The organism is Haloplanus sp. GDY1 (assembly GCF_023703775.1).
Taxonomy (GTDB): Archaea; Halobacteriota; Halobacteria; order Halobacteriales; family Haloferacaceae; genus Haloplanus; species Haloplanus halophilus.
This window is the reverse complement of the sequence record NZ_CP098514.1, coordinates 545,705-599,038: the sequence shown is the minus strand read 5'-3', so window position 1 is coordinate 599,038 and position 53,334 is coordinate 545,705. Positions and strand designations below refer to the sequence as shown.

General features: G+C 69.4%; 61 protein-coding genes and 4 tRNA genes (2 of these 65 only partly in view). 30 read left to right on the top strand and 35 right to left on the bottom strand.

Annotation, left to right across the window (positions count from 1 at the left end; translation table 11 throughout):
- The 6 genes from NBT67_RS03295 to NBT67_RS03270 all read right to left on the bottom strand — a co-directional run.
- Window positions 1-1,004, bottom strand: the 5' portion of a protein-coding gene (locus NBT67_RS03295; protein ID WP_251343387.1) for an ATP-binding protein. The gene continues 820 nt to the left of window position 1, outside the view; only the first 1,004 of its 1,824 coding nucleotides appear in the window; the start codon lies at window positions 1,002-1,004; its stop codon lies beyond the left edge, outside the window.
- 43 nt (window positions 1,005-1,047) lie between these two features.
- Complete coding sequence (locus tag NBT67_RS03290; RefSeq protein WP_251343386.1) at window positions 1,048-2,229, bottom strand: DUF5305 domain-containing protein; 1,182 nt, start codon at window positions 2,227-2,229, stop codon at window positions 1,048-1,050.
- Between the two features lie 59 nt (window positions 2,230-2,288).
- The gene (locus NBT67_RS03285; RefSeq protein WP_251343385.1) at window positions 2,289-3,437 is read right to left on the bottom strand and encodes a signal peptidase I; all 1,149 of its coding nucleotides are present in this window, start codon (window positions 3,435-3,437) and stop codon (window positions 2,289-2,291) included.
- 66 nt (window positions 3,438-3,503) lie between these two features.
- On the bottom strand, window positions 3,504-4,796 hold the full coding sequence (locus tag NBT67_RS03280; protein WP_251343384.1) for a hypothetical protein: 1,293 nt from the start codon (window positions 4,794-4,796) through the stop codon (window positions 3,504-3,506).
- An 85-nt stretch (window positions 4,797-4,881) separates the two neighbouring features.
- Window positions 4,882-5,445 (bottom strand): hypothetical protein, encoded by a 564-nt coding sequence (locus NBT67_RS03275; protein WP_251343383.1) that lies wholly within the window; start codon window positions 5,443-5,445, stop codon window positions 4,882-4,884.
- A gap of 46 nt (window positions 5,446-5,491) precedes the next feature.
- A complete protein-coding gene (locus NBT67_RS03270) occupies window positions 5,492-6,136 on the bottom strand; it encodes a hypothetical protein (protein WP_251343382.1) in 645 nt (214 codons plus the stop codon).
- A gap of 266 nt (window positions 6,137-6,402) precedes the next feature.
- On the opposite strand from NBT67_RS03270, the gene NBT67_RS03265 reads away from it, so the two are divergent.
- The 4 genes from NBT67_RS03265 to NBT67_RS03250 all read left to right on the top strand — a co-directional run bounded on the left by NBT67_RS03265 (window position 6,403) and on the right by NBT67_RS03250 (window position 9,385).
- Window positions 6,403-6,936, top strand: a complete 534-nt coding sequence (locus tag NBT67_RS03265; protein ID WP_251343381.1) for a DUF7344 domain-containing protein — start codon at window positions 6,403-6,405, stop codon at window positions 6,934-6,936.
- Window positions 6,933-7,877, top strand: coding sequence for a hypothetical protein (locus NBT67_RS03260; protein WP_251343380.1), 945 nt, complete (start codon window positions 6,933-6,935; stop codon window positions 7,875-7,877). Before NBT67_RS03265 ends, NBT67_RS03260 begins: the two co-directional genes overlap by 4 nt.
- Before the next feature lie 124 nt (window positions 7,878-8,001).
- Window positions 8,002-8,964 carry an alpha/beta hydrolase gene (locus NBT67_RS03255; protein WP_251343379.1) on the top strand — a complete coding sequence of 321 codons (963 nt, stop codon included), beginning with the start codon at window positions 8,002-8,004 and terminating at the stop codon, window positions 8,962-8,964.
- Window positions 8,965-9,046: 82 nt separating this feature from the next.
- Window positions 9,047-9,385 carry a DUF7113 family protein gene (locus NBT67_RS03250; protein WP_251343378.1) on the top strand — a complete coding sequence of 113 codons (339 nt, stop codon included), beginning with the start codon at window positions 9,047-9,049 and terminating at the stop codon, window positions 9,383-9,385.
- Here the strand turns inward: NBT67_RS03250 and NBT67_RS03245 are convergent.
- A complete protein-coding gene (locus NBT67_RS03245) occupies window positions 9,382-10,620 on the bottom strand; it encodes a DNA double-strand break repair nuclease NurA (protein WP_251343377.1) in 1,239 nt (412 codons plus the stop codon). The genes NBT67_RS03250 and NBT67_RS03245 overlap by 4 nt on opposite strands.
- 87 nt (window positions 10,621-10,707) lie before the next feature.
- On the opposite strand from NBT67_RS03245, the gene NBT67_RS03240 reads away from it, so the two are divergent.
- The gene (locus NBT67_RS03240) at window positions 10,708-11,367 is read left to right on the top strand and encodes an HAD family hydrolase (protein ID WP_251343376.1); all 660 of its coding nucleotides are present in this window, start codon (window positions 10,708-10,710) and stop codon (window positions 11,365-11,367) included.
- A gap of 6 nt (window positions 11,368-11,373) precedes the next feature.
- Here NBT67_RS03240 and NBT67_RS03235 read toward each other — a convergent pair whose 3' ends face one another.
- Both NBT67_RS03235 and NBT67_RS03230 read right to left on the bottom strand, forming a co-directional pair.
- Complete coding sequence (locus NBT67_RS03235) at window positions 11,374-11,757, bottom strand: DUF7993 family protein (protein ID WP_251343375.1); 384 nt, start codon at window positions 11,755-11,757, stop codon at window positions 11,374-11,376.
- A 25-nt stretch (window positions 11,758-11,782) separates the two neighbouring features.
- Window positions 11,783-12,274 carry a DUF2240 family protein gene (locus tag NBT67_RS03230; RefSeq protein WP_251343374.1) on the bottom strand — a complete coding sequence of 164 codons (492 nt, stop codon included), beginning with the start codon at window positions 12,272-12,274 and terminating at the stop codon, window positions 11,783-11,785.
- 92 nt (window positions 12,275-12,366) lie between these two features.
- Between NBT67_RS03230 and NBT67_RS03225 the strand changes: the two genes are divergently transcribed.
- The gene (locus tag NBT67_RS03225) at window positions 12,367-12,738 is read left to right on the top strand and encodes a 30S ribosomal protein S8e (protein WP_251343373.1); all 372 of its coding nucleotides are present in this window, start codon (window positions 12,367-12,369) and stop codon (window positions 12,736-12,738) included.
- Here the strand turns inward: NBT67_RS03225 and NBT67_RS03220 are convergent.
- Window positions 12,735-13,736: a phosphate uptake regulator PhoU gene (locus NBT67_RS03220; protein WP_251343372.1), complete on the bottom strand. Its 1,002-nt coding sequence runs from the start codon at window positions 13,734-13,736 to the stop codon at window positions 12,735-12,737. The two genes, NBT67_RS03225 and NBT67_RS03220, sit on opposite strands and share 4 nt — an antisense overlap.
- Before the next feature lie 313 nt (window positions 13,737-14,049).
- On the opposite strand from NBT67_RS03220, the gene NBT67_RS03215 reads away from it, so the two are divergent.
- From NBT67_RS03215 to phoU, 5 genes are all read left to right on the top strand, one after another.
- Window positions 14,050-15,051, top strand: a complete 1,002-nt coding sequence (locus NBT67_RS03215) for a phosphate ABC transporter substrate-binding protein PstS family protein (protein WP_251343371.1) — start codon at window positions 14,050-14,052, stop codon at window positions 15,049-15,051.
- A gap of 54 nt (window positions 15,052-15,105) precedes the next feature.
- The gene (gene pstC, locus NBT67_RS03210; RefSeq protein WP_251343370.1) at window positions 15,106-16,065 is read left to right on the top strand and encodes a phosphate ABC transporter permease subunit PstC; all 960 of its coding nucleotides are present in this window, start codon (window positions 15,106-15,108) and stop codon (window positions 16,063-16,065) included.
- A gap of 1 nt (window position 16,066) precedes the next feature.
- Entirely contained in the window at window positions 16,067-17,665 is a 1,599-nt protein-coding gene (gene pstA, locus NBT67_RS03205) for a phosphate ABC transporter permease PstA (RefSeq protein ID WP_251343369.1), read from the top strand.
- Between the two features lie 6 nt (window positions 17,666-17,671).
- Entirely contained in the window at window positions 17,672-18,544 is an 873-nt protein-coding gene (pstB, locus tag NBT67_RS03200; RefSeq protein ID WP_305881853.1) for a phosphate ABC transporter ATP-binding protein PstB, read from the top strand.
- 95 nt (window positions 18,545-18,639) lie between these two features.
- The gene (phoU, locus tag NBT67_RS03195) at window positions 18,640-19,314 is read left to right on the top strand and encodes a phosphate signaling complex protein PhoU (RefSeq protein WP_251343368.1); all 675 of its coding nucleotides are present in this window, start codon (window positions 18,640-18,642) and stop codon (window positions 19,312-19,314) included.
- Here phoU and NBT67_RS03190 read toward each other — a convergent pair.
- On the bottom strand, window positions 19,311-19,961 hold the full coding sequence (locus NBT67_RS03190) for a helix-turn-helix domain-containing protein (RefSeq protein ID WP_251343367.1): 651 nt from the start codon (window positions 19,959-19,961) through the stop codon (window positions 19,311-19,313). The genes phoU and NBT67_RS03190 overlap by 4 nt on opposite strands.
- 83 nt (window positions 19,962-20,044) lie before the next feature.
- On the opposite strand from NBT67_RS03190, the gene NBT67_RS03185 reads away from it, so the two are divergent.
- From NBT67_RS03185 to NBT67_RS03165, 5 genes are all read left to right on the top strand, one after another.
- A complete protein-coding gene (locus NBT67_RS03185; RefSeq protein ID WP_251343366.1) occupies window positions 20,045-20,635 on the top strand; it encodes a methyltransferase family protein in 591 nt (196 codons plus the stop codon).
- A 138-nt stretch (window positions 20,636-20,773) separates the two neighbouring features.
- On the top strand, window positions 20,774-22,426 hold the full coding sequence (locus tag NBT67_RS03180) for an NADH-quinone oxidoreductase subunit D (RefSeq protein WP_251343365.1): 1,653 nt from the start codon (window positions 20,774-20,776) through the stop codon (window positions 22,424-22,426).
- 65 nt (window positions 22,427-22,491) lie between these two features.
- Entirely contained in the window at window positions 22,492-22,866 is a 375-nt protein-coding gene (locus NBT67_RS03175; protein WP_251343364.1) for a nuclear transport factor 2 family protein, read from the top strand.
- On the top strand, window positions 22,866-23,087 hold the full coding sequence (locus NBT67_RS03170; RefSeq protein WP_251343363.1) for a hypothetical protein: 222 nt from the start codon (window positions 22,866-22,868) through the stop codon (window positions 23,085-23,087). Before NBT67_RS03175 ends, NBT67_RS03170 begins: the two co-directional genes overlap by 1 nt.
- A gap of 133 nt (window positions 23,088-23,220) precedes the next feature.
- Window positions 23,221-24,060, top strand: a complete 840-nt coding sequence (locus tag NBT67_RS03165) for a DUF8127 domain-containing protein (RefSeq protein WP_251343362.1) — start codon at window positions 23,221-23,223, stop codon at window positions 24,058-24,060.
- 29 nt (window positions 24,061-24,089) lie between these two features.
- Here NBT67_RS03165 and NBT67_RS03160 read toward each other — a convergent pair whose 3' ends face one another.
- From NBT67_RS03160 to moaA, 15 genes are all read right to left on the bottom strand, one after another.
- Window positions 24,090-25,052: a zinc-dependent metalloprotease gene (locus NBT67_RS03160; protein ID WP_251343361.1), complete on the bottom strand. Its 963-nt coding sequence runs from the start codon at window positions 25,050-25,052 to the stop codon at window positions 24,090-24,092.
- A gap of 90 nt (window positions 25,053-25,142) precedes the next feature.
- Window positions 25,143-25,922 carry a 30S ribosomal protein S2 gene (gene rpsB / locus NBT67_RS03155; protein ID WP_251343360.1) on the bottom strand — a complete coding sequence of 260 codons (780 nt, stop codon included), beginning with the start codon at window positions 25,920-25,922 and terminating at the stop codon, window positions 25,143-25,145.
- Window positions 25,919-27,124 (bottom strand): phosphopyruvate hydratase, encoded by a 1,206-nt coding sequence (gene eno / locus NBT67_RS03150; protein WP_251343359.1) that lies wholly within the window; start codon window positions 27,122-27,124, stop codon window positions 25,919-25,921. Before eno ends, rpsB begins: the two co-directional genes overlap by 4 nt.
- The gene (locus NBT67_RS03145; protein ID WP_251343358.1) at window positions 27,121-27,300 is read right to left on the bottom strand and encodes a DNA-directed RNA polymerase subunit K; all 180 of its coding nucleotides are present in this window, start codon (window positions 27,298-27,300) and stop codon (window positions 27,121-27,123) included. The genes eno and NBT67_RS03145 overlap by 4 nt, the downstream gene beginning before the upstream one ends.
- Window positions 27,297-27,488, bottom strand: coding sequence for a DNA-directed RNA polymerase subunit N (locus NBT67_RS03140; RefSeq protein ID WP_251343357.1), 192 nt, complete (start codon window positions 27,486-27,488; stop codon window positions 27,297-27,299). The genes NBT67_RS03145 and NBT67_RS03140 overlap by 4 nt, the downstream gene beginning before the upstream one ends.
- Before the next feature lie 12 nt (window positions 27,489-27,500).
- Window positions 27,501-27,899, bottom strand: coding sequence for a 30S ribosomal protein S9 (locus NBT67_RS03135; RefSeq protein WP_251343356.1), 399 nt, complete (start codon window positions 27,897-27,899; stop codon window positions 27,501-27,503).
- Window positions 27,893-28,330: a 50S ribosomal protein L13 gene (locus tag NBT67_RS03130; RefSeq protein WP_251343355.1), complete on the bottom strand. Its 438-nt coding sequence runs from the start codon at window positions 28,328-28,330 to the stop codon at window positions 27,893-27,895. Before NBT67_RS03130 ends, NBT67_RS03135 begins: the two co-directional genes overlap by 7 nt.
- Window positions 28,327-28,677 (bottom strand): 50S ribosomal protein L18e, encoded by a 351-nt coding sequence (locus tag NBT67_RS03125; protein ID WP_251343354.1) that lies wholly within the window; start codon window positions 28,675-28,677, stop codon window positions 28,327-28,329. The genes NBT67_RS03130 and NBT67_RS03125 overlap by 4 nt, the downstream gene beginning before the upstream one ends.
- Window positions 28,678-28,697: 20 nt before the next feature.
- Window positions 28,698-28,782: transfer RNA gene (locus tag NBT67_RS03120), tRNA-Leu, on the bottom strand.
- A gap of 127 nt (window positions 28,783-28,909) precedes the next feature.
- Window positions 28,910-29,659, bottom strand: coding sequence for a DNA-directed RNA polymerase subunit D (locus NBT67_RS03115; protein WP_251343353.1), 750 nt, complete (start codon window positions 29,657-29,659; stop codon window positions 28,910-28,912).
- Window positions 29,660-29,663: 4 nt separating this feature from the next.
- On the bottom strand, window positions 29,664-30,053 hold the full coding sequence (locus NBT67_RS03110) for a 30S ribosomal protein S11 (RefSeq protein ID WP_251343352.1): 390 nt from the start codon (window positions 30,051-30,053) through the stop codon (window positions 29,664-29,666).
- Window positions 30,050-30,577: a 30S ribosomal protein S4 gene (locus NBT67_RS03105; RefSeq protein ID WP_251343351.1), complete on the bottom strand. Its 528-nt coding sequence runs from the start codon at window positions 30,575-30,577 to the stop codon at window positions 30,050-30,052. The genes NBT67_RS03110 and NBT67_RS03105 overlap by 4 nt, the downstream gene beginning before the upstream one ends.
- Before the next feature lies 1 nt (window position 30,578).
- Entirely contained in the window at window positions 30,579-31,100 is a 522-nt protein-coding gene (locus tag NBT67_RS03100) for a 30S ribosomal protein S13 (RefSeq protein ID WP_251343350.1), read from the bottom strand.
- Between the two features lie 17 nt (window positions 31,101-31,117).
- Window positions 31,118-31,202 (bottom strand) — tRNA-Ser (locus NBT67_RS03095).
- Between the two features lie 182 nt (window positions 31,203-31,384).
- On the bottom strand, window positions 31,385-32,392 hold the full coding sequence (gene moaA, locus NBT67_RS03090) for a GTP 3',8-cyclase MoaA (protein ID WP_251343349.1): 1,008 nt from the start codon (window positions 32,390-32,392) through the stop codon (window positions 31,385-31,387).
- 161 nt (window positions 32,393-32,553) lie between these two features.
- Between moaA and NBT67_RS03085 the strand changes: the two genes are divergently transcribed.
- The 7 genes from NBT67_RS03085 (at window position 32,554) to NBT67_RS03055 (ending at window position 38,674) form a co-directional block, all read left to right on the top strand.
- Entirely contained in the window at window positions 32,554-33,582 is a 1,029-nt protein-coding gene (locus tag NBT67_RS03085; protein ID WP_251343348.1) for an Mrp/NBP35 family ATP-binding protein, read from the top strand.
- An 83-nt stretch (window positions 33,583-33,665) separates the two neighbouring features.
- Complete coding sequence (locus tag NBT67_RS03080; RefSeq protein ID WP_425498890.1) at window positions 33,666-34,307, top strand: uracil-DNA glycosylase; 642 nt, start codon at window positions 33,666-33,668, stop codon at window positions 34,305-34,307.
- A gap of 45 nt (window positions 34,308-34,352) precedes the next feature.
- Entirely contained in the window at window positions 34,353-35,108 is a 756-nt protein-coding gene (locus NBT67_RS03075) for a DUF2064 domain-containing protein (RefSeq protein WP_251343347.1), read from the top strand.
- A gap of 75 nt (window positions 35,109-35,183) precedes the next feature.
- Entirely contained in the window at window positions 35,184-36,218 is a 1,035-nt protein-coding gene (locus tag NBT67_RS03070; RefSeq protein WP_251343346.1) for a hypothetical protein, read from the top strand.
- A 129-nt stretch (window positions 36,219-36,347) separates the two neighbouring features.
- Window positions 36,348-36,431, top strand: a tRNA-Ser gene (locus NBT67_RS03065).
- A 443-nt stretch (window positions 36,432-36,874) separates the two neighbouring features.
- The gene (locus tag NBT67_RS03060) at window positions 36,875-37,189 is read left to right on the top strand and encodes a DUF5785 family protein (RefSeq protein WP_251343345.1); all 315 of its coding nucleotides are present in this window, start codon (window positions 36,875-36,877) and stop codon (window positions 37,187-37,189) included.
- Window positions 37,190-37,354: 165 nt separating this feature from the next.
- The gene (locus NBT67_RS03055) at window positions 37,355-38,674 is read left to right on the top strand and encodes an ABC transporter substrate-binding protein (RefSeq protein ID WP_251343344.1); all 1,320 of its coding nucleotides are present in this window, start codon (window positions 37,355-37,357) and stop codon (window positions 38,672-38,674) included.
- Here NBT67_RS03055 and NBT67_RS03050 read toward each other — a convergent pair.
- From NBT67_RS03050 to NBT67_RS03035, 4 genes are read right to left on the bottom strand one after another with little or no spacing between them, the layout of a single operon-like run.
- Entirely contained in the window at window positions 38,671-39,423 is a 753-nt protein-coding gene (locus tag NBT67_RS03050) for an ABC transporter ATP-binding protein (protein ID WP_251343343.1), read from the bottom strand. The two genes, NBT67_RS03055 and NBT67_RS03050, sit on opposite strands and share 4 nt — an antisense overlap.
- On the bottom strand, window positions 39,420-40,235 hold the full coding sequence (locus NBT67_RS03045; protein ID WP_425498889.1) for an ABC transporter ATP-binding protein: 816 nt from the start codon (window positions 40,233-40,235) through the stop codon (window positions 39,420-39,422). Before NBT67_RS03045 ends, NBT67_RS03050 begins: the two co-directional genes overlap by 4 nt.
- A complete protein-coding gene (locus tag NBT67_RS03040; RefSeq protein WP_251343341.1) occupies window positions 40,219-41,613 on the bottom strand; it encodes a branched-chain amino acid ABC transporter permease in 1,395 nt (464 codons plus the stop codon). Before NBT67_RS03040 ends, NBT67_RS03045 begins: the two co-directional genes overlap by 17 nt.
- Window positions 41,610-42,554: a branched-chain amino acid ABC transporter permease gene (locus NBT67_RS03035; RefSeq protein ID WP_251344328.1), complete on the bottom strand. Its 945-nt coding sequence runs from the start codon at window positions 42,552-42,554 to the stop codon at window positions 41,610-41,612. Before NBT67_RS03035 ends, NBT67_RS03040 begins: the two co-directional genes overlap by 4 nt.
- Before the next feature lie 296 nt (window positions 42,555-42,850).
- Between NBT67_RS03035 and NBT67_RS03030 the strand changes: the two genes are divergently transcribed.
- Both NBT67_RS03030 and NBT67_RS03025 read left to right on the top strand, forming a co-directional pair.
- A complete protein-coding gene (locus NBT67_RS03030) occupies window positions 42,851-43,336 on the top strand; it encodes a GNAT family N-acetyltransferase (protein ID WP_251343340.1) in 486 nt (161 codons plus the stop codon).
- 7 nt (window positions 43,337-43,343) lie between these two features.
- Window positions 43,344-43,417: transfer RNA gene (locus NBT67_RS03025), tRNA-Thr, on the top strand.
- 41 nt (window positions 43,418-43,458) lie between these two features.
- Here NBT67_RS03025 and NBT67_RS03020 read toward each other — a convergent pair.
- Together NBT67_RS03020 and NBT67_RS03015 are read right to left on the bottom strand one after the other, a co-directional pair.
- Window positions 43,459-43,887: a pyridoxamine 5'-phosphate oxidase family protein gene (locus NBT67_RS03020; RefSeq protein WP_251343339.1), complete on the bottom strand. Its 429-nt coding sequence runs from the start codon at window positions 43,885-43,887 to the stop codon at window positions 43,459-43,461.
- A gap of 124 nt (window positions 43,888-44,011) precedes the next feature.
- Entirely contained in the window at window positions 44,012-44,431 is a 420-nt protein-coding gene (locus tag NBT67_RS03015) for a universal stress protein (RefSeq protein WP_251343338.1), read from the bottom strand.
- A gap of 123 nt (window positions 44,432-44,554) precedes the next feature.
- Here NBT67_RS03015 and NBT67_RS03010 point away from each other — a divergent pair, with 123 nt between their 5' ends.
- Window positions 44,555-47,104, top strand: coding sequence for a cation-translocating P-type ATPase (locus tag NBT67_RS03010; protein ID WP_251343337.1), 2,550 nt, complete (start codon window positions 44,555-44,557; stop codon window positions 47,102-47,104).
- 28 nt (window positions 47,105-47,132) lie between these two features.
- On the opposite strand, the gene NBT67_RS03005 is transcribed toward NBT67_RS03010, so the two are convergent.
- Window positions 47,133-48,116 carry a DMT family transporter gene (locus NBT67_RS03005; RefSeq protein ID WP_251343336.1) on the bottom strand — a complete coding sequence of 328 codons (984 nt, stop codon included), beginning with the start codon at window positions 48,114-48,116 and terminating at the stop codon, window positions 47,133-47,135.
- A gap of 214 nt (window positions 48,117-48,330) precedes the next feature.
- Here NBT67_RS03005 and NBT67_RS03000 point away from each other — a divergent pair, with 214 nt between their 5' ends.
- The 3 genes from NBT67_RS03000 to NBT67_RS02990 all read left to right on the top strand — a co-directional run bounded on the left by NBT67_RS03000 (window position 48,331) and on the right by NBT67_RS02990 (window position 50,409).
- Entirely contained in the window at window positions 48,331-49,125 is a 795-nt protein-coding gene (locus NBT67_RS03000) for a helix-turn-helix transcriptional regulator (RefSeq protein ID WP_251343335.1), read from the top strand.
- A 404-nt stretch (window positions 49,126-49,529) separates the two neighbouring features.
- Window positions 49,530-50,150 (top strand): hypothetical protein, encoded by a 621-nt coding sequence (locus NBT67_RS02995; protein ID WP_251343334.1) that lies wholly within the window; start codon window positions 49,530-49,532, stop codon window positions 50,148-50,150.
- A gap of 55 nt (window positions 50,151-50,205) precedes the next feature.
- Window positions 50,206-50,409, top strand: a complete 204-nt coding sequence (locus NBT67_RS02990) for an FmdB family zinc ribbon protein (protein ID WP_251343333.1) — start codon at window positions 50,206-50,208, stop codon at window positions 50,407-50,409.
- Here NBT67_RS02990 and NBT67_RS02985 read toward each other — a convergent pair whose 3' ends face one another.
- On the bottom strand, window positions 50,410-51,636 hold the full coding sequence (locus NBT67_RS02985) for a hypothetical protein (protein WP_251343332.1): 1,227 nt from the start codon (window positions 51,634-51,636) through the stop codon (window positions 50,410-50,412).
- Window positions 51,637-51,730: 94 nt separating this feature from the next.
- Here NBT67_RS02985 and NBT67_RS02980 point away from each other — a divergent pair, with 94 nt between their 5' ends.
- Entirely contained in the window at window positions 51,731-52,567 is an 837-nt protein-coding gene (locus NBT67_RS02980) for a M14 family metallopeptidase (RefSeq protein ID WP_251343331.1), read from the top strand.
- 41 nt (window positions 52,568-52,608) lie between these two features.
- Here the strand turns inward: NBT67_RS02980 and sucD are convergent, their stop codons facing one another.
- Window positions 52,609-53,334: the 3' portion of a succinate--CoA ligase subunit alpha gene (gene sucD, locus NBT67_RS02975; RefSeq protein ID WP_251343330.1), read on the bottom strand. The gene runs 144 nt beyond the window's last position; the window shows 726 of its 870 coding nt (coding positions 145-870); its start codon lies off the right edge, out of view; its stop codon occupies window positions 52,609-52,611.

The window sequence follows — 53,334 nt, the reverse complement described above, 5'->3', positions numbered from 1 at the left end:
TGCTCGGCGCGGTGGGCGCCGCCGCCGTAGGACGCGCCCTCCACCTCGGGGACGAGCGCGACGGTGTCGTCGTGGCCGCCGTGAGCGATGCCCTCCCGCTCCAGTCGGCGGGCGAACTCGTCGTCCATCGCGGGGTTGTCGTCGTGCATCTGGGCGTACTCGTCCTGCGGGTCGAACTGGACCACCGCCGTCGGTGCCTCGCGCCCGTCGCCCATCGGATACGACGCGTCGAGATACTGCCGGAGGACGTTCTTCGAGGCGTGGGTCTTGCCCGACCCCGTCCCCCCCGCGACGAGCGTGTGGCGGAAGACCAGCGGGTCGCCGTCGGCGTAGTCGTCCTTCAGGCGGTAGTCGATGGTCGGGGGCGAGGCGGCCGTCCGCACCGTCTCGCCGCCGACCGAGAGATGTCCGAGGAAGACGCCCTCGGCGGGGATGGCCAGCCCCGTCTTGATCTCCGCCGCGTCCGTGGCTTCGCCGACGACGGCCCCAGGTTTGGGCACGCGATCGGTCATCCGGCGTTTCAGCTCCCCGTCCGTCGAGAACAGGACCGCCACCGGCTCGAGCGTCGCGACGAACTTGTAGTCCCGCTCCGCGAAGTCGTCGCGGCGCATCGCCCGGCGGGCGTGGATCTCGGTCGCGTCGTCGGCCTCGAACTCCTGGGCGTACTCCAGGGCGGTGATCCGACAGAACAGCGTCTCGTCGTCGGGGTAGGGAACGAGGACGTACTTGCCCAGCCGAACCGACTCGCGGTTGTCGCTGGTGACGAACGCCTTGAGCGTCGTGTCGTCGCCGTCCTCGGCGACGCGGAGCCCCTGCGAGACGGAGATGGATCCCAGTCCCCGATCGCTGCCGGCGGGCGAGACGTCGTACGCGTCGAAGTCGTCCGCGGCCGTCCCGTCTCCGCCGTCGGTGTCGTCGCCGTCGTGATCGGACGGCGGCGGGTCGTCGTCCCGGCCCGTCCCGTCGTCGGCCGTGACTTCGGTGAAGTCGCCGAGGTCGGACATATCACCACCCACGGAGATGGGCGTGAAACCCCTTTCGGCGCGATCAGGAGTCGGCGGTCCCGTCCGCGTCCTCGTCCGCCGTCCCGTCGACCGACTCCCCGTCACCGGTCGTCGCCGCCTCGCCCCCGAGCGTCGCGTCGCGGCCCGCCGTCGGCGGCTCGTAGACGTACAGGAGGTCCTCGTGGGGCACGTAGAACGCGTCGCCACGGGGCGTCTCGAAGACCCGCGCCTCCACGTCGATGGCGGTGTCGACGAGGCCCTCCAGCGAGTCGACGTCGACGCGCGGGCGGTCGAGGACGGCCTGGGGGAGGCTGGCGGTCGTGATCCAGTCGTCGAACTCCTCGCGGGTCGATTCGAAGTCGAGGGCCGTCCGTTCGGCCCCGGAGACGGCGAAGCGGTCGTCGTACCGTCCGTAGCCGAGGCCGACGCTACCGACGACCCCGAACAGGAGTGCCACCGGCCCGCCGATCCGGTAGAGGGGTCCGTACGTTCGCTCGCGGGTGACCAGCTCCGTCGTCGAACCGGAGAAGGCCTCGCCTCTGACGGCGCCTGGAGCGTAGACCGTTCCCCCGACGCCGATGGGCATCGTGTACGTCCCGTTTCGGTCGACGGTCCGACCGTTGACCTCCCCCTCGATAGCCACCCTGGCGACGACGAGAATCTGCGTCGACCCCGACGCTGGACCGAACCGATCGCTAACGTCCGCCAAGCGAGCCGCCGACCGGTTGATGTCCCGCGAGAACGCCACCGTTACGGCGTCGCCCGGACCGACGCCAGTCGTCTCGGTACCGTTGAGCGGCGATTCGATGCGCCAGTACTCGATGGTCCTGTCCTCGCGTTCCTCGATCGAACGGAGGACGAGCGTCTGCTGGACGGAGACGTCGAGACTGCCGCCGTCGCTCGCCTCGTACTCGAAGGCGAACGTCCCGTCCAACCGCGGACTCACCGTCCGGAAGTACGCCGGACGATCCGTGAGTTCCGTCCCGACGGGGAACAGGGGGTTCCGTTCGGTGACCGTCGCCGCAGTAGTGTAGCTACCGTTACCCTCCCAGCTCGCGACCTGTCGCTCCTCCGAGATGGTTCCGGGGGCCTCGTAGGCCGTGTACGTCGCGTATCCACCGGCAGCGGTCAGTACGATGGCCACCAGCACGACGACCCAGAACCACTCGTCGAGTATCACGCGGCCGCGCAACTCCAATCGGTCTCGGTCTCCCCCCGACGACATGGCCGTCCCGTTTCTGACGGGACGTTAAGAAACTTGAGTATCCGACACCTCCGCCGGGATCAGATCAGTCGGTTCGCCAGTCGGTGCAGTGTCGACGGTCCCTCTCGGGACCGCGATCTGATCCGGCCGGAGCCGACGAGTACCCTGCCGAGGAGGTACACCGATCCGCCGAGGAGGAGGTCGATGGCGACGATCGGCGTCCACGGATGGAGTCGGTACAGGGCGTCGACGACGTTCCCCGGAAGGAGAGCGAGATACCGATGTTCGACCATGTATCGCCGGTAGTATCCGGTTTCCGGGGGCGCGTGGATCGTCATCGTCGCCTCGGCGCTCGCCCGCCCAGCCACGTACACCCGCCGGGGATCGATTTCGACGCCGTCGCTTCCGGGCTCCAGGTACACGTAGACGGGGACGAGACCGGTGTTGGGGACGGTGTAATCGAGCGACGACGACTCCCCCTGTGGGATGGTCGTCGGACGGTCTGACTCGAATTCGGCGCTGATGATGGCGAACTGCTGGGGGCCAGCGGGGACGACCATCGCCGCCGTCGCCGTCGAGACGACGAGCAACGCCATCCCGGCGAGCAGGAGCCGCGACGAGAGGCCGTCGTCTCGGCTTCGTGATCGCTCGCGGCCGGTACGGTCGCTCCCGATCAGGAGGTCGAGTACGTACGCGATCGCAGTGACGCCGAACGCGAGATAGATCAGCCCCTGTGACCCGAGCAACGACTGCATACCGAACGCGATCGCGAGCCATCGCTGGACGCCACCGACGACGTCCTGAATCCCGACCACGGCGGTGCCGAGGTTCGGGATCACGAGGACGGTCCCACCGACCTGAAGCGCCTCGGCGACGATCTGGGCGTCTTTCACCGGCGGCTCGTCGCCGTCCTGATCGGTGAACGGATTCCCGTCCCCGCGCGTGATGTACCCACGGTCCGTCTCCCGGACGACCCGGTGGGTCGTGAGACCACCCCCCTGGATCTGTTCGGCACGGAAGACGATCACGTCCCCTCGTTCGGGCGGTCCGGTGAGCGACGATGGGACGGCCACGAACCCGTCCCCGGGCTCCATCGTCGGCGACATGCTCCCCGTCTCGACGTAACTCAGCAACACCGGCTGCCCGAGCACCTGGCCCGCCAGAAGGGAGACGATCAGGACGACGACCAGCAGCTCCACGGCCAGCGAGAGGATACGTCGGGGCGACATTGTGGCGGTCATCGGGAGGACGTGTCAGTCCGACAAAAATGGTGGGACGCCCACACCCCGCGTGTCCTACGCTCCACGGGCGACCCTCCATCCGACCACTAGCAGCCCCAGGACGAAGCCGGCGACAGTCACCCACGGACCGTCCCCCGCCACGTCCAGTCCCGCCAGGACCCCGTTCGACTGCGTCGGCGTCCCGGCCGCTCGCTCGTGACTCCGGCCGGCGACTCCCGCCGTCTCGTCCGGGTCGTCGGCGACCCGCGTCGTTTCCGACGCCTCGGCCGGCAGGCCACCCTCGTCCGCGCCGTCGACCGCGTTCCGGCGGTCGTTCGAGTTCCCTCGCCGTCCCTCGACGGGGCCGCCCTCCGGGACGGGTTCGACCGCCACCACGAACGTCGAGAACCCAGGAGTCTCGACCGTCACGCTCCGACCCTCGTGCAGTTCTCCGAGGGCGACGCGACTCGATTCGGTCCCGCTGTACCTGTGGACGACCAGTTTCCCGCCGTCGACGCCCACCCCGTCGAGATACCGGTCGTCGATGCGGAACCGGAGGGTTGCGGGGCCGACGGAGGTGGCTCCGCGCGTGGGCGTGACCCGCACCGAGCCCAGAACGGTCACGGGGCGCCCGTCCGGTGTGGCAACCGTCGGTACCGACTCCCCCGTCTCGAGGGCGAGGCTGATCGGCTCCGCCCCCGCCCGGTCGACGCGGAGCGCGTCGAGCGTGACCGCCCCGCCGCCCGCCTCGTCGAGGATCAGCCCGTCGAACCGCACGCTGACGCTTTCGCCGGTGGACGCAGCCGGGATCAGTACCGTGCGCCGATCCGGCCTCGGTCGCTCGATGCGAACTGACGTAACGTCCCCGTCGGTGCCGGCCGTCTTCGGCACCCGCTCGCCACCTCCTGCCGACTCAGCGACTCGGGCGTGAACCTCGAAGTCGTCGATCGGCCCGTCGGCAGCGGTCGTGTCGACGACGAGGCCGACCGTTGCGGACTCGTTCGTGCCGAGGACGACGGCGGCGGTCCGCGACTGCACGGGGCGACCGTCGACGACGAACGTCACCGCCGCGGAGTCGGCGGTCGCCCAAATCCGGGCGGGGACGTCTCCCGTGTACCGGACGCGGAACACGCCGCCGAGGTCCGTCCGGCCGTCCCCGTTGACGCCGCCGCCGTCGATGTCCGGGTTGGACGGCGACACGTCGATGGCGAGTTCACCCTCCCGGTCGAGGTAGGCGTAGTCGCTCGCCGGCGAGAGGTGGACGTCGTCGGTCACGTCGTCGGTCGCGGTCAGCGGTGCCGCACTCGTGGAGAGGGTCGCCGCTCCGAAAAGCGCGAGTACCACGAGCAGGGCTGCGTCTCGTCTCATTCGTCCGGGCGGTAGTCAACCGAGGTCGCGTCGTCTCCTCCCACGGATCGACGACGGGTGTTTCGGGGGTCCGTCACCCCGCGTGTCAGTCGCTCACTGGATCGGCGACGATCGTCAGCGTCTCGTCGAACGTTCCGATCCCCGCCCCGTGCGTGCGGATTCGGAATCCGACGTCGACGAACTCGCCGATATCGAGCACGGCCGGGTCGTCCCTGAGCGCCGTCTCGTCGTCGTCGGTCACGTCGTACAGCTCGATCTCCAGATCCGACGCGGTCTCGTGGGTCGAGTAGACCTCGACGGGTTCGTTCCCACGGTTCTCGATGCGGAGGAGCCCCGCTATCGGTGAGCTTCGACCAGCCTCGCCAGCGTCGATGTCGAACTCGTACACCGAGTCGACCCCCAGTCCGAGGTCGTCGCTCGCGTCCCTGCCGGGGAACTCGAACTCCACTTGCTGCGGGTCACCTCCGTTCACGGTACTGCGACGACCGGCGCCCCGCTGTGTGAGTCTCAGCATCGCTTCGCTGTCCGCCGCCGTCGACACTTCGAGGCTCCGGTGTGCGGTCGTGCTGGTGAACGCGCCAGTACCGAGCGTGAAGCTGGTACCGGCCGCGATTCCGGTCAGACCGACGAGGTAATCTCTTCGCTTCATGGTAGGGAACTCGACGGCGCCCGTGTAGCACGCCGCTCGAGCTCGATCAGCTCTCGGCTTCCTCGAGGGTCTCGGCGACGATCGTGATGTCCCCGCTGAACTGGACGTTTCCGCTGGTGGTGTCGATCAGCAGGCCGATGTTCTCGAGCGTGTCACCGGGCGACAGATCGGGGAGTTTGAAGTAGTTGTTCGACTCGCTCGCGTCCGGGTCGTCCGGCTGGAACCGGCCAGTACCGGGGTTGCTCAGGTTGCCCGTGTAAGCGCCACCGTCCTCCCCCTTCGGGAAGGAGGAGTCGTCGTGGAACACCCGAACGTTGTTGGGGAGTCCCTCGAAGTGGACGTAGACCTCCTGGCTCCCCTGGTTTTTGACGTAGATGAGGTCGCGAATGATCGTGAGCGCGTTGCCGTTGACGCCGTACGGATTGCCACTGCCGTCCCCGACGCTGTCTCCGTCCGCATCACCGAGGTCGATCGCGATCCCGTTGCTACCCGAGGCACCGGGGTTGACCACGTACTCGTCCCCGTTCTCGCTGTCTTCGGCACCCAGCCCGAGAAGCGCGTCGGAGTTGTACCGAGTGTTGATCGTCAGACTTCGATCCGCCTGCACGCTCGTGAACGCACCAGTACCAGTCACGGCCGCCGCGCCAGCGGCCAGCGATCCCACACCTGCGATGAACTTTCGCCGTTGCATTGGTTGTCAGTGCCCCGTCCGGAGCACATCACGTCCCTATACCCCCACCCCGTTTGTAGTGAGCCGATTGAACGAGGTACAACGGTCGGTAGAACCGGTTCAACAGGGTGATTTACCGGTTTCAAACGATGGCCGAGACGGTTCAGGACGCGGTTGAGAACGGGCTTGCGGGTCCTGAAAACCCCGACGGCGGCGGTTACTTATGTGGGATACTGCAGTGAGGGTGCCACGTAGCCAACGCGGTCAGTTGGGGGGATACGAACGACATGAGTTTAGCACGAGACGACGTGTACGAGGTGTTGAGCAACCGACGGCGCCGGTTCGTCATCCACTACCTGCGCGGGAACGGGGCGCGGGCGGCGCTGGGGACGCTCGCGGAACACGTCGCCGCCTGGGAGAACGGCATCGACGTCGCGTCGGTGGGCTCCGACGCGCGCAAGAACGTCTACACCTCGCTCCAGCAGTTCCACCTGCCGAAGATGGAGGATCTGAACCTGGTCGACTTCGACCGTCGCGCGGGCGAGGTGACGCTTACTGACGACGCCGCGGACGTCGACGTCTACCTGGAGGTCGTGGAGGGCCACGACGTCCCCTGGAGCCTCTACTACCTCGGCGTCGGCGGGCTGGCGGCCACCGTCACGCTGGGCCACGCGCTCGACCTGCCGATTCTGGCGGGACTGACCGACGCCGGCTGTGCGGTCTTCACGATCACTGCCATCGCCGCACTGGCGCTGGTCCACACCTACTACACCCGTAAGATGCGCTTGGGAACCGACGACGCACCACCGGAAATCGAATGAACCGACGAACTCGGCGCATCGTGGCGGTGGTCGCCCTGTGTACAGCGGCGAGCATGGCCCTCGGTGTCGGGGGATACAGTTCGGTGACGGCCGACCGGAGCGTGAACGTTGCCGTCGCCGACGACGGGAACGCGTTCCTCAGCATTCCGGGCGGCGAGATCAGGTGTACCGGAGGCGAGAGCGTGCTGCTGTACAACAGGTTCGCGGGCGCGGTCACGGGCGGGACGGTCGAGGTCGATGCCGTCGGCGGGGACATCGAAACCCGGGGGTACGACGACGAGGAGTCGTTCACCGTCGAGGTCGGAACCGTCGATCCCGGTGCGCCGATCACGTTTCAGCCACGGGAGACGAACGGATCCGCACACACGCTCGAACTCGACGTCGACATCGAGGGAGAGGGGTTCTCGGTGTCGACGAACGCCAGCCGAACGATAGCCTGCGAGAAGTCCGACGGACCGGGGACGGAGGACCCCGAAGACGACCCGGACGAGAGCGGCCGACTCGTTCAGGCGCGCGAGGACGACCCGAACGGGATCACGTCGCACGTGGTGAGATACACCGTCGCCCCGAACTCGAACACCGCCGGCAACTCCCTGAACAGCGTCGTCGTCAGGTATCCGAGCGGGTCGGCAGACGCGAGCGGTGTGGACGAACGGGCCGACGTCGTGACGGTCGGCATCGACGAGGACCGCGACGGCAGCATCGAGGTCGACGCGACGAGCGACGTGGAGTGCTGCCCGCCCGGTGACGGCGTGATCGTCTCCGGCGGCGGCAACACGCTCAGGATCGAACTGTCGGGGAACCACGGCCTCGACGGCGGCGACACGCTCGTCGTCGAGTACGGGGACGTCGAGAACCCCGGGGAGGGCGACTACACCGTCACCGTCGGCGTGAACGGCGACGTGACCGACACCGGGACCCTGACCATCGAGGCGGACTAGACGTCCCGACGAAGCGACGACGTGTCGACCGGCCGTCTCCGGAGCGTCGGCGGCGGGCGATTTATAGACGAGCGGAGATGTTCGGGAACATGAACCGAGCGGCCCAGCAGCGGCGTGGTAAGGTGTGACCGACCGCGCTCCCGACCTCCACCCCGAGGCCGAGAGGATCCTCGAACGGGTCGACCTCCCCCCGACCCACGCCCTCTCGGTGACGGGCGCCCGCGAGGCGCTCCGGGACCTCCTGGTGGACGACGACCCGCCGGACGACGACCTCACGGTCCGAAACCTCTCGATCCCCGGACCCGGCGGCGACCCCGAGACGCCGCTGTCGGTGCGAACCTACACGCCGCCGGGTGAGGGCGGCGAGGCCGTGGGTCGTCCGGTCCTCGTCTACCTCCACGGCGGCGGCTGGGTCCGCGGCGACCTCGACACCCACGACGGCCTCTGTCGACTGCTCGCCGGGGCCGCGGACTGCGTCGTCGTCTCGGTCGACTACCGGCGCGCGCCGGAGCACCCGTTCCCGACGCCCGTTCGCGACGCCTACGCGGCGACGGCGTGGGCGAGCGAGCACGCGGGAGTCGCCGGCGGCGACCCGGACCGGATCGTCGTGGGTGGCGACAGCGCCGGCGGCAACCTCGCGGCCGCCACGACGCTCCTCGCCCGCGAGCGCGGCGGGCCGGAGATAGCCCACCAGGTGTTGCTCTACCCGGTGACGGACCACGCCTTCGACACGGCGTCGTACGCCGAGAACGCCTCGGGATACCTGCTCTCGCGGGCGAGCATGCGCTGGTACTGGGACCGCTACCTCGACGACGAGGTCGACGGTGCCAACCCCTACGCGTCGCCGCTCCGGGCGGCGGACCTCTCGGGGGTGCCGTCCGCGACGGTGATCACGGCGGGGTACGATCCGCTGCGGGACGAGGGGGCGGCGTACGCCGACCGCCTCCGCCAGGCGGGCGTGGCGGTCACCCACGAGAACTATCCGGGGATGGTCCACGTCTTCGCGTCGTTCCCGGACCTCGACCGGGCACGGGACGCCCGCCGGGTGATCGCCGACGGATTGCGCGACGCCTTCGGGGGGGAGTGAGCGGCAGGTTCGGGGGTGGAGACGGCCGACGCTCTCGGTCGTCACGCACGCCTTTTACGTCGGGCACCCGTACCCGGAGGCGATGTTACTGATCCGCGGGAGGGGCGGGGACACGACGCTCACCGGCACCGTGTACGAGCGGGGTGAGCGCGCCCCGAGCTTTCAGGGCGCGCCGGACGAGGACGCCCCCTACGTGTGGGTGTGCGACGAGTTCTACGAGGTCGAGAGCGGCGGGTCGACGACCACCATCGACGGCGAGGAGATCCAGGTCGCCTTCGAGTCGCCGATGCCCCGCGGGTTCGACACCAAAGACCAGGCCATCGAGGCCGCCGAGGAGCACCTCCGCACCCAGTTCGCGCGGGTGGGCGTCCCGGAGTCGACGGTCGAAATCGAGGTCGAGAAGGCCGATCCGGTGGATTAGAACTCCTCGCCCCAGCGGTGGTCGTCGTAGGTGCGGACGAACGACGAGTCGAGCCGTTCTTCGAACTTCCGCCGTAACGCGGCCTTCTCGTCGACGCCGATCCGTGCGAGCGCGTCCGCCCGTTCGACGACCGGCGGCGGGCCACGGGCGGTCGCCACGTCGCGCAGGACCTGTCGCGTCAGGCGGTCCCGAGCGTCGGCGTCGCGGGTCAGGCCCGCGGGGGCCTCGATCCGGTAACAGAGGTCCTCGCGTGGGTCGTAGACGACGAAGAAGGTCACCTCGTAGTCCGCGGGGTCGCGCCGCCGGTCCACGCCGAGGGCGTCGCCGTCGGCCGCGAGCGTGCGGTCCGAGCCGCCGCGCGAGCGGAACCAGTTGGTGAAGGTGAGCCGGTCGGTCGGCCGGTCGTCGCCGTCGCCGGGATCCAGCAGGCGCGTAAAGAGGGCGGTGTCGTCGACCCAGGGCGCGTCGACGCCCTTCTCGCGGAGCGTCCGGGTGATGAGCTTCGGCGACGGGTTCTTGACGAAGCCGGCGACGGCGACGCCGCGGTCGAGGAGTCGCTCCACGAGACGGACGTAGTTCTCGACGATGGCCCGCGGTTTGGCCTCCGTCGTCAGCGCGCCGAGTTCCGCGTTGCGATCCTGCCAGTTGAGGAGTTCCTTGGGGTAGAGCGGGCCGTCGAGGAGCAGGCAGTCCTCGACCGCGTCGGCGTGTTCGAGGGCGTGGGAGCTCTCCGCGAGGTAGAGCGCGAGGGCGTGGACCACCCCCTCGGCGTAGCGGTTCACCCGGGGGGCGTGGAGGATCCGCCGTCGGAGGTACCCCTCGTCGCGGCGCTGCCAGTCCATCTCGAGCGCGAGCGTCGGGTCGTTGGCGTGGACGGTCGTCACCAGACTCCGGGCGCGGTGGAGGTCGAGGTCCGAGGGCTCCGCGGCCATCGCGGCGTGGGCCACGTCCAGCACCAACCCGTTCTTGAACGTCGTCGGGTTGATCGTCCCGGAGTCGAGGCCGTGGACGGTGGGGAAGGGAGGGTCACAGAGCGCCACGTCGTCGACGGGGACGGACCGCAGGCGGCGGTCGTCGAGGGGGTCGATCACGGTGCGGCCGTCGGCACGGAGCGGGTCGAGCCACTCCTCGTAGGCCGTCCGCGCCAGGTCGTCGTGGTCGGTGTCGTCGACCCGCCGGGCGAGGAATCCGGCGATGTCGGCGATACCGTCGACGTGGACCGGATCGAGCGTCATACCCCACCCATCGGCCGGGGAGACAAATACCCTCGTGGTCCCATCGGGAGACGGCACGCTCATACCCGTCGCCCGAATAGGGGGCGTATGGAAACGGCCGCGGTGGCGTTCGACCTCGACGACACGCTGGCGGTCACGGCGGTCGACCGCGAGACGCTGCTGGTGGAGGCGATGCGTGCCGTCGGGGCGCCGCCGCGCTCGCGGGAGGCGTATCTCGACGCCCACGCCGACAACCTGACCGCGCGGAGCCGGGAACCGGTGTTCGAGCGCCTGCTCGACGGCCTCGACACCGACGCCGACGCCGACGAACTCGCGCGGGCCTACCGCGAGCGGGTGAACGCCTCGCTCGAACCGGTCGAGGGGGTGGAGGCGATGCTCGCGACGCTCCGCGAGCGGTACCGCCTCGGACTGCTGACGAACGGCCCCGTCGTCGCCCAGCGGTCGAAGCTCCGGGCGCTGGGGTGGACCGACGCCTTCGACGTCACCCTGGTCACCGGCGAACTGAGCGCCGGCAAGCCCGACGCGACGGCGTTCGAGACGCTGCTCGACGCGCTGGGCACCGACGCCGCGGCGACGGTGTTCGTCGGCGACGACGTCGACGCCGACGTCGGCGGCGCGACGGCCGCCGGCATCGACGCGGTCCAGGTGACCTTCCCGGGCGGTCCCGCCCCCGATCCGGCGGCGATAGCCCACGTCGAGCGCGACGAACTGGCGGCGCGGCTCCCGTCGATCCTCGACTCGCGGTAGGCGCGTTCAGCGGTCCCCGGAGGCCGCGACCGCCGCCTCGACGACGCCGAGCGCGCGTTTCACCTCGGCGCCGTCCTCGACGAAGACGACGGTTCGCGGGGGATCGACCGCCTTCGGCCGGACGCGGAGGCCGGCGTCGTCCGCGGCGCCGACGACGGCCTCGTTGGCCGTCCGGAACTCGAGACGGGCGCGCTCGGGGTGGACGAACGCCGTCGCCAGCGGGTCGCCGTCGGCGCGGATCACGTAGGCGCGGCGCCCGTCGGCCGTCGGCTCCACGTCCGGATCGGAATCGGTCACCGTGACGGCCGCGAGTCTGTCCTCGTGACCGACGAGGTCCGAGGCGAGCAACTGCGCGATCCGAACGCCGTCGGAGAGGCCGGAGTCGACCATGCGCGGGGTAGGGGACGGAGGGGTTTCAACGCTCGCCGTCGCCCTCGCGTACGTCCCCCTCGCGTACCTCGCCCTCGCACAGGTCGGCGAGCGCCCGGTCCGCGGCGTCGCCGACGCCGACGCCCCGACGGCGGGCGTAGAGGATAGCCGCGGCCTCGACGGTGACGCCGAGTTCGCGCTGGCGCTCGTTGATGGCGGCGACGGCCTCCTGTTTCTCGACGCCGGCGTCGACGAGCGCCGAGAGGACGCGCTCGAAGACGGACTGCTCGCGGAGGACCGACTCGTCGGGGACGAAGCCGTCCGGGATGGTGACCGAGGCGGGATCGAACTCGGCGACGAGTTCGTCGTCCTCGCGGGAGACGAGGCCACGGCCGGCCGCGACGTCGACGAGGCGCTTGGCCTGATCGGGCGTGAACCAGTCGCGGTCGAGCGAGAGGGCGACCACGAACTCCCCCTCGCCGAGTCTGGACCGGCCCCGGTCACGGAACGGCGCCGCCACCGCGGCTTCGAGGCTCATGCCCCACAGAGCGCGCGGCGGCTCACTAAACCCTGTCCGTTCCGGCTCCGCGTTCCGAGCGATTCAAGTAGTTGCTGGGATTGGATAGCGGTATGAAAGACCAGGGACGCTCGACGCGCAAGCGGACGGGCGGCCGCCTCCGGCCGTTCAGAAACAAGAAGCGGTACCAGCTCGGCCGCCAGCCCGCCGAGACGACGGTCGGCGAACCGCGCTTCCAGACCGTCGACGCCCGTGGGACGGGCACCAAGACGCGCGCGCTCGCCACGAACGTCGCTCACGTCGCGGACGGCGGCGAGACGGTCGAGGCGGAGATCGAGAACGTGGCCGAGAACCCCTCGAACACCAACTACGCCCGACGGAACATCATCACGAAGGGTGCGATCATCGAGACGAGCGCGGGGCGTGCCCGCGTCACGTCGCGACCCGGACAGACCGGACAGGTCAACGCGGTTCTTCTGGACTAGGGCGTCGGCGCCGCCTTCTGTAACGCCGTCTCCGCGATGTTGCCCCCGTAGTCGGCGCTCCGCGACAGCGAGTCGACGACGAGCCCCAGCAGTTGCGCCCGGGTCGGATCGAGTTCGCGCAGGAGTTCGTCGATGGAGCGGGCGTGGCTGTCGATGTCCTGGACGGACTCCCGGGCCTCGTTGGCCCGGCGGGTCGCGTCCTCGCTGTCGTCGAGGAAGAGCGCGTCCATCGCGATGTCGGTCACGGACGCCGCGTCGTCGTGGAGTTCCTCGAGGGCGTCGGCGACGTCCTCCGGGATCGGTTCCTGGAAGTTGAGCGCGAGGTGAGCGATCTTCGTCGCGTGGTCGGCGATGCGCTCCAGTTGCCGGGCCGCCGACTGGTAGTCGAAACACACCTCGCGGGTGACGCCGAGTTCCTCGGCGGCGCGGGGACTCCGGAGCGTCGCCCGGAAGATGCGCGAGACCACCATCCAGAGGCGGTCCACGTCGTCGTCGCGCTGGATGACGTCGCGAGCGAGGTCCTCGTCGAGGTCGACCAGCGCCGTCACGGCGTCCTCGAGCATCGAGAGGGCGATGAGGCGCATCCGGGTGACCGCGTTGTTGATCGACAGCTCCGAGGAGTCCAGCAGATCGCGGATGACGACCCGGTCGCGGGTCTCCTCTAAGACCTCCAAGCCGACGAGGCTCTGGGTGGCTTTCCGGATGGTCCGGCGCTGGTCGGTCGTGATCCGGGCGCTCTCCAGGGCGATGATGTCGAACCCGCTGACGTACATCGTCATCACGGCGCGGATGAGTTCCTCGCCGGTCAGGTCACCGACGTCGAGGGTGCCCTCGGTTCGGTCCTCGCCGGTTCGGGGCGTCATGAACAGCGAGTCCCCCTCGGGGTAGAAGGCCACCTCGCTCCCCGCGGAGACGCCGTTGTCGGTCGCCCAGTCCTTCGGAATCGACACCGTGTACGTCGATCCGCCGGTCACCTGCACCTTTCGGGTCTCGACCATACGCGGAGGGTGTCGACGTGGAGGAATAAATCCTCCCATATCTATATACTTCTTTAGATGTCCGCCCGACGACCGCGAGCGCGATGGAACAGAGCGGTGGTTCCGCCGCGAGTCGCGAGCCATCGGATCCGTCGTCCGACCGCACACGACGCCCTAAATCGTCGAATTTGGACTACTGAGACCTACGTACTCGGACGTTCGTGAACGATCCCGCCGACCCCGACCGGCGGGAGTCTCGTGATCGGTTGCCGTATTTAGAACTATATAGTTATCATAGAAGGGTACTTACGTCACACTCGGTCACTGTCGGGTGATGACTGACGAATCCGCAAGCGGCTCCGTATCACGGCGACAGTTCCTGACTGCGGCCGGATCGGCCGGTGCGGTCGGCCTCGCCGGCTGTACGCAGAGCGGGAGCGGGGGCGGCGGCGACGGAAACGGCGGCCTCTCCGGAACCATCGACATCGCGGGCAGTTCGACGGTGTTCCCCCTGGCGACGGCGATGGCCGAGCGGTTCCAGACGGAACACTCCGGGGTGAACATCAACCTCCAGTCGACCGGCTCCGGTGGCGGCTTCGCGAACCACTTCTGTCCCGGTCGGACGGACTTCAACAACGCCTCCCGTCCGATCCGGCCCGCGGAGGAGGAGACGTGTTCGGAGAACGGCGTCACGCCGATCGAACTCACCGTCGCCACGGACGCCCTGACGGTCATCGTCAACAACGACAACGACTGGGTGGACTGTCTGACGGTCGAGGAACTCGCCGAAATCTGGTCGGCCGAGTCGCCGCCGTCGACCTGGAGCGACGTGAACTCCGACTGGCCCGACCAGCCGCTCGAACTCTACGGGCCCACCGACGCCTCCGGGACGTACGACTACTTCATCGAGTCCATCCTCGGCGAGGAGGGTCCCGGGCATCGGCAGGACTACTCGGCGACCGAGCAGGACCGCACGATCATCCAGGGCGTCGAGGGCTCGGAGAACGCCATCGGCTACCTCGGGTTCGCGTACTACTCGCAGAACACGGACAGCGTGAAGGCCCTCGGCATCGACGACGGCGACGGCTGCGTCGAGCCGTCGCTCGAAACCGCCCGCACCGGCGAGTACACCCCGCTCTCCCGGCCGCTGTTCACGTACGCCAAACAGAAGGCGCTGGCCGAGGAACACGTCGCGGAGTTCGCGCGCTTCTGGCTCGAGAACGCGACGAGCCAGGAGATCGTCGCCAACGAGGTCGGCTACGTCCCCCTGAACGAGGAGGACCAGCAGGCCCAGCTGGAGCGCCTCGAGACGGCCATCGAGAACGCGCAGGGCTGAGCGACGGACGAACGAAGGGTTTTTCGACCGAGCGTGAAACCGACCACACAGTAGATGAGCACGGACGAGATAACACGGGACCTCACCCGCCGAACCGAGAACGCGCCACAGGAACTCCTGACGCGCTCGTTTTTCTTCCTGTGTGCAGTGCTGTCCATCGTCACCACGATCAGCATCATCGTCCTGTTGACCACCGAGGCGGCGAAGTTCTTCACCGTGACCGCCCCGCTGATGGGCGTCGAGGGGGCGACGGCGTCGGTCGTCGACTTCCTCACTGGAACGAAGTGGATCATCAACAACGAGCAGTTCGGCGTCCTCCCGCTGGTGTCGGCGACGCTCGCGATCACCATCGGGTCGGCGGTCGTCTCCCTCCCGCTCGGCGTCGCGACCGCGATCTACCTCAGCGAGTACGCCAGCCCGCGTGCGCGGTCGGTGCTGAAGCCCGCGCTGGAGGTGCTGGCCGGCGTCCCGACGGTCGTCTACGGCTTCTTCGCCGTCGTCTACATCACGCCCGCGATCCGAACGGTCATCCCGAGCATCGGCACGTTCAACATGCTCTCGGCGAGCATCGTCGTCGGCATCATGATCATCCCGATGGTGGCCTCGATCAGCGAGGACGCCATGTCGGCCGTTCCGGACTCGCTCCGACAGGCCGGCTACGGGATGGGCGCGACGAAGTTCGACGTCTCCGTCGGCATCGTCGTCCCCGCCTCGCTCTCCGGCATCTTCTCCTCGTTTATCCTCGCGCTCTCGCGGGCCATCGGCGAGACGATGGCCGTCACCGTCGCGGCCGGAACGCAGGCGAACCTCCTCAACCCGCTGAACCCCGCCGCGTATCTGGAGGGGGCGCTGCCGATGACCGCCGCGATGGTGAACCTCCTGACCGGCGACATCACCGGCGGCGGCGTCGCCTACCGCAGCCTCTTCGCCATCGGCCTCACGCTCTTTGTCATCACGCTCGCCATGAACGTCATCAGCGACCTAGTCGCACAGCGATACCGGGAGGAGTACTGAGATGGCGACGGAGAGCCGAGAGATCGAGGACTTCGGCCACGTCAGCCGGACCGTCGGCACCGCCTTCAGATACCTCCTGCTCGCGGCCACGCTGTTCGGCATCGTCTCGCTGGCGATCCTCCTGATCTACGTCGCGAACGACGCGATCCGGCCGCTGACGGCCGAACCCGGCTGGCATCTCACCTTCTTCCTGACGCTCGTCGTCCCGACGCTGGTCACCGGCGGCTACCTGCTCCGGACCGACCCGGCGTCGTTCCGGTTCGGCGCCGCCATCGTCGGCACGCTCGCCGTCAGCACGATGTTCGCCGGCGGCGCCGCGATGATCTTCGTCGACATCGTCCCCCCGATCACCTGGTTCGCCTACGTCCTCGCGCTCTGTCTCGCGTTCGGCGGGGTCGTGGCCATCGAGCGCTTCGACCGGGAACTTCCCTTCCTCGCTCGCTTCGTCGGTGCGGGGGCGGTGATCGCCGGGTCGCTGCTCGTCGTTCCCGGCCTCGTCCAGTCGCTCCCGATCTACCCGACCGACGACGTCCTGTTGACCCTCTCGCTCGGCATCCCGATCGCGCTCGTGGTGGGCCGGTACGTCGCCGTCGAGGACGGTCGACGACGGCGGCTGCTGGCCGTCGGCGGCAGCCTCGCCGCCATCGGTCTCGGCGGGGTCGTCGGCCCGCTCCTCGGCGTCACGCCGGTGCCCGCGACGGTGGTGCTCGCGGTCGCCGTGGTGCCGACCGGCGGCTACGCCGTCGGCCACGTCCGCCGCAACGCGGACCGGCGCCCCGGTCTCGGCTTCGCCGCGGTGATCCTCGGCGGCGCGGTGCTCGGGGCCGTCGCCGTCGACGCCCTCGGCTTCGCCGGGCCGCAGTCATGGGTCGACTGGGGCTTCCTCACCAGCGCGCACAGCGGCACCGCCGCCGACGCCGGCCTCTATCCGGCCATCGGCGGGTCGATCCTGCTGATGGTGACGGTCGCCGCCCTCTCCTTTCCCCTCGGCGTCGGCGCCGCGGTGTACCTCGAGGAGTACGCCCCCGACAACCGCCTGACGCGCTTCATCGACGTCAACATCTCCAATCTGGCCGGCGTCCCCTCGGTCGTGTACGGGCTGCTCGGCCTCGGCGTGTTCGTCACCTACCTCGGCCGGCCGACCGGGACCGTCCTCATCGGCGGGGCGACGCTCGCCCTGCTGATCCTGCCCATCGTCATCATCTCCGCGCGGGAGGCGCTGCGGAGCGTCCCCGACGAGATGCGTCAGGCCTCCTACGGCATGGGAGCGACGCGGTGGCAGACGATCAAGAACGTCGTCCTGCCGCGGGCGTTCCCGGGCATCCTGACCGGCACCATCCTCGCGCTCGGTCGGGCCATCGGCGAGACGGCGCCGCTCATCATGATCGGCGCGCCGAACGTGCTGTTCTCCCTGCCGACCGAACTCTCCTCGAAGGTGAGCGCGATGCCCCTGCAGGTGTACGCCTGGGCGAGCCTCTTCGCCAGCGAACCCTTCTATCAGGCGGCCGTCCCGGCCGGCGTCGTCGTCTTGCTCGTCGTCCTCTTGAGCATGAACTCCATCGCCATCGTCCTGCGGAACAAATACCAGCGCGATCAGTAACCACCCATGACAGACAACCAGGAGCAGGAGTACGCCGACGAATCGACCGACGACCCGACGACCGACGACATGCTCGTCCAGACCGACGTGAGCGAGAGCGTCTCAGACTCGGGACCGACGATGCGCGAGAACACGGTCGTCCGCGCGGAGAACGTCAACGTCTGGTACAACGACGACCAGGCCCTCCAGGACATCAGCCTGGAGATTCCGGAGAACAAGGTGACGGCCATGATCGGCCCCTCCGGCTGTGGCAAGTCCACGTTCCTCCGGTGTATCAACCGGATGAACGACCTGATCGACGCCGCTCGCGTCGAGGGCGACCTCTACCTGCGTGGGAAGAACGTCTACGACGACGACGTCGATCCCGTGGCGCTCCGCCGTCGCGTGGGGATGGTGTTCCAGACGCCCAACCCCTTCCCCAAGAGCATCTACGACAACGTCGCCTACGGCCTCAAGATCCAGGACAAGGAGGGCGACTACGACGAGATCGTCGAGGAGTCGCTGAAGCGGGCCGCGCTGTGGGACGAGGTGAACGATCGCCTCGACGAGTCCGGCCTCGAACTCTCCGGGGGGCAACAACAGCGCCTCTGCATCGCCCGCGCCATCGCGCCGGACCCGGAGGTCCTCCTGATGGACGAACCGGCGTCCGCGCTCGACCCCGTCGCCACCTCCCAGATCGAGGACCTCATCTCCGAACTCGCCGAGGAGTACACCGTCGTCATCGTCACGCACAACATGCAACAGGCCGCACGCATCTCGAACAAGACGGCCGTCTTCCTCACCGGCGGCGAACTCGTCGAGTTCGACGACACCCAGAAGATCTTCGAGAACCCCGAGAGCCAGCGCGTCGAGGACTACATCACCGGGAAGTTCGGCTGACGGCTATAGATATTCCTCCGTAGCCCTATAGATCACTCCATAGAGATCCGTAGACAGGGGATAACGCTTAGGGGAATCGAGGCGAGTGTAGTGGTATGGCGCGAACGGATTACCAGTCGTCGCTGGAGGAGCTCCGCGACGACGTGCTCTACATGAGCGAGGTGGTAGCGGAGCGGCTCCGGGCGGGACTCGACGCGCTCGAACGGAAGGACGAACGGCTCGCCCGGGAGGTCATCGAGGGAGACGACGAGGTCAACGACATGTACCTCGATCTGGAGGGGACCTGCGTCGACCTCATCGCCCTCCAGCAACCCGTCGCGAGCGACCTGCGCTTCATCGCGGCGTCGTTCAAGATCATCACGGACCTCGAACGCATCGGCGACCTGGCGGTGAATCTCGGCGGCTACACCCTCGACGCGGAGCGCGACATGTTTCCGGACGTGGACATGCAGCGCATCGGCCGGGAGACGCTGGACATGCTCGACGACGCAATGAGCGCGTACGCCGACGAGGACACCGACCTCTGCTACCGGGTCGCCGAACGCGACGAGGAGGTCGACGCGATGTGCGAGGCGGCGAGCGAACTCGTCGTCCGCGACCTGATCGAGAGCGACGACCTGGCCGAGGACGAGGACCTCGAGACGCTCATGCAGGACGTCTCCCGACTCCTGCTCACCATCCGCGACCTGGAGCGGGTCGGCGACCACGCCGTCAACGTCGCGGCGCGCACCCTCTACATGGTCGAGAACGACGACGAACTGCTGTACTAGACGACCGACTCCATCACCGTCGCCTCCGCCTTCCGGAGGTGTTCGGCCGCGGTCCCCGGCGCGACGTCGAGGGCGGCGGCCACGTCCGCCACGCTCCCCTCTCGCGGCGAGTCGTAGTACCCACACGCCACGGCGGCGGCGACGGCTTCCCGTTGCCTGTCGGTGAGCCGCGCCGACGGCTCCCCGACCCGTCGGCGGTACGGCCCGACCGACCGCACCGTCGCCCGCAGCCCGTCGGGCAACCCCTCGACGGCGGCCTCGACGTCGGTCGGCGTCCCCACGACGGTCAGGGCAGTCGTGCCGTCCGGCGCGAACCGAATCGGCGGGATCACCACGAGCGTCCCCCGGGCGAAGGCGTCGATGTACCCCTCGTCGGCCGACGTCACACGGTCGCGGACACAGCAGTAGAAGGCACCCTCCACGGCGGGCGTGAGGCTGTAGTCCACCGTCACCTCCCGCGACTCCAGTTTCGCACGGAACGGCTCCGGGTCGCCCCGGATCCGGAAGACGAACGTGTTCGTCCCGTCGAGGACCGTGTTCCAGTGCAGGAGTTCCGCGGACTCGATCCGGTCGTGGGCCATCTCGAAGGCGTGCATCGGATGGAGGGAGTCGGGATCGTGGTGGATGCGGAGGCGAGCGTACTTCATCGTCCCCACGTCACGTTCCCGAAGTAAAAACCTCACAGGTGAGGCGATCCTGACTCCCGGCTCCAACCCGCAGATGCGGTCACATGACGCCGACGCAACTCGCGCTCGGGGCCGGCCTCCTGTCGGCCGCCGGCGTGTACGGACTGGTGCTCGGAACGCTGCTGACCGATCACGAGTGGTGGCCGCCCGGCGACCGGACGCCCGCGTACTACTGCCACTGGACGCTCGTGGGCGTCTTCGACGTCGCCCTCGTCGCGACCGCCGCCCTCGACTGGGGGGCGTGGTCGCTCCCCGGTCCCGTGGCGGTCGCCGGCGGCGCCCTCGCGCTCCTCGGTACCGCCGTCTTCGTCCGGGGCGCCCGGACGATGCGCTCGGCCGAGACGATGGGCGTGACTGGCTCCCTCTACACCGACGGCCCGTACGCATACACGCGCAATCCGCAGTACGTCGGCATGATCGTCGGCGTCACCGGTTTCGCGCTGGCGGCCGATTCGGCGGCCGTGGCGGTGCTCGCCGCCGCCCACGTCGGCTGGGTGCTCCTCCTCCCCCGAGCCGAGGAGCCACACCTGCGCGCCGAGTTCGGCGAGGAGTACGAGCGGTACGCGGCACGGGTCCCCCGGTTCGTCGGCCTCCGGACGCTCTCCGACGTCGAGGACGACCAACTGCCGCACTGACGGCCGCGCCGCGGACGCGTGGGCCGAACGGATCGCCCCGTCGGGGTCGCCTCCCGGCCCGCATACCCTCGCGGCGGCAGTGCGAACGGCCCGCCGACCCCGGCGGCCAACGCCGGCTTCACGACCACTCCCGCTCACATGACGGTACGAAACCTGAACCCACGACCCGAATCGACCACGACCGACGAGTCGCTCGCCGACCTGCTCGCCCCGTACGCGGTCGGCCGTGACGACCACCTGAACGCGCCCGCGTTCGTCGTTCGTCCCGACGAAGTGCAGGCGACGCTCCTCCGCCTGCGCGACGAGGCGGGGTTCGATCACTGCTCCTGTGTCACGGCACAGGAGTACGAGGACCGCTACGAGTCCATCTACCACCTCAGGAAGTACGACGACCCGACCGACGAGGTGAGTGTCGTCGTGCCGACGCCGACCGACGATCCCGTGAGCGAGTCGGCCGAACCCGTCTATCGCACGGCCGACTGGCACGAGCGCGAGGCCTACGACCTGGTGGGCATCGAGTACGAGGACCACCCCGACCTGCGGCGCATCCTCCTGCCCGAAACCTGGCAGGGCCACCCTCTCGGCCGGGACTACGACCAGGACCGACCCCAGGTCGTCCCCCTCCGCGAACACGCCAACCCGATCGACGAGGACGACCGGAACGGGGAGACGATGTTCCTGAACATCGGCCCGCACCACCCGGCGACCCACGGCGTCCTCCACCTCGAAGTCGTCCTCGACGGCGAGCAGGTCGTCGACGTCGACCCCGACATCGGCTACATCCACCGGTGCGAGGAACAGATGGCCCAGTCGGGCACCTACCGCTACCAGATCATGCCCTACCCCGACCGCTGGGACTGGGGCGGGGGCGGCCTGCTCAACGAGTGGGCCTACGCCCGCGTGGCGGAGGACCTCGCGGACATCGAGGTGCCCGAGTACGCGCAGGTGATCCGGACCATGGGCGCCGAACTCTCGCGCATCCTCTCGCACCTGCTCGCGGTCGGCACCTACGCCCTCGACGTGATCGGCGACTTCACCGCCACGTTCATGTACGCCGTCCGGGACCGCGAGAAGGTCCAGAACATCCTCGAGGAACTCACGGGCCAGCGGCTCATGTTCAACTACTTCCGCCTCGGCGGGGTGGTCTGGGATCTGCCCGAACCCCGCGACGAGTTCTTCGGGATGGTTCGGGAGTTCCTCGACGACCTGCCCCGGCGCCTGGAGGAGTATCACGACCTCCTCACGGCCAACGAGATCCTGCAGGCTCGAACCGTCGACACGGGCGTCCTGCCACCCGAGGTGGCGAAGTCGTACGGCTGTACCGGCCCGGTCGCCCGCGGGTCGGGGATCGACTACGACCTGCGACGGGACGACCCCTACGGCTACTACGACGAACTCGACTGGAACGTGGCCGTCGAGGACGGCTGTGACAACTACAGCCGTCTCCTCGTCCGCCTGCGCGAGATCGAGGAGTCCGCGAGGATCGTCGAAGGGTGCGTCGACCTCCTGGAGGACTGGCCCGAGGACGACCGGACGATCCAGTCCAACGTCCCCCGGACCATCCGCCCGGACGACGACGCCGAAATCTACCGCGCCGTCGAGGCCGCCAAGGGCGAACTCGGCATCTACATGCGCGCCGACGGCACAGAGACGCCCGCCCGATTCAAGATCCGCGGGCCGTCGTTCTCCAACCTGCAGGCACTGCCGGAGATGGCCACCGGCGAGTACGTGCCGGACCTGATCGCCTCCCTCGGCAGCCTCGATACGATCATGGGCGAGGTCGACCGGTGACGCGAGCGGGCCCGGCCGCCCACGGGTCTGAAAGAGTTAACAGGCGGCGGATCGAGGGGTCGTCCATGGACGCGGAGGAGACGATTCGTGACTACTACGAGGCGCTTCGCCGCGGCGAACCGCTCTACCCCTACTTCGCGGAGCGCTCGGATCTGGTGAAGTTCGGCGTCGGCGAGCGACTGGTCGGCTACGACGCCGTCGCCGAGGGCCTGCGCGAGCAGACGCGCACCACCGAGGACTGGACGGTCGAGAGTCGGGCCCTCCGGGTCACCGAGCGCGACGACCACGCCTACTTCTCCGATACCGTGTTCATGTCGTGGACCGACCGCGAGGCGGACCACGAGTACGCCCTCTCGACCCGGTGGAGCGGCACGCTCGAACCCCGAACCGACGAGTGGCTGTTCGTCGGCATGCACGTGAGTGCGCCGTACGTCGAGTGATGGTCGGGCCGAGCCTCTCCGACGACGAACGCCGCGTCGCGTCACGACGACTCGAACTCGGGTTCGTCGCGCTCGTGGGCGTCTCCGGCGGCCTCGTCGCCCTCGCCGCCGACGCCACGGCGGTCCAGGGGCTCCTCGCCGTCGCCGCCGGCTTCCTCGTCGGGTGGCTGCTCCTCCGCTATCTCGTCTCCGTCGGCCGGGAGTGGCGGGCGTCGCGGTAGCGGGCGTCGCGGTAGCGGGCGTCGCGGTAGCGGGCGTCGCGGTAGCGGGCGTCGCAGGAGCGGGCGGCCCGCTCCCGGGACGGCCGTCGCCCCGGCCGAAGGCTTATCGGCGGCGCGGAGCAGGCATCCGACGATGCCCTCCACGACGCTCTCCCCCCGCCGTCGCGACGCGCTCGGTGCGCTGGTCGCGGTCCTCCTGCTCGCCGGCCCGGTCTGGGTGCCGGCGCTCCACCTCGACGACCCGACCTACCGATACGAGCGGGTCCGCGTCACCGCCGGCGAGGGCGGCGTGGCCTTCGCGAACGCGTCCGCCGTCCCGCCGGACACGACGCCGAGCGACCGAATCGTCTGTTCGGGCGGTAGCTCCCGCGCCTGCGCCTTCGAGCGGCACCTGGCGCGCAACCACACCGTCCTCGCGGACGTCTACGCCGGTTCCCCGGGCGAACGGTCGGGGGCGTTCGCCCTCGGGCCCGATCGGTACGACTACGTGCAGATCGACGGCGCCGTCTACGAACCCACCACCCTGGCGAATCGCTCGCGGGTGTACGTCGTCGCGAACGGTACCGTCTACGAGGCGGGCGACGCCCCGGAGGGCGTCGCGACGAGCGGGGACGTGTACCGAAACGAACTCTCGCTCCGGCCGGTTTCGCCATCGACGGCGCTCGCCGGCGTCGCCCGGGACGCCGAGGGGGTTCCGACCCCCATCGAACGCGCCGCGAGGACCGGCACCGGGGTGGCTCACGAGGACCTGTCGGTCCCGCGGACGCCGATCCGGACCGCCGACGGCGCGTACTACCGGGTGTACCTCGCCGACCGGCACCGGCCCGTGATTCGGAGCGACTGGATCGAGACGCTGCTCGTCCTCGGGGCGCCCGCCGCGGGGCTGGTCGTCCTGTCACGGCTTCGGGGGCGCGTCGCGATCACCTACGTCGGCCCGTCCGACGACGCGCGGAGCGAGGATTCCCGACCCTGAGCCGTGGCCGGAGCTCCCGACCCGATCGGTCAGACCCGCGCCAGCCACCGCTCGGGGGCGTCGAGTTCCGCGTCCGTCGGCAGGTTCTCCGGGCGCTCCCACACGGCGCTCGCACCCTCCAGGCCGCGTTCGTCGGCGACGGTCCGGAAGAAGGCCGCCCCGCGCTCGTACTGCCGGCGCTTCAGGCCGAGGCCGAGCAGCCGCCGGGCGAGCCGTGCGACCGGGCCGCCGCCCCGCCGGCGGGCGTCGAGTTTCGCCCGCAGGTCGGCGTAGTCGTCGTCGAAGGCCCGATCCATCAGCAGCTCCGCGTACCCCTCGACGGCGGTCATGGCGGCGTCGAGTTCGTGGAACGCCTCGCGGTCCAGGTCGCCGGCGACGAGCGCGTCGACGCCGCGTTCCAGTCGCTCCTCCAAGTGTTCCGGGAGCCACGGCGCGGCGCCGAACTCGGCGGCGTGGGACACCTCGTGGAAGGCGATCCAGCGCCGGAACCGGGAGACGTCGACGTCGAGCGTTCCCGCCACCTCGACGATGTTCGGGTGGACGAAGTAGAGGCAGTGGTCCCGGTCGGCGGGGTCGGCCTCGGCGAGGAGGAGCGGATCGTACTGCCCGAGGACGTTCCGGCCCAGAAACGCCAGCAGGAACGAGCAGGTGCCGGTGTTGACGACGCGGGAGACGCCGGGGAGCAGGACCTCCGGCCCCCGTCGCTCGACTGGCGCCATCACCCGACGGAAGGTGTCGACGTTCGCGTCGATCCAGTGGTGGCGGTTCTGTATCTCGACCGTGTCCGGCAGGTCGAACTCGACGCCGCCGAGTCGCCGGAGTCGGTCCCGGGCGTCGCGGACGTCGGCCGCGTACCCCTCGCGCTCGGCCTCGGTGAGCGTCAGATCGCCCGGCGCCGTCGACTCCTTGGCCGCCGCGGCGACCGCCGCCCAGTCGACGTAGCCCGTCCCCGAGGCGCCGGCGACGGTGCGGACGCTCCGAAAGAGATCCATACGTGAGGGAGTCGGTACCGCGTGAAAACGTTTCCGCGCTTCGGCGCCGCCGCTACCGGGACGAGTCTCGGGAAAGGCGTGCCGAGCCGCTCAGATGCCCGCCTCGAAGTCGTCGAGGGCGTAGGCCGGTTCGGCGCCGCGGCGGTCGAGCGTCTCGTTGGCCAGCAGCCAGTAGACGACCGACAGCGCGCGCCGACCCTTGTTGTTCGTCGGGATGACGAGGTCGACGTTGCTGAGCTGGTTGTTCGAGTCGCACATGGCGATGACGGGGATGCCGACCGTGATGGCCTCCTTGACCGCCTGCGAATCGCCGATGGGGTCGGTGACGACCACCACGTCGGGCTCGATGTAGCCGTCGTAGTCCGGGTTGGTGAGCGTCCCGGGGATGAAACGGCCGGTGCGGGCGCGGGCGCCGATGGCCTCCGCGAACTTCTCGGCCGGGAACCGGCCGTACTGCCGGGAGGAGGTCACGAGGACCTGCTCGGGCGAGTAGTTCGCGAGGAAGTCGGCGGCCGTCCGGATGCGCTGGTCGGTCTGGCTCACGTCGAGCACGTAGAGGCCGTCGTCACGGACGCGGTGGATGAACCGCTCCATGTCCTCGGTCTTCTGCTGGGTCCCGATGTGGACGCCTGCCCCGAGGTAGTCCTCGACCGGGATGAGGAGGTCGGCCTCGTCGTCGGGCATCACGTTCTCGTCGAACGGCGAGGCGTCGTCGGCCTCGGCGCCCGCGTCTTCTGCCTCGGCCGCCTCGTCGGCCGCCTCGGCGGTCGGTTCCTCCGTGGTGTCGGCGTCGGGGTCGGGGGCGTCGTCGGCCTCGGCGGCCGCCGCCTCCTCCTCGACGTCCGGGGTTTCGATGTCGTTGTCTGTCATACAGCGTCCTCCGCGATGCGGATGAGTTCGTTGAGCTTGGCGGTTCGCTCGCCGCCGACCGTCCCCGTCTTGATGAACGGGGCGTCGGTCGCCACGGCGAGGTGTGCGATGGTCGCGTCCTCGGTTTCGCCCGATCGATGGGAGACGACGGCGTCGAGTCCGTTCCGGGTCGCGAGTTCCACCGCGTCGACGGCGTCCGAGAGCGTCCCGATCTGGTTGGGCTTGACGAGGATGGCGTTGCCGGCCCCCTCGTCGATGCCACGGCCCAGTCGCTCGACGTTGGTGACGAACAGGTCGTCGCCACACAGGACCGTCCGGTCGCCGACCCGGTCGGTCAGGTCGGCGAAGCCGGCGAAGTCGTCCTCCTCGACGGGGTCCTCGACGTACGCGAGGTCGTACTCGGAGACGAGGTCAGCGACGTACTCGACCTGCTCGTCGGGGGTCCGCTCGCGGTCGCCGTAGCGGTACACCTCGGCGTCGGCGTCGTAGAGCTCCGACGCCGCCACGTCGAGGCCGAACGCCACGTCGAAGCCGACGTCCTCGGCCACGTCGTCGGTGGCCTCGGCGACGAGGTCGAACGCCTCCGCGTCGTCGACGGGAGGCGCCCACGCGCCCTCGTCGCCCTTGCCCGCGGCGACCCCGCGCTCGTCGAGCAGTTCGCCGACGCGGTCGTGGACCGCCGCGTTGGCGAAGACGGCCTCGGAGACGCTCGGCGCCCCCAGCGGGACGGCCAGGAACTCCTGGATGTGGGTGGCCTCCTTGGCGTGTTCGCCGCCGCCGACGACGTTCCCCAGCGGGATCGGGAAGTTGTCGCCGCGGAACGTGCCCCCGAGATGCTGGTAGAGCGGGGCGCCCAGAACGTCGGCGCCGGCCTTCGCGGCCGCCATCGAGATGGCGACGGCGCTGTTGGCGCCGATCTCCGAGAAGTCGTCGGTGCCGTCCGCGCCGCGGAGCGCCGCGTCGACCTCCCGCTGGTTGCCCGCGTGCACCTCGCCCACGAGTCGGGGGACGGCGTGCTGGCGGGCCGCGGCGATGGCCTCGCCCGGCGGCAGTTCGATGGCCTCGTACTCGCCGGTCGACGCACCGCTCGGTGCGGCCGCGCGGCCGAAGCCGCCGGAGTCGGTCAGCACGTCCGCCTCGACGGTCGGGTTCCCCCGCGAGTCGAGGATCCGTCGCAGGCTCACCGAGCGAATCAGCGTCATGTGCCCTCCCGTCTGACCGTGAAGGGGAGCACGCCGGCGTCGTACTCCTCGGCGGCCACGAGGATGGGTTCGCTCTGCTCGGTGTCGACCAACACCGGCGCGCCGTAGGACACCTGCAGGGCTCGCGCCCCGAGGATGCGTGCCTTCTCGTACCGGTTGTAGCGTCCCTGACTCATTGGTAGGGGGAGACGACGTCCACCAGGTCCTTGTGCGAGACGAACATGCGTCGACAGCAGTGCCGGGTCACGCCCAGGTCGTCGAGCACCTCGGCGGGGTCCTCGCCCGCCTCGAGGCGGGCCTGGTACTCCTCCCAGTGCTCGCCGATGACCTTACCGCACGTGAAACACCGGACCGGGATCATCATGGGTGGATCACCTCAGCGGTAGGACTTCTGGTAGCGGGCCCGCGCACCGGGACCGCCCCACTTCTTGGGCTCGGACTGGCGCACGTCGTTGACCAGTAGCGACCGGTCGAACTCCATGAACGCGTCGCGGAGTTCGGCGTCGTTGTGGTGTTGCACCAGTCCGCGGGCGACGGCCGTCCGGACGGCGTCGGCCTGCCCGGCGAAGCCACCCCCCGAGACGGTCACGTCGATGTCGACCGTCTCGCGCAGGTCGTCACCGGCGATGCGGAACGGCTCCAGCATCTTCAGGCGCGACAGCTCCGGTTCGACCAGTTCGACCGGTTGGGAGTTGATACGCACGCGACCCTCGCCGTCGCGCACGGTGGCGCGGGCGACGGCCGTCTTCTTCTTGCCGCTCGTGTTGGTTACCATGTGACGTTCGCACCCAGTTGTTCGGAGACGTCTCCGAGGGAGACGAATTTGATGTTCGAGAGACGGTCCAGCGAGGTGCCCTCGAGCACGTCGCCGTCCTCGTCGAGGGGGTTGCCGACGTAGACGCGGACGTTCTCGAACGCTTCGCGACCGCGCGGCTTCTTGTAGGGGATCATCCCGCGGATCGACCGCTTGAAGATGCGGTCGGGGCGCTTGGGGTAGTACGGCCCGCTGTCGGAGCCGAGTTCCGCGCGCTTGCGGTAGGTCTCCATCGTGTCCTCCTCGTTGCCGGTGATGACCGCGTCCTCGGCGTTGACGACGGCGACCGTCTCGCCGTCGAGGGCGCGCTGGGCCACCTCGCTGGCGACCCGGCCCATGATGCAGTCGCGGGCGTCGACGACCACGTCGGCGTCGAACTCGGCGAGGCTCATCGGATCACCCGTACGTTGGAGCCCTCGGGGTTCTCCTCGGCGACGCGTTCGAGTCGCTCGGCGTCCCCGACCCGTTCGATCTTCTGTCGCGCCGTCGACGAGAAGTCGACGGCCGCGACGGTAACCTCTTTTTCGAGCACACCGCTACCCAGCACCTTGCCGGGCACGACGACGGTCTCCTCTTCGCGGGCGTAGCGTTCGATCTGCCCGAGGTTGACCTCCGCGTGGGTGCGCCGTGGCTTCTCCAGGCGGTCCGCGACGTCCTGCCAGACACCGGCACCGGACTCGCGGGAGACCGCCTTCAACTCGGCGATGAGACTGTTGAGTCTCGGATTCGTCTTACTCATTGTCTACCTCCAGAAGGGAGTGCAGGGAGCAGGATTTGAACCTGCGGACCCCTATGGGACAGCGCCCTGAACGCTGCGCCGTTGGCCTGACTTGGCTATCCCTGCACGCACGTCGCAGTATCGGGCGCCCCTTCAAACCAGTTTCGGTTCCCCGACTTCGACGGGCCGCGGCGCTCGCTGCGTCGGCGGCGGACGTCGGTGTCGGGGGTGGTGTTCGGGGCATGGTGGGGTCTCAGACTGCGACTTTCGTTTCCAGTTCCGCCGCGCGGTCGCCGATGGTCTCGGCGGCGCGCGTGACCAGTTCCTCGACGCTCACCGACCCGTCGGTCTCCACGTGGAAGACGAACGCGTCGGAGACGTCGGTGACCGCGAGTTCCTTGCCGGGGTACCGGTTGGTGAGGTCGTGATCGAACTCGTCGGTGGGGACGAGTTCGCCGTCCTCGGTCTCGATGACCCCGCGAAGGATGTTCGGCTCCTGTTCGTCGAACTCGCCGGCGTCGTCGACGACCTCGACGCGCTGGAGATGGCGGTAGCCGACGGCCACGCCGCCCTGGTGTTTGGCGTGTTCGCGGCCCGTGTCGAGCACGGCGTCCGCCTCGAGTTCGATCCGCTGTTGCTCCTTGAGTTCGATGATCGGGATGTTGTCGTCGGCGGGTTCGACCAGCGGTTCGGACGTCTCGATGTCGCCCGAGTAGGCCGTCGCCGGCCCCTCGACGTCGAGCGCCAGCGTCACTTCGTCGCCCACCTCGAAGTCGTCGAGGGGGGTCGTGAGTGGCACCAGCCCCAGTCGGAGGCCGATCATCTCGTCGAACATCACCGACGAGTTCTCGACGAACCGAACGGTGTCGATGGAGAACGTCGGCACGTCGGCGACCATCGCCCGCCGAACCCCGTTCGCGAAGGCCGGGGTGACCCCTCTCACGAGGAACCGCGCGTTCCGGTCGTCGCGTTCGATGAACTCGACTTCGAAGTCGGCTACCATGATGTTAGAGGCGGCTGTTTTTCGGCGCGCGGGTGCCGTCGTGCGGCATCGGCGTGACGTCCTCGATGCGACCGATCTCCAGGCCGGCGCGGGCGAGCGCTCGGATCGTCGCCTGCGCGCCCGGCCCGGGCGATTTGTTGCCGTTGCCGCCGGGGCCGCGCACGCGGACGTGGACGCCCTCGACGCCGGCCGCGAGGACCTCCTCGGCGACCGTCTCCGCCATCTGCATGGCGGCGTACGGCGACGCCTCGTCGCGGTTCTGTTTCACGACCGTCCCGCCGCTCGACTTGGCGATGGTTTCGGCACCCGTCTGGTCGGTGACCGTGATCAGGGTGTTGTTGAACGACGCGTGGACGTGGGCGATGCCCCACTTGTCCTGCTCTTCGGCACTCATTCTTGACCCTCCGCGCGTTCGGGGTGGAGGTCGTCCGCGAGCGGACTCGCCCCGTCGAAGTCGACGGTCGGTTGCTCGTCGACCTCCACCATCTTCGACGGCGTCTCGACGCGCGCGCCGTCGACGGTGACGTGTCCGTGGCTGACGAACTGGCGGGCCTGCTGGGGCGTGTGGGCCAGCCCCTTGCGGTAGACGACCGTCTGCAGTCGCCGTTCGAGCAGGTCCGTCACTTCGAGCGAGAGGACGTCGCTGATGTCGTCCTGCTCGTCGAGGATGCCGAGACGCTGGAGGCGCACGACGAACTCGCCGCCGGCCTCCGCCGCGGCCTCGACGTCGCCCTGGGCGTCGCCGAGCAGTCGTCGAGCCTCGCGGCGCATCTCGCGCAGTTCCGACTGGGCTCGCCAGAGCTCCTCCTTGTTCTTCAGGCCGTACCGACCGAGGAGGTCCGCCTCCTCCGCGATGCGTTCGCCCTGATACGGGTGGTTCGGCGTCTCGTAGAACTTGGTGTTCTTGCCGGTCGTCATATTAGGCCTCTTCCTCCTCGGCTTCCTCGGCCATGTCCTCCTTGATGGCCTCGACGTTGACGCCGATGGTGCCTTCGGTACGGCCGGTGGACTTCGTCCGCTGGCCGCGCACCTTCTGCCCGCGCTTGTGCCGGACGCCACGGTAGGAGTCGATCATCTTCATGCGGTTGATGTCCTGCGTGCGCGTCTGGCTGAGGTTCGAGCCGACGATGTGGTCGCTCTCGCCGGTGTAGAAGTCGTTCCGCCGGTTGACCATCCACTCGGGGACTTCGTCGGCGAAGTTCTCCACGACCTCGATCACGCGGTCGATTTCGTCGTCGTCGAGGCGTCCGAACGTGGCCGTTCGATCCACGTCGGCCGCGTCGGCGACGATGCGCGCCGTGCGCTTGCCGATGCCGTTCATGTCGGTGAGGCTCCGCTCGACGGCCTTCGTCCCGTCGAGGTCGGTCTGGCCGATTCGGACGAAGTACCGAAGGTCTTCGTCGTCCTCGGGGGAGCCGTCCTGTGGTTCTTCTGCACTCATGGATATCTGGGTGCGAGCGTTGCGGCGGGGATTCGAACCCCGGAGGCTTGACGCCACAGAGTTAGCAACCCTGCGCCTTGGGCCAGGCTTGGCTACCGCAACACCTGCGTTCGTATCGTCGCCCTCTCGGACTCGGGGCCGGGCGCCCCTGCAGCGTATGCACTCGGATCAACCCGGGGGCGATACTTAAACATCACGAAAGGCAGGGGGCGTGCGGTCGGGTCGCACGGGGAGAACGAGCGGCGACGACCGGAGGCTGGAGGCGCGAGCGACGACGCGGGGACTCAGGCCGTCGGGGCACCGAGGTACTCCTCGTTGACCTCCCACTCGCCCTCGTCGTTCCGAATCATGTACTCGCCGTAGTAGGGGACGCGGTTGGCGACCGTCTCGCGGAACGTCTCGCGGATCTCCGCTTTCGACATCTCGCCCATCGACCGGAGGTCGTCGTTGCGGTTGAGACAGCCCTTCAGGTAGCCCTCGTGGGTGACCCGAACCCGGTGGCAGTTGGCACAGAAGGTCGGGTTCTCGACGGGGTCGACGATTTCGACCATGCCCCGCTGGGCGGGGTCCGCGGCCGCGTCGTCCGGGTCGGTGCTGCTGACCCAGTAGCGCTTGCGGTCGTGCATCTCCCGGTGTTCCACCTCGTCGGCGATGTCGGCCAGCCAATCGTGGACCCGCCCGATGTCGATGTTCCACTCCGGCTTGCCCGTGAGTTCGGGCATGTACTCGATCAGCTGGAGCTGCAGCCCCTCGTTCTCGGCGACGTGCTCCACCATCCCCTCGACGTAGCCCGCGGTGTGCTCGAAGACGACCATGTTCAGCTTCACCGGGTCCAGCCCCGCGTCGAGCGCCGCGTCGACGCCCTCCATCACCTTGTCGTAGGCGCCGGACTTCGTGATCTCGGCGAAGGCCTCCCGGTCGAGGGCGTCCTGCGAGACGTTGACGCGTTCGAGGCCGGCGTCGACCAGCGCCTCGGCGCGACCCGGGAGATACGTGCCGTTGGTCGTCATCGACACCTCCATGGAGTCGGGGGTCCGGCGGATGATCTCCTCGAGGTCGTCCCGGAGCATCGGCTCCCCGCCGGTGAACTTCACGCTGTCGACGCCGAACTCCGCGGCGACCTCCAGGAACCGGACGACGTCGTCGGTCGACATCTCGTCGTCCTGCGGTTCCATCGGTCCCCGCGTGTCACCGAGCCCCTCGTTGTGGCAGTAGACACAGTCGAAGTTACAGCGGTCGGTGAGCGAGACACGCACGCCCGACACCTCTCGCCCGAAGTCGTCCTCCAGCATGCTATCGGAGCGTTCGTCCGGAGAGCCTTAAATTGGAGCCATCGACACCCCGTCACGTAACCTCCCGAGGTTACATTCGGGCGGCGCGAGTGCTCCGCGGCGGTTTCGCTCTCTCCGCCCGCGACAAAACCCTTATCCGACCCTCACGCCGAGGCTACGGCATGGACGAAGCCGACGTACGGGAGTTACTCGGCCGGGTGGAGGACCCCGACCTCGGCGACGACGTCGTGTCGCTGGGACTGGTCAACGGCGTGGCCGTCGAGGACGGGACGGCGAAGGTGTCGCTGGCGCTGGGGGCGCCCTACGCCCCCACGGAGAGCGCCATCGCGGCCGACGTGCGGGAGACCCTCGCCGACGCCGGCGTGGACGTGGAACTCACGGCGAAGCGGCCGGCGACGCTCCGCGACGACGAGGTGTTGCCGGGCGTGAAGAACGTCGTCGCCGTCGCCTCCGGCAAGGGCGGCGTCGGCAAGTCGACCGTCGCCGTCAACCTCGCGGCCGGCCTGTCGAAACTCGGCGCCCGCGTCGGCCTGTTCGACACGGACGTCTACGGCCCGAACGTCCCCCGGATGCTCGACTCCGAGGACCCCCCGACCGCCACCGACGACGACACCATCATCCCGCCGGAGCGCTACGGCGTGAAACTCATCAGCATGGCCTTCATGGTCGGCGAGGACGACCCGGTGATCTGGCGTGGCCCGATGGTCCACCAGGTCCTCACCCAACTCGTCGAGGACGTGGAGTGGGGCGAACTCGACTACCTCGTCCTCGACCTGCCGCCGGGGACGGGCGACACGCAGCTCACCATCCTCCAGACGCTCCCGCTGACCGGCGCCGTCATCGTCACGACACCCGAGGAGGTGGCCGTCGACGACGCCCGCAAGGGCATCCGGATGTTCGGCCGCCACGACACCAACGTCCTCGGCCTGATCGAAAACATGAGTTCGTTCGTCTGCCCGGACTGCGGCGGCGAACACGACGTGTTCGGCTCCGGCGGCGGCCGCGGCCTCGCGGAGGCCAACAACCTCCCCTACCTCGGCGGCGTCCCGCTCGATCCGGAGATCAGAACGGGCGGGGAGCCGATGGTGCTGAAAGACGACGACCCGACGGCCGACGCCTTCCGCGTCATCACGGAGGAGGTGGCCAACAACGTCGGCGTGGTCAACCGCCGCCGCGTCTCGAACTCCTGAGGCCGGCGACGAACGGCCGCATCGACCGGCGACCGACGGCACGACTCCCGACCGCTTTTGTGCCCGTGGCGTGCAGAGGGAGTGTGGACCCAGCACAGGAACACCCCGACAACCCGTTCGGCATGGACGAAGACTGTCGGAACTGTCCGGACCTCGCCGACGCCCGGACGAACGTCGTCCACGGCTACGGCGACGTGGGTGCGGAGTTCATGTTCGTCGGCGGCCGGCCCGGCCCCGGCGCCGACCGCACCGGCGTCCCCTTCACCGGCGACGACGCCGGCCGGCGCCTCCAGCGGATCCTGGGCGACCTCGGCTTCTCGAACTCGCCGCCCGACGCCGACGAACCCGAACTCGACAACGCCTACCTGACCTACCTCACGCGCTGTCGGCACCCCGACCGCGATCCGACCGCCGAGGAGGTCGCCACCTGCGACGCCTACCTGACCGCGGACGTGCGCATGATCAACCCGGAGATCATCGTCCCGGTCGGCGAACTGGCGCTGCGGGGCGTCGCCGTCGAACACACGACCCGCGACGCCGACTCGCTCGACGTCGAGGCGTGTCACGCGACGACGATCCGCGGGCGCGGGTTCGAACTCGTCCCGATGCGTGCCCCGGCCGACCAGACCGACGCCGAGACGGAGGCCTTCGTCGAACACGTCGCCGAGTCGGTGCTCGGCCGCGACTACCGGCAGACGAAGGGGCGGAGCGGGGCGCACGACTAGCCGTCGACCGGCGCGTTCAAGTCCGCGCCGCCACGACCGACCCACATGACCACCATCGCCGTCATGGCGGACCCCCCGCGCGAGGGGCTGGTCGCGACGGAGCTCGCCGCGACGAGTCCGCTGACCGAGTCGGAGGCCGCGCAGTGTTACGCCGCGATGTGCCGTGACGTCTTCGTCGCCGTCGCCCGCTCCGGCGGCGACCTGCTCGTCAACTACCGACCGGACGACCTCCTGCCGGACGAACACGTCACCGACACCGCCAGCGAGGCGGCGGTGCGGGCCCTCGCGACCGCGGCCCTCGACGACCCGAGCGACGTCCGCTTCGAACCCCAGGTCGGGTCGACGTTCGACGCCCGCGCGGGCAACACGATCACCCACCTCCTCCGGGAGGAGGGCGTCACCTCGGCGGCCGTCGTCGAGGGCTCGGCCCCGTTTCTCACCCGGCCGCTCGTCGACAACGCGGCGATGAAGCTCCGACGCTCCGAGGTCGTCCTCGGCGCCGCCACCCGCGGGCGGGCCTACTACGCGGGCTTCACCGACCCCGTCGACTTCGCGGACGCGTTCGCGGCGCCGGAGCTGGAGACGCTCACTGACCGCGGCCGCGACGCCGGTCACGAGGTCGACTTCCTCCCGATCCAGCCCGTCGTCGAGACGGGCGACGACCTGCTGGACGTGCTCCCCCTCCTGAACGCGCGGGTCGACGCCGAGCGGGTCGTCCCCGCGAACACCGCGGCGTTCGTGGACCGGCTCGGCCTCCGGGTCGCACGGGACGACGCGGAGCCCCGACTGGTGCGGGACTGACGCCGAGTCGCGTCACCGCCGGCAGACACGTCGGCGACACTACACGTATTTCTCCTCGCGGCGCGTACGGTACGCATGGGTTCGACGTTGCGAACGCTCACGGACCGGTCGGCGGGCGGCGCCCTCCGCGACGCGAGCGAGACGGTGCAGGACCGGACGAACGGTCGGAACCGCCGGCGGATGGGGTACGTCCGGCTCCGCGGGGATTACTACACCTTCCGCGAGGAGTTCGACGCGCTGGTCGCGGCGGCCACGGACGCGGGCGTGACGGAGTTCTTCTGGAAAGAGGACGTGCTGGACCTGTTCGAGCGCGTCGAGGACGCCCTCGAACGGGGGCGGATCGCCGACGGGTGGCGACACTTCCACGGCGCCCGCCGGATCGAGACGTACGGTCTGGAGGCGCTCGACGAGGCGACCGGGTCGAACGAACTCGAAGCGCGGGCGCGGACGCTCCGACGGGAGGCACTGGAGGTGCTCGGCGGCTGGCGGCGAACCGCCGTCGAGGAACTGCTCGGACGGGACGGGCTCGATGCGGACGTCACGGGGGCCGCGGTGCGACAGGCCCACGCCATCCTCAACGAGCAGTACGAGAGCGTCCACCTGCGGCGCGACTACCTCCAGCTCCAGTTCAAGCAGCTGTTCCGGCTCGGACTCGTCGGCTCGATACTGTTCGTCCTCCTCGCCGCGCTGCCGTACTTCGTGGACGAGGGCGTCCCCTGGCTCGGTTCGTTCGTCGCGTTCCTCGAATCGCCGTTCGCGGTGGTCGTCGGTCCCGGTGCGGGGACCCAGCCCGACGTCTCGTCGCTCGGCTTCGCCCTGTTCGTCGGCCTGGCCGGCATCGTCGGCGCGTCGCTGTTCGGAATGCGGTCGCTCCGCGACGAGCGACTCTCGATGAAGGTCGCCCAGCAGTTGACGGGGCTGACCGTCACGTGGGCCCGCGGCCTCTTCGGGGCCATCGGCGCGCTCGTCGTCTACTTCGCCCTCCAGACGCCGTTCATGTCCGTGGGGGAGAACACGGCCGCCGTCATGATCGTCGTCGGGTTCGCCGCCGGCTACTCCGAACGGCTGGTCACCCGGGCGCTGGAAACCGTCTCGGGCGCCAGCAAGTAGCGCAGCGGTTGCACGTCATGGCAAGCAGATCGTACGCCGTGCTTCGATCTGCGGTGTGAATGGTTTCAATCGCTACGATAGGACACACAGCAGAAGGCATTTGACCGGCGGGTGGGTACGCGTTCACGCGGTGGGATGGCAGAGCGGCCTATTGCGCCTGCCTTGAAAGCAGGTAGCCTCACGGCTTCCTGGGTTCGAATCCCAGTCCCACCGTCTTTTCGCGACGCTCGTGAGCGGAGAGCGGCCGCTGGGATTCGACCCACGCGAGTCGCGAGCGGAGCGAGCGTCTCGCCATCGGGTTCGAATTCCAGTCCCGCCGACGGCACTCGACTCGCTCGTCTCGCTCGGTTGCCGACGTCCCCCTCGCTCGGTTCGGCGCCGACGCACCGATCCACGCCAACCGCTACCTCGATACACGTCACCAAACGACCTGAACAATAATTATATACGAGGCCTCCGTATGGACGGATATGTCGACACAAGGGTCGACTCCGGCGTCGTTGCACCGGTGTGGGTGTGGTGAGTCCTTCGACTCGACGGAGGCGCTCCTCGAACACGCCCGAGAGGTACACCGGTTCACGCCGTGGTGACCCGGCGGCGTCCGCTTTTCGCGACCCGAACGTAACGGCTTTGGGCTGCCCGTCCGAGTGTCGGGTATGGACTGGCCACACGACCCCGACGGCGAGGAGGGGAGCGAGGGCGGGCGCAAATACGGTCACGCCGTCATCGCGAAGAAGATCGACGAGGAGGAGGACTTCCCCCTCGACGTCGCGGCGTTCGTCGAGGAGTACGGCGACGACCCGGTCCGGATCGACCACGAGACGGTCGTCTCCGTGCGCGACGTCTTCGAGGGGGTCGACGGCGACGAGTTCGACGACTTCGTCGCGCTCCACCGCGCCCTCGGCGAGGCGATGCGCGAGAACGGCTACTGGTTCTACGAGGGCGCCGACGCGTTCGTCGGCGACGCCTGAGGCGGGTCGTCGTCCCCGTCTGCCGGCCCCCGCCGATCCCGTCCGAGATACTCGAACGTCCGGGCCACCGCCAGCGACCTACCGGGACGGGGAGGGGGTTCCCGGACGGCCGCGGGGGCCGGATTTGCGGAAGGGTTTATAAATTATCCGACCGTTGTGCCGGGTATGGTACGTGATATCGGACGGCGTGAATTCCTCGTCGGTGCCGGAACGGCCGGTGCCGTTGGACTGGCAGGATGTATCGGTGGCGGCGGCGGTGGCAACGGCGGCGGTGGCGGCGGCGACGGCGGCCCCGACATGCTCGTCGTCATCGGCTACCCCGAGAGCGGGATCCAGCTGTTCCGCGACTACTACTCGATGACAAGCGGCGAGCAGGACATCCTGGTCCCGGACGGCCTCCGCGACGGCGCCATGCCCGGACAGGTCGGCAACGACATGGAGAACGTCATCGGGACGGCGCCCGCCGCCGGCGGGCCGAACCAGGAGGCGTTCAACTCGCTGTTCCAGGAGCAGTACGGCTCCTCGCCCGGCGTCTTCACCTCGCAGTCGTACGACTCGGTCGCGATCCAGATCCTCGCGAACGCGGCGGCGGGCGAGAACGACGGGACGGCCGTCCGCGACCAGATGCGTCGCATCGCCAACCCCGGCGGCACCGAGTACGGCCCGCAGAACTTCCTCGACGCGGTCGAGGCGGCCGCCAACGGGGAGGACATCAACTACCAGGGCGCCTCCAGCACGACCAACTTCAACGCGGCGGGCGATCCCGCGTCCGCGGCCTACTCCATCTGGGAGTTCCAGGGCGCCGACACGCAGGGGACGACACAGATCGAAATCCAGAACTTCGAGAGCGAGAACCCCGACGGCGGCGGGCCGAGCGCCGACAGCGGTCCGGGTGGCATGGGTCGGACCATCGACGTGGGCATCCTCCTGCCGGAGACGGGTGACCTCGCCTCAGTCGGCGGCCCGATGATCCAGGCCGCCCAGTTGCCGGCCCGCCAGGTCAACGACTCCGACCTGGACCTGGAGGTCAACGCTCAGGTCGAGGACACACAGACCTCGCCGTCGGCCGGCGTCACCGCGGCGGAGGCGCTGGTCAACGCCGGCATGCCGAGCGTCTGTGGCTCGGCGTCCTCCGGCGTGAACGTCCCCGTCTCGCAGGAGGTGTTCATCCCCAATCAGATCGTCGGCTGTTCGCCCTCCAGCACCGCGCTCTCGGTCACCAACCTGGAGGACGACGACTACATCTTCCGGACGGCCCCCTCGGACCAACTGCAGGGTCGCGTGATGGCACAGGTGGCCTCCGAGCGCCTCGGCAACTCGACGGCCGCGACGCTCTACGTCAACAACGACTACGGCCAGCAGCTATCGAACCGCTTCGCCGAGGTGTTCCAGGACACCTTCGACGGGACGGTCACGGATCAGGTGGCGTTCAACATCGGTGAGTCGTCGTACACCTCGGTGATCGAGACGGCGCTGTCGGGCTAACCGCCGAGGAACTCCCGCCGGACCTCGTCGTCGTCGAGGAGCGTCCGGCCGTCGCCCTCGAAGCGGTTCGCCCCGTTCGCGAGGACGTATCCCCGATCGCACCGCCTGAGCGCCTCCTTGGCGTTCTGTTCGACCATCAGGATCGCCGTGCCGGCCTCGTTGATCTCGTCGATCCGGTCGAACATCTCGTCGACCAGGTCCGGCGCGAGGCCGGCGCTCGGTTCGTCGAGGAGGAGCAGGCTCGGATCGAGCATGAGCGCCCGGCCCATCGCGAGCATCTGTCGTTGCCCGCCGCTCAGCGTCCCCGCGGTCTGGGCCTGTCGCTCCTCGAGGATGGGGAAGCGGTCGAACACCGCGGCGAGTCGGTCCTCCGGGACCTCGTCGAGGATGTACGCCCCCATCTCCAGGTTCTCCCGCACCGAGAGCGAGGCGAAGACGTTGTCCGACTGCGGGACGTATCCGATCCCCTCGTGGATGATCTCCTCTGGCGACCGGCCGGTGATGTCGGCCCCGTCGAACCGGATCGTCCCGCCCATGTAGGTGGTGAGCCCGAACACGGACTTCATCACCGTCGACTTGCCGGCGCCGTTCGGACCGACGATGGTGACGTACTCCCCGTCGTCGACGGTCAGATCGACGCCGTCGAGGATCTGCAGGTCGCCGTAACCGGCGTCGAGGTCCGCGACTTCGAGGAGGTCCCCGTCGGCGTCGGGGGCGGCGTCCGCGTCCGCGTCCGCGTCGGCGCTCATACGTCACCACCCAGATACGCCTCGAGAACCGCCTCGTCCTGCTTGACCTCCTCGGGCGTCCCCTCGGTCAGGATCCGCCCCTGATGCATCACGATCACGTGTCGGCAGTTGTTCATGATGAGATCCATGTCGTGTTCGACGAGCAGGAAGGTGTAGCCCTGATCCCGGAGTTCGTGGACGTGTTCGAGGAGGCGGCGTTCGAGCGTCGGGTTGACGCCGGCGAAGGGTTCGTCGAGCAGGAGGACGTCGGGGTCGGTCAACAGCGCGCGCGCCATCTCCAGGAGTTTCCGCTGGCCGCCGGAGAGGTTGCCCGCGTACTCCTCGGCCAGGTGTTCGATCTCGAAGAACTCCAGGGTCTCCCACACCCGATCCAGCAGTTCCTCCTCCTGGCTGACGACGCCCCCGCGGACGCCGGGGAGGACCGACCGCCAGAGCCGCTCGCCTTGCTGGCCCTTCGGCGCGAGCATCATGTTCTCCAGGACGGTCATCTCCTTCAGTTCGCGGGCGATCTGGAAGGTCCGGACCAGGCCGCGGTCGGCGATCCGGTGGGGGTCGAGGCCGGTGATGTCCTCGTCGTCGAAGGTGACGGTCCCGGCGTCGGGGGTGAGCATGCCGGTGACGAGGTCGAACGTCGTCGACTTGCCGGCGCCGTTCGGGCCGATCAACCCGGTGAGCGTGCCGCGCTCGACCTCGAAGGTCGCGCCGTCGACGGCGGTGATACCGCCGAAGCGCTTGGTGAGCCCCTCGACCCGGAGTGGCGTGTCGGTCACGTCGGGACGCGACCGCTCGACGGCGTCACTCACCCTCCTCACCCCCCTCGGCGTCGGCTCGGGAGGTCCCGGTCTCGGGGTCGGGCGCGCTCCCCTCGCCGGTCGGCCGGCCGACGAGCGGGATGGCGGCCGCCGTCTCCTTGCGGTGGCCGAGCATCCCCTCGGGGCGGTTGTGCATCAACCAGACGAGCACCACGCCCATGACGACGAGCTGGAGCTGGCGGACCGAATCGAGCGTGTAAAGCAGGAAGGGGACGGGATCGAGCCCCGAGATCAGCGGCGCGACGGCGGGGCCGAAACTCCCCGGTGCGTCGCCGGGCTGGAAGACGCTCGTGACGAGGTTCTGGAAGTAGAGCGGCCCCTGATAGAGGACGGCGGCGAAGAGGGCGCCGCCGATGACGCTCCCCGTGTTCGACCCGGCGCCGCCGATGATGAGGGCGATCCAGACGAAGAAGGTGAGCCGCGGGCGGAAGAAGTTGGGCGTGACCGCGCCCTGGCCCATCAGCCAGAGGATGCCGACAAGCCCCATCAGCGCACAGCCGAGCATGAACGACGTGATCTTGAAGCGGTCGGTGTTCTTCCCGAGGGCGCGGGCCACGTCCTCGTCCTCGCGGATCGCCTTCAGCACGCGGCCGAAAGGCGATTCTCCCGTCCGCTTCAGGAGCCAGAAGTAGGCGGTGACGAACCCCAGGAGGACGACGCCGTAGACGAGGCTGTGGACGATGGGCTCGGGGTTGTTCGCCACGATCCGTCCGACGAACGCGACGAGGCCGGCGTAGGCGCCCGAGAGGCCGAGCATGTCGATGAACGCCAGGAGCGGGTCGGGGAAATCGAGGATGAGGCCGCTCCCGCCGCCGAAGCCGACGCGGGTGGTGTCGCCGGCGAGGGTGTGGGGAACCTGGAACTGCTGGAAGGTCGAGGAGAGGAAGGTAAAGCGGACGATCTCCGACATGGCGATGGTGACGATGGCGAGGTAGTCGGCGCGAAGCCGGAGGGCGGGAAGCGCGACGACGAAGCCGAGGAGCGCGGCGGCGATCATCCCCGCGAGGATTCCGACCGGGATGGGGAGCCCGAGGCCGCCGACCTGTGCCGCGCCCCCGGAGCCGTACAGCGGCTTCGAGACGAACGCCATCACGTAGATGCCGACGGCCATGAAGCCGACGACGCCGATGTTGAACAGGCCCGTGTACCCCCAGTGGAGGTTCAAGGCGAGCGCGAGGGTGGCGAAGACGCCGATGTAGAAGGTCAGCGAGGCGAGGGAGTTCAACTGGCCGCGGACGCTGTAGCCGAGGACCAGTCCGCTCAGCAGGTACGCGGTGTAGATGACCAGCAGGACGACGGTGATCTTGACGGCGTCCTCCGCCCAGAGCCGGCGGGCGGTCTCGACGGTACTCGGACCCGCGTCCGTCTCGGCGCTCATGCGGTCGACCTCCCTGAGAACAGCCCCTGCGGGCGGACGAGCAGGATGACGATCATGACGACGAACGCCGCCGCCCGCGAGAACGCGGCCGGGATCCAGAGCACCGAGACGGACGCCGCGACGCCGATGATGAGACCGCCGGCGATGGCGCCGTAGATGGAGCCGATGCCGCCGAGGATGACCGCCGCGAAGATCAGCAGGAGGAGCAGCCAGCCGTCGTTGAACCCGAGGGTCCCCTTCCAGAGGACGAACACGTAGCCGGCGACGCCGGTGAGGCCGCCGCCGACGATCCAGGTCGCGCGGACGACCCGCTCGGTCGGGATGCCGGTGATGCGCGCGAGGTCCTCGTTGTCGGACATCGCCCGCATGGCCTTGCCGAGTTTCGTCGTCTGGAGGAGGAGGTGGACGCCGAGCATCAGACCCACGGAGACGACGAGCAGCGTGACGTCGTGGGCGTCGACGCGGACGACGCCGTCGACGAAGTAGAGCGGTACCTGCGGGATGGCTCCCGCGGCGGTCGTCCCGCGGACGCTGGAGCCGAAGACGAACTGGATCAGGTAGCGCAGCGCGAACGCGACGCCGATGCTCGTGATGAGGAGGGTGATGCCGCTCTCCGACCGGATCGGCTCGTAGACCACCCGGTCGAGCGCGAGCGCCAACAGGACGGTGAACGCGCCGGCGACGGCGACGCCGGCCGCGACGGCCAGGGGCGTGGTCGTCACGCCGATGCCGAGCGCGCCGCCGAGGACGGACCCGCCGGCGCCGACCAGCAGGAGCGAGCCGACGTCGGCCCGCCCCAGCCCCGCCAGCAGGTAGGTGGTCGCCCACCCGGCGAACGCGCCGCTGGTGATGTAGTCGCCGTGCGAGAAGTTCGCGAAGTTCAGGATGCTGTAGGTCATCGAGAGCCCGATGCCCGCCAGGCCGATGACGAGCCCGCGCATCACGCCGTCCCAGACGAGCGAGCCGACGCGGGCGAACGCGACCGTGCCGGAGACCAGCAGTCCCCAGAGCAAATCACCCAGAAGCAGGAGGCCGACGGCCACGAACACGGCTACCAGAACGCGGTCGGCCGTCACCCGCCGCCCGCCAGCGAACGATTCCGTGATTCCCATGATAGTCTCGTGCTGTGTGCGAACGTGACGCAAGCATAAACCTTTCTTTCAATCGGTCGACTGGACGGCCGATCCACGGAACGTCCGGACGGAACTGACTTCGGGGGGGCTCCCCTAGCCGGGGCATGGTCGCGGTCGAGTCGGCGACCCCGGGCGACGCGGCGGCGGTCGCCGACCTCTGGGTCGCGCTCGCGGCGGGACAGCGCCGATACGGGTCGCACCTCCGGGGCGAGGCGAGTCGCCGGGCGGCCGAGGAGGCGCTGGCCCGGGCCGCGGCCGACGGCCGTCTCGACGTGGCCCGCGACGCCGACGACGTCGTGGGGTTCGTCCGCTACGGCGTCGAACGCGGGGCGCTGGCCCAGGACGTCACCCGCGGCGTCGTCCGCGACCTCTACGTCGTCGCCGAGCGACGGGGCGAGGGGGTCGGCTCCAGCCTGCTCGACGCCGCCGAGGCGTCCCTGCGGAACCGGGGGGCGGACGTCGTCGCCGTGGAGGCGATGGCCGACAACGAGGACGCCATCCGACTGTACGAGCGACGGGGGTACCGCCCCCACCGGATCGAGTTCGAGCGAGAGGTCGAAAACGATAAACGCTACCGCGGGGACCGCTAGGTCACGCGCCAGGGGAGCATGGGCGGTTCATGCACTCGACTTGTAATCGAGACTTCGTGGGTTCGAATCCCACCCCTGGCTTCCGATCCGGGACCGTCCCCGACCGCGGGTCGACGCCCGTCCTACACTCGCTTTCGACCGACGACCGTCTCCATCTCCAGTTCGTACAGCGAGAACGACACGTCCCCGACGGCCTCGTCGAACAGGCGGAAGGGCGGGAACCACTCGTTGAGCGTCGCCTCGTCGACGGCGTCGGTCCACTCCCGGACCGGCCCCCGCACGTGGACGCTCCAGGACTCCTCGGCGTCGGCGGCGTACCTGACGAGCGTCGCGGTGTCGGTGGCGTCGAGGAAGCGGCGCTTCTCGGCGTCGCCGTCGTGATCGCTCACACGAACCAGGAGTCGGTCGCCGTCGTAGCGGTAGTGCAGCGGGACCGCGTAGGCGTCGTCGCCGTCGGCGAGCGCGAGGACGGCGGTCGAGCCGGTACGGAGGCGCGCGTCGAGTTCGGTCGCCTCCATGCCGACGGTGTAGACGTAGTCGACGTGTTCCATGGGAGGGATACGTCCCGAAGGGGTATAACCCCCGACGACGCGACCCGACCCTCGCCGACGAACTGCGTGACCGGAGCGACGTCCGAGGCGGGGTGACGACCCGACGAGAGCGCCGCGGGGGGCTCTAGACGACGAGGACGGGCCGCCCGGCGTTCCGGACGACGCGGTCGGTCACGCTCCCGATCCGTTCGGCGGCGGCGTGGGACTGGCCCTGATACCCGAGGACGACCACGTCCGCGTCGACGTCGTCCGCGTACCCGATGATCTCCTCGTGGGGAGTCCCGTGACAGCACCGCGTCACGACCTCGATGCCCAGCCCGTCGGCGCGTTCGACCACCTCCTCGAGCTGGTTCCGTCCCCAGTCCTCGATGGAGTCGACGACGAGTTCGGTGCTGCTCAGCGCCGGTTCGCCGTAGCGGCCGGTGTCCACGACGAAGATGGCGTGGAGGGTCGCGCCGTTGGCCTCGGCCTGTTCGAGGGCCCGGGAGACCGCCCGGTTCGCGGAGGCGCTGCCGTCCGTGGCGACGAGGATTCTCTCGTACATGATCCGAGGGAGGGAAGGAATGACAATAAAACTAGGTTTTGGGGCCGTCCGCTCCGGCGTCACGCGCCGACGCGGATAGTGTCAACGGATACATCCATTAGGGTGGCGCCTGTTCGTGGGGTCGTGTCCGGACGTCCACACAGTCGGTCGGCCGAGGAGGTGCTGTCGGCGCTCGACGCCGACCCCGGCGGGCTCTCCGCCGGGGAGGCCCGGCGGCGCCTCGCGGCCCACGGCGAGAACGAGGTGGTGGGCACGGGCGGTCGGACGTGGGCGGGAATCCTGCTGACGCAGTTCGACAGCGTCCTCATCTGGGTGCTGGTGGTCGCCGCCGGTCTCTCGGTGTGGGTCGGCCACGCCGTCGATGCCGCCCTCATCGTCGTCATCGTCGGGCTCAACGGCGCCTTCGGGTTCGCACAGGACTACCGGGCCGAGCGCAGCCTCGAAGCCCTCCGGAAGCTGACGGCGCCGACGACGACGGTCAGACGCGACGGCGAGTCGGTCGTGGTGCCGGCGACGGAACTCGTCCCCGGCGACGTGGTGGAACTCGGCAGCGGCGACGTGGTGCCCGCGGACGCGCGACTCCTCGACGAGACGGACCTCGGAGTCGACGAGTCGGCGCTGACCGGGGAGAGCGTTCCCGTGTCGAAGGGGACGGAAGCCGTCGACGCCGGGACGCCGCTCGCGGATCGACGCGGGATGGTCTACAAGGGGACGAACGTCACCCGCGGGAGCGGCGTCGCGGTCGTGACCGCGACGGGGATGGAGACGGAGGTGGGCGCCATCGCGCGCGACCTGGCGTCCATCGAGGGGACGCGCACGCCCCTCCAGCGGGAACTCGACGGGCTAGGTCGGCGCCTGGGCCTCGGAGTGGTGGGACTCGCCGCGCTCCTGGTTCCGCTCCTGCTGGTCCGGGGGACGCCGCTCCTCGACGCCGGCCTCACTGCGGTGTCGCTCGCCGTCGCCGCCGTCCCGGAGGGGTTGCCGGCGGTGGTGACCCTGACGCTCGCGCTTGGGGTGCGCACCATGGCCGAGGAGAACGCGCTGGTGCGCCGGCTGCCGGCGGTCGAGGCCCTCGGCGCCGTCGACGTGATCTGTACCGACAAGACGGGGACGCTCACCGAGGGGCGGATGCACGTCGGGCGGGCGTGGATCGACGACCGGGTCCTCCATCTCGACGGCGACGGGGCGTCGGACCGACTCGACCTCCTCCTGCGGGCGGGGGCGCTCTGTAACGACGCCACGCTGGACGACGGCGAACCGACCGAGCGGGCCCTCGTCGAGGCGGCCACGGATCACGGCATCGACGTCGCGGCGCTCCGGGAGCGACGGCCACGCACCGACGAGGTGCCCTTCTCCTCGGAGCGCAAGTGGATGGGCACCGTCCACGACGACGTCGCCTACGTCAAGGGTGCGCCGGAGGTGGTCCTCTCGAAGGCGTCGGGCGTGCTGTCGGCCGACGGGACGGTCGACCGATCGGACGCGGCGGCCGAGCGCGTCCGCGAACGCGTCCGGGCGTTCGCCGACGACGCCCTCCGGGTGCTGGCGGTCGGCTACACCGACTCCCCCGACGAGCTAGAGGGCGAGGAACTCGTCGTCGTGGGGCTCGTGGGGCTGATCGATCCGCCCCGCGAGGAGGTGGCCGAGGCCATCGCGGCGACGACGCGTGCGGGCATCGAGGTGAAGATGGTCACCGGCGACAACGCCCACACCGCCGCGGCCATCGCCGAATCGCTCGGCATCGGAACCGAAGTCGTCGAGGGGAGCGAAGTCGAACGGCTCGGCGAGACGGAACTGGAGGCGCGCGTCGAGACGGCCGACGTGTTCGCCCGCACCTCCCCCGAACACAAGGTACGGATCCTGCGGGCGCTGAAGCGGAACGGCCACGTCGTCGCGATGACGGGCGACGGCGTCAACGACGCCCCGGCACTGAAGAGCGCCGACGTGGGCGTCGCGATGGGGAACCGCGGGACCGACGTGGCGCGGTCGGCGAGCGACGTGGTGTTGCTCGACGACAACTACGCGACGATCACGCGGGCCATCGAGCGGGGACGCGCCATCTTCGACAACGTCTGGAAGTTCGTCGCCTACCTACTCTCGGCGAACGTGGCCGAAGTCGCCATCGTCCTGCTCGCCTCCCTCTATGGCTACCTCGTCCTCCCGGCGGTGCAGTTGCTGTGGATCAACCTGCTGACCGACGGGGTCCCGGCGCTGACGCTCGGCGCGGACCCCCGGAGCGGCGACGTGATGGAGCGGGCGCCCCGCGATCCGGCGCGGGGGATCGTCGACCGCGGCACCCTCGGCCTGATGGCCGGGGCGGGCGCCGTCTCCACCGCCGTGATGCTCGGCGTGCTGTTCCACGCGCTCGACGGCGCCCCCGCCGTCACGCCGTACGCGATGACGATGGTGTTCACCGGCTTCGTCGCCCTGGAGTTCGAGAAACTGTACGTCATCCGCTGGGTGCGGGACACTCCGACGCTCTCGAACCCGTGGCTGCTGGCCGCGGTCGGGTCGTCGCTGGCGCTCCAACTGGCGGTGCTGTACACGCCGCTCAACCGGTACTTCGGGACGGTACCGCTCGCCGCCGGCGACTGGGGGGTTATCGCGACGGCGCTCGGGGTCGCCCTCCCGGGCTATCTCGTCGTCGCGGCCGCCGTCCGGCGGTGGCGCGAGTGAACCGCTCGCGGGTCGTGGCCCGGGGCGGTCAGTCCGCCTCGAATCCGCGGGGCTCCTCCGCGGGCGGGGCGTCGATCCGGTCGGGCGTCCGGTCGGCGACCCGCCGCCGGAGCGTCGGGAGGTCGACCGACTCGCTCCCGATCACCGCGAACCCGGCGAAGATGGTCAGGAAGCCGACGACCGCGAACGTCGAGATGTGCTCGCCGAGGAGCGCCCACCCGCCGACCGCGGCGACGACGGGAACCAGGTAGAACACGAGGTTCGCCCGGATGGCGCCCGCGGCGTCGAGCAGGCCGAAGTAGGCGATGTAGGCCACGGCGCCGGCGAGCACGCCGACGTACGCGAGCGCGGCGACGGCCTCGGGCGCCCAGGTGATCGATCCGGGCGACTCGCCGGCCCACAGGCTGAACAGGTGACAGCTGAGCGCCGCGAAGGGGAGCCCCCAGGCGGTGCGAACCGTGCTCGGCAGGCCGCCGCCGGACCACCTGATGAGGACGCTCCCGAGGGCGCCGAGGACCGCACCGGCAAAGAGGATGGCCTTGCCGACCCCGCCCGTCATCAGGGTCGCGGGGTCGGGGTTGACGACGAGGGCGACGCCGACGAACCCCAGCGCCATGCCGGCGACTCCCCGGAGCGAGAGGCGCTCGTCGGCCAGCAGGAGCGACGCGAACAGCGGCGTCAGGATGGGGTTCAGGCTGAACACGATGGCCGCGACGGCGCTCGTGGTGTGTTGCTGTCCCACGAACAGGAGGGCGTTCGTGAGGCCGATGGCGAACACGCCGGTCGCGAGGATGCCGGCCGCGTCGCGCCACGTCCGGGGGAGCAGGTCCTCCCGATCCGCCGTGAGCGCCGCGTAGCCGAGCAGCGCGACCGCCGCGACGTCGAATCGGAGGGCGACGAACAGCAGGGGCGGGAAGTACGCGAGTCCGGCCTTCACCGCGACGAAGGTGCCGCCGAACAGCAGGCCCGCAACCGCGAACGCGGCGAGCGAGCGGCGATCCGCCTCGCTCACTCCGCGACCCCGTCGAAGATCGGTTTGCCGTCCGTTCCGCAGGTCGAGATCCGTGATAGATGACTCATCGACTCCCCCTACGTGGCGCTCACGTATAATTTAATTCGTAAAATATTTCATAGCAAGAAAGGGACACAGTCCGCTCGATGGTGTCGCGGCGTGCAAGGGTTTCACGGGTCGAAAGTGGTTTGTCGCGTCGGGGAGGAGTGCGACCATGGAGTCGGCACTGTCGGAGATCGAGTTCCTCGCGCTCTCGCCCAACCGGGTGGCGGTGCTGCGACGTCTCGCCGACGAGCGACACACCCGGACGGACCTGGCGGTGGCGACGGGGGCCTCGCAGGCGACGCTCGGGCGCATCCTCCGGGACTTCGAGGAGCGCTCGTGGATCCGCCGGAGCGACGGGGGGTACGTCGCCACCGCGACGGGTGAACTCGTCGCGGACGGCTTCCTCGACCTGCTGGAGATCGTGGAGATCGAGGGGGACCTCCGACCCATCGTCCGCTACCTGCCGACCGACGCGCTGGGCTTCGACCTGCGGCGATTCGAGGACGCGACGATCACCGTCCCGAGCGGGACGAAACCGAACGCGCCGGTCACGCGGGTGCTCGAGTTCCTCCGAACGGCCGAGGACGTGCGGGTGTTCTCCCACGCGTTCAACGAGGGGAGCCTCACGGTGATCGAAGAGCGGGTGAGCGACGGCGAGATGACGTTCGAGGGGGTGTTCTCCCGGAGCGCCCTGGACGCCGTCGCCGACGACGCCGGACTGCGGCGCCGACTCGACTCCCTGCTCGGGGCACCGGACGCGACGGTTCGGGTCCGGGACGGCGAGATTCCACTGGCGGTGACCGTCGCCGACGACGTGGTTCACATGCTCCTCCGGGACGCGAACGGGGTGTTACAGGCGTCGGTCGACACCGACGACCCGACCGTTCGCGCCTGGGCGACGGAGACGTTCGACGACTACTGGGAGGCGGCCGACCCGGTCGACCCCGACGACCTCGCGCGCTGATACGGTTTATTGTAACTGGTTACCGGTGGTTCGTCGGATCGTCTCGGCGAACCACCGATACTGACTTACAATAAACCGTATGACGCCGGAGGACGCTACGCCACCCGTCAGGACCGGGACCGCCGATAGTTGACCAGCCGTCCGCCACAGGTCGGACAGGTCATCCGAAACGGGCCCGCTTCGAGTTCCCGATCACAGCCCGGACAGACGTAGCGTGCCATGACGTGCCCCCCAACGTACCGTTCCTAATTAAATATTTTCGTGAGTTTCGAGGAGGTACGTCGACAGATAGAGCGGTTCTGACTACGAACGGTCACATCGTCCGGCGGGCGTCGAAGGAGCCACATCACTTCAGCGGGTGCCGAAGGGGAAACACTTAGCACGCGCCTGCGGAAGGTGTCGGTATGGCACAGTTGCGGTCCTGTTACTTCTGTGGCGCCGTCGGCGACTCGCTCCGGGAGTACGAGGTGGTGCCGGAGCGCCTCGACTCGGCCGCGGGCGGGCGGTCGGCGGTGCTGTGTTCGACCTGTCACGAGAAGCTCCGGCGCGTGATCGAACCGCTGGCCCGCGCGGCCGACTCGGACGCCGGGACGGACGACGCCGACCCCGGGCCACCGTCCCACCAGGAGGTCACCTTCGAGTCGGAGGTGGGATCGGCCGACAACGACGCGCCGTCGTCCGCCGAGGGGACGGCCGAGGGAACCGCGGACGAGGCGTCGGCCGACGACGGGGCGGACGAGGCGTCGACGCCCGAGGGGGACGCCGCGGCGGCCCACGAGGCGGAGGACGAGTCGGCGTCGGCCGACGACTCGACGGCGACGGCCGACGACGTGCCGGAAGAGTACTACAAGGTGCTCCGCCTCCTCCAGAACCGCGAGTTCCCGATGGAGCGGGCCGAACTGACCGGCCTGGTGACGGGCGCGTACGACGTGTCCGAACCCCAGTGCGAGCGGATCCTGGAGACCGCGGTCGAACGCGGGGTGCTGGTGGAGCAGGGATCGACCCTGGACCTGGGCCGGAACTGACGGAAACACGAACAATTATGAACGACAACCGATAACGTGTGGGTGGTGGTAGCGTATGAGTCTCATGGACAAGGTGAAAGACCTGCTGGCTCCCGACGAGGAGGAGACCGTACTCTACGATTACGAGTGCCAGGAGTGCGAGACGACGTTCACGACCAACGACGAGCCGGAGTCGGCGACGTGTGAGGACTGCGGGTCGAGCGACCTGGAGGAGGTCGGCCGGATGTACGCCGGGGGCGGCGGCGGCGCGCCCGGGTGACTACCCGCTTCCCGGCAGTCGCTCCGGCTCACCCGACCGGAGGATGTACTCGATAGCGATGCCGTTGAGCGGTGAGCCCGCCGTCTCGGCGTGATCGCGCGCCAGTTCGAAGTATCGCTCCGTGATCGACACGACGTTCTCGTACGCCGCCGCGTCGCGGTCGGCGAGGACGTACTCGGCGGTGACGGGAGTCAGCTGTCCTTCGGCCACGTCGTCGCGGTAGTCGTCCACGTCGTCGAGCCAGATCTGTGCCCCGATGATCGCGAGGACGATCGACGTGCCGAACGCGTCCGGAATCTCGAAGCCGACCCCGCGGTAGGCGTCGAGCATCCCCCGGTAGATGACGCCGACGCGGTCGTACTGGGTCCGCAGGTAGGGCAGGTCGCGCTCGTCGTCCGGGAACGGGGCGTCCTCGGGGACGGGCGCGAACTTGTACTCGGCCTCGATGCGCTCGGCCGCGTCCGGGTCGCCGTCGAGGGCGTCGGCCAGCATGTCGCGAAAGCGGTCGTCGCGGTCCTGGTGGGCCTCGGACCGCTCGACCGCGTCGTCGTAGGCCGTCCGCACCGCGTCGGGAGCGCGGTCGAACGCCGCCTCGACGACGCCCTGGAGGTGTGACTGGGCGATTTCGGCGACCCGTCGGCGGTCGAGTGTCGTCCCGGGGGCCGCCACCTCGAAGTCCTCGAACTCGTCGTCGTTGATCGCGTCGCGCATGTCGCCGTCGAGCAGCGCCTGGACGATGAGCGCCGTCGCCTCCTCCGCCCGCTCGACGTACTCGCGCGCCTCGCGGTTGGCGGGGGCCGAGGGGTCGACGAGGCCGAGTCGCCCCCGGATCCCCGCCGGTTCGTCCGCGACGGGGTCGTACCCCGGCGCCGACCGGGCGATGGCCCGCCGGTACAGGTAGCCGAGGGTCAGCTCCGCCGGCAGCGTGAGCTTCGTCTCGTACGCGAAGTCGACCCCGTCGACGCCCAGCTCGTCGGCGACCGCGGCCTCGACGTCGCCGTACACGTCCTCGAGGATGGCGTCGAGCGTGTCGTCGACGGCGGATTTGATCCGGAGCGCGCGGTAGTCGAAGCGACCGGTCTCGGCGTAGTACCCCAGGATCGCCCGCTGGGCGGTCGAGGGGCGGTCCGACGCCGCGAGTCGGCGGGCGACCGCCCGAAGCGGCGACGACGGTCCGACCGACCGCTCGGCCGCCCCGTCCGACCCCCGACGGCTGGCTCGGGTCATCGTTGGCCGAACCGTCCCCGGCGACGGGTATCAACCTTGTTATCGGCGGTCCCGATGGGACAGGTTTTCGGGGCCGGCCCTCCCAGAGTCGTCCATGCAGGTCCACACGGTCGGTGACGGGACCCCCGAGGTAGCGGTCGTCGGCGCAATCCACGGGGACGAGCCCTGTGGCGTCCGCGCAATCGAGCGATTCCTCGACACCGAACCCGACGTCGACCGCCCGGCCAAGCTGATCGTCGCCAACGAGCGTGCCCTCGACCGGGGCGTGCGGTACGTCGACACGGACCTCAACCGCTGTCTCCCGGGCGACCCCGAGAGCGACCAGTACGAGGAGCGACTGGCACACGACCTGATGGCCGAGGTGCAGGGGTGTACCGCGCTCGGCATCCACTCGACGGTGTCCTACGACCGGCCCTTCGCCAACGTGGCGTACCTGAACGAGCGCAAGCGGGAGGTGGCCGCCCACCTGCCCGTCGAACAGGTGGTCGATTTCACCGTCGTCGCCGACGGCCGGTCGGTCGAACTCCCGGGCTTTCTCGACGTGGAGGCGGGCCACCAGGGGTCGGCCGCCGCCGTCGACAACGCCTACGACTGCCTGCTCGCGTTCCTCCGGAGCACGGGCGTCCTCCCCGGCGAGCCGCCGGCGCCCGATCCGGGCTACTACGAGGTGACCGAGCCCATCTACAAGGAACCGGGACGGACGTATCACTTCCTCGGCGAGAACTTCGTCCGCGTCGGCCCCGGCGACCGGTACGCCACCGTCGACGGCGAACCGATCGTGGCCGACGAGGAGTTCTGGCCCGTCCTCATGTCCGACGAGGGCCACGACGTCCTCTTCGGCTACCGCTCCACCCACCGCGGGGCGCTGTCGACGCTGCCGGACGTGGACCACTCGGCCGAGGCCGTCGCCGACGAGGCCACCGACGACTAGCGACGGTCACGGCCGGAACGGGGCGACCGAGCCGGAAAAGGCTACAGGTAGCCCTCGATGTGGTCGGCGACTTCCTCGGGCGTGTCGCCGACGGGGACGCCGGCGTTGTTGAGCGCCTCAATCTTGCTCTCGGCGGTGCCGGTGCCGCTCCCGGAGACGATGGCGCCGGCGTGGCCCATGCGCTTGCCCGGCGGGGCGGTCCGCCCAGCGATGAAGGCCGCGACGGGCGTGTCCATCTGCGTGGCGATGTACTCGGCGGCCGCCTCCTCGTCCTCGCCACCGATCTCGCCGCACATGGCGATCGCTTCGGTCTCCGGATCGGCCTCGAAGAGCTCCAGAGCGTCGATGAAGGAGGTGCCGATGATCGGGTCGCCGCCGATGCCGATGGCGGTGGTCTGGCCGATGCCTCGGCTCGTGAGGTTGTCGACGACCTGGTAGGTGAGGGTGCCCGACCGGGAGACGAGGCCGACCTTCCCCGAGGCGAAGATGTTGCCCGGCAGGATGCCGAGTTTCGCCTCGCCCGGCGTGATGACGCCCGGACAGTTCGGCCCGACGAGGTGGGTGTCGGTGTCGCGCAGGCGGCGGTTCACCGTCGCCATGTCCTGGGTCGGGATGCCCTCGGTGATGGCGACCACCAGGTCGAGCGGGGTGTCGAGCGCCTCGAACAGCGCGTCGGCCGCAAAGGCCGGCGGCACGAAGACGACGGAGGCGTCGGCGTCCTCGCGGCGCACCGCCTCGTGGACGGTGTCGTAGACGGGGACGCCGTG

Bases quoted from the DNA above. Each gene is read 5' to 3' on its own strand.
- NBT67_RS03035 (WP_251344328.1), bottom strand. From the start codon at position 42,554: ATGCGCGGGCTCGTCATCGGCCTGGCGGGCATCGGGCTCTCGATGACC.
- pstC (WP_251343370.1), top strand. From the start codon at position 15,106: ATGAGCACGGACGAGATAACACGGGACCTCACCCGCCGAACCGAGAAC.
- NBT67_RS03190 (WP_251343367.1), bottom strand. From the start codon at position 19,961: ATGAAGTACGCTCGCCTCCGCATCCACCACGATCCCGACTCCCTCCAT.
- NBT67_RS03275 (WP_251343383.1), bottom strand. From the start codon at position 5,445: ATGAAGCGAAGAGATTACCTCGTCGGTCTGACCGGAATCGCGGCCGGT.
- NBT67_RS03180 (WP_251343365.1), top strand. From the start codon at position 20,774: ATGACGGTACGAAACCTGAACCCACGACCCGAATCGACCACGACCGAC.
- NBT67_RS03020 (WP_251343339.1), bottom strand. From the start codon at position 43,887: ATGGAACACGTCGACTACGTCTACACCGTCGGCATGGAGGCGACCGAA.
- NBT67_RS02995 (WP_251343334.1), top strand. From the start codon at position 49,530: ATGGCACAGTTGCGGTCCTGTTACTTCTGTGGCGCCGTCGGCGACTCG.
- NBT67_RS02990 (WP_251343333.1), top strand. From the start codon at position 50,206: ATGAGTCTCATGGACAAGGTGAAAGACCTGCTGGCTCCCGACGAGGAG.
- phoU (WP_251343368.1), top strand. From the start codon at position 18,640: ATGGCGCGAACGGATTACCAGTCGTCGCTGGAGGAGCTCCGCGACGAC.
- NBT67_RS03135 (WP_251343356.1), bottom strand. From the start codon at position 27,899: ATGGTAACCAACACGAGCGGCAAGAAGAAGACGGCCGTCGCCCGCGCC.
- NBT67_RS03245 (WP_251343377.1), bottom strand. From the start codon at position 10,620: ATGACGCTCGATCCGGTCCACGTCGACGGTATCGCCGACATCGCCGGA.
- NBT67_RS03040 (WP_251343341.1), bottom strand. From the start codon at position 41,613: ATGAGCGCCGAGACGGACGCGGGTCCGAGTACCGTCGAGACCGCCCGC.
- NBT67_RS03075 (WP_251343347.1), top strand. From the start codon at position 34,353: ATGACCACCATCGCCGTCATGGCGGACCCCCCGCGCGAGGGGCTGGTC.
- NBT67_RS03170 (WP_251343363.1), top strand. From the start codon at position 22,866: ATGGTCGGGCCGAGCCTCTCCGACGACGAACGCCGCGTCGCGTCACGA.
- NBT67_RS03215 (WP_251343371.1), top strand. From the start codon at position 14,050: ATGACTGACGAATCCGCAAGCGGCTCCGTATCACGGCGACAGTTCCTG.
- NBT67_RS03125 (WP_251343354.1), bottom strand. From the start codon at position 28,677: ATGAGTAAGACGAATCCGAGACTCAACAGTCTCATCGCCGAGTTGAAG.
- NBT67_RS03100 (WP_251343350.1), bottom strand. From the start codon at position 31,100: ATGAGTGCAGAAGAACCACAGGACGGCTCCCCCGAGGACGACGAAGAC.
- NBT67_RS03220 (WP_251343372.1), bottom strand. From the start codon at position 13,736: ATGGTCGAGACCCGAAAGGTGCAGGTGACCGGCGGATCGACGTACACG.
- pstB (WP_305881853.1), top strand. From the start codon at position 17,672: ATGACAGACAACCAGGAGCAGGAGTACGCCGACGAATCGACCGACGAC.
- NBT67_RS03230 (WP_251343374.1), bottom strand. From the start codon at position 12,274: ATGAGCCTCGAAGCCGCGGTGGCGGCGCCGTTCCGTGACCGGGGCCGG.
- eno (WP_251343359.1), bottom strand. From the start codon at position 27,124: ATGACGCTGATTCGCTCGGTGAGCCTGCGACGGATCCTCGACTCGCGG.
- NBT67_RS03105 (WP_251343351.1), bottom strand. From the start codon at position 30,577: ATGACGACCGGCAAGAACACCAAGTTCTACGAGACGCCGAACCACCCG.
- moaA (WP_251343349.1), bottom strand. From the start codon at position 32,392: ATGCTGGAGGACGACTTCGGGCGAGAGGTGTCGGGCGTGCGTGTCTCG.
- NBT67_RS03060 (WP_251343345.1), top strand. From the start codon at position 36,875: ATGGACTGGCCACACGACCCCGACGGCGAGGAGGGGAGCGAGGGCGGG.
- NBT67_RS03110 (WP_251343352.1), bottom strand. From the start codon at position 30,053: ATGAGTGCCGAAGAGCAGGACAAGTGGGGCATCGCCCACGTCCACGCG.
- NBT67_RS03140 (WP_251343357.1), bottom strand. From the start codon at position 27,488: ATGATGATCCCGGTCCGGTGTTTCACGTGCGGTAAGGTCATCGGCGAG.
- NBT67_RS03260 (WP_251343380.1), top strand. From the start codon at position 6,933: ATGAACCGACGAACTCGGCGCATCGTGGCGGTGGTCGCCCTGTGTACA.
- NBT67_RS03070 (WP_251343346.1), top strand. From the start codon at position 35,184: ATGGGTTCGACGTTGCGAACGCTCACGGACCGGTCGGCGGGCGGCGCC.
- NBT67_RS03015 (WP_251343338.1), bottom strand. From the start codon at position 44,431: ATGTACGAGAGAATCCTCGTCGCCACGGACGGCAGCGCCTCCGCGAAC.
- NBT67_RS03165 (WP_251343362.1), top strand. From the start codon at position 23,221: ATGCCCTCCACGACGCTCTCCCCCCGCCGTCGCGACGCGCTCGGTGCG.
- NBT67_RS03225 (WP_251343373.1), top strand. From the start codon at position 12,367: ATGAAAGACCAGGGACGCTCGACGCGCAAGCGGACGGGCGGCCGCCTC.
- NBT67_RS03280 (WP_251343384.1), bottom strand. From the start codon at position 4,796: ATGAGACGAGACGCAGCCCTGCTCGTGGTACTCGCGCTTTTCGGAGCG.
- pstA (WP_251343369.1), top strand. From the start codon at position 16,067: ATGGCGACGGAGAGCCGAGAGATCGAGGACTTCGGCCACGTCAGCCGG.
- NBT67_RS03285 (WP_251343385.1), bottom strand. From the start codon at position 3,437: ATGTCGCCCCGACGTATCCTCTCGCTGGCCGTGGAGCTGCTGGTCGTC.
- NBT67_RS03000 (WP_251343335.1), top strand. From the start codon at position 48,331: ATGGAGTCGGCACTGTCGGAGATCGAGTTCCTCGCGCTCTCGCCCAAC.
- NBT67_RS03085 (WP_251343348.1), top strand. From the start codon at position 32,554: ATGGACGAAGCCGACGTACGGGAGTTACTCGGCCGGGTGGAGGACCCC.
- NBT67_RS03055 (WP_251343344.1), top strand. From the start codon at position 37,355: ATGGTACGTGATATCGGACGGCGTGAATTCCTCGTCGGTGCCGGAACG.
- NBT67_RS03250 (WP_251343378.1), top strand. From the start codon at position 9,047: ATGTTACTGATCCGCGGGAGGGGCGGGGACACGACGCTCACCGGCACC.
- NBT67_RS03235 (WP_251343375.1), bottom strand. From the start codon at position 11,757: ATGGTCGACTCCGGCCTCTCCGACGGCGTTCGGATCGCGCAGTTGCTC.
- NBT67_RS03175 (WP_251343364.1), top strand. From the start codon at position 22,492: ATGGACGCGGAGGAGACGATTCGTGACTACTACGAGGCGCTTCGCCGC.
- NBT67_RS02980 (WP_251343331.1), top strand. From the start codon at position 51,731: ATGCAGGTCCACACGGTCGGTGACGGGACCCCCGAGGTAGCGGTCGTC.
- NBT67_RS03030 (WP_251343340.1), top strand. From the start codon at position 42,851: ATGGTCGCGGTCGAGTCGGCGACCCCGGGCGACGCGGCGGCGGTCGCC.
- NBT67_RS03240 (WP_251343376.1), top strand. From the start codon at position 10,708: ATGGAAACGGCCGCGGTGGCGTTCGACCTCGACGACACGCTGGCGGTC.
- NBT67_RS03185 (WP_251343366.1), top strand. From the start codon at position 20,045: ATGACGCCGACGCAACTCGCGCTCGGGGCCGGCCTCCTGTCGGCCGCC.
- NBT67_RS03115 (WP_251343353.1), bottom strand. From the start codon at position 29,659: ATGGTAGCCGACTTCGAAGTCGAGTTCATCGAACGCGACGACCGGAAC.
- NBT67_RS03290 (WP_251343386.1), bottom strand. From the start codon at position 2,229: ATGTCGTCGGGGGGAGACCGAGACCGATTGGAGTTGCGCGGCCGCGTG.
- NBT67_RS03265 (WP_251343381.1), top strand. From the start codon at position 6,403: ATGAGTTTAGCACGAGACGACGTGTACGAGGTGTTGAGCAACCGACGG.
- NBT67_RS02985 (WP_251343332.1), bottom strand. From the start codon at position 51,636: ATGACCCGAGCCAGCCGTCGGGGGTCGGACGGGGCGGCCGAGCGGTCG.
- NBT67_RS03270 (WP_251343382.1), bottom strand. From the start codon at position 6,136: ATGCAACGGCGAAAGTTCATCGCAGGTGTGGGATCGCTGGCCGCTGGC.
- NBT67_RS03160 (WP_251343361.1), bottom strand. From the start codon at position 25,052: ATGGATCTCTTTCGGAGCGTCCGCACCGTCGCCGGCGCCTCGGGGACG.
- NBT67_RS03050 (WP_251343343.1), bottom strand. From the start codon at position 39,423: ATGAGCGCCGACGCGGACGCGGACGCGGACGCCGCCCCCGACGCCGAC.
- NBT67_RS03145 (WP_251343358.1), bottom strand. From the start codon at position 27,300: ATGAGTCAGGGACGCTACAACCGGTACGAGAAGGCACGCATCCTCGGG.
- rpsB (WP_251343360.1), bottom strand. From the start codon at position 25,922: ATGACAGACAACGACATCGAAACCCCGGACGTCGAGGAGGAGGCGGCG.
- NBT67_RS03130 (WP_251343355.1), bottom strand. From the start codon at position 28,330: ATGAGCCTCGCCGAGTTCGACGCCGACGTGGTCGTCGACGCCCGCGAC.